The 41937-nt window shown below is 64.9% G+C and carries 32 protein-coding genes (1 of these 32 running past the window's edge); 5 read left to right on the forward strand and 27 right to left on the reverse strand.

Going from position 1 to position 41937, the window contains the following annotated elements; all coding sequences use genetic code 11:
• Positions 1-1583 carry the 5' portion of an ATP-binding protein gene (locus ACE3N6_RS03600; protein WP_374243806.1) on the reverse strand. The gene continues 40 nt to the left of window position 1, outside the view, so the window shows 1583 of its 1623 coding nt (coding positions 1-1583); it begins with the start codon at positions 1581-1583; its stop codon lies off the left edge, out of view.
• A gap of 202 nt (positions 1584-1785) precedes the next feature.
• Positions 1786-3114, reverse strand: a complete 1329-nt coding sequence (locus ACE3N6_RS03605; protein ID WP_374243807.1) for a dicarboxylate/amino acid:cation symporter — start codon at positions 3112-3114, stop codon at positions 1786-1788.
• Positions 3115-3348: 234 nt separating this feature from the next.
• On the opposite strand from ACE3N6_RS03605, the gene ACE3N6_RS03610 reads away from it, so the two are divergent.
• On the forward strand, positions 3349-3813 hold the full coding sequence (locus tag ACE3N6_RS03610) for a hypothetical protein (protein WP_374243808.1): 465 nt from the start codon (positions 3349-3351) through the stop codon (positions 3811-3813).
• A 430-nt stretch (positions 3814-4243) separates the two neighbouring features.
• Here the strand turns inward: ACE3N6_RS03610 and sfsA are convergent, their stop codons facing one another.
• From sfsA to ACE3N6_RS03625, 3 genes are all read right to left on the reverse strand, one after another.
• A complete protein-coding gene (gene sfsA / locus ACE3N6_RS03615) occupies positions 4244-4945 on the reverse strand; it encodes a DNA/RNA nuclease SfsA (RefSeq protein WP_374243809.1) in 702 nt (233 codons plus the stop codon).
• Positions 4946-5048: 103 nt separating this feature from the next.
• Entirely contained in the window at positions 5049-5981 is a 933-nt protein-coding gene (locus tag ACE3N6_RS03620; RefSeq protein WP_374243810.1) for an AEC family transporter, read from the reverse strand.
• Positions 5982-6101: 120 nt separating this feature from the next.
• Entirely contained in the window at positions 6102-6998 is an 897-nt protein-coding gene (locus ACE3N6_RS03625) for a LysR family transcriptional regulator (RefSeq protein ID WP_374243811.1), read from the reverse strand.
• 115 nt (positions 6999-7113) lie between these two features.
• Between ACE3N6_RS03625 and ACE3N6_RS03630 the strand changes: the two genes are divergently transcribed.
• The 4 genes from ACE3N6_RS03630 to ACE3N6_RS03645 all read left to right on the forward strand — a co-directional run bounded on the left by ACE3N6_RS03630 (position 7114) and on the right by ACE3N6_RS03645 (position 12742).
• Positions 7114-8085, forward strand: a complete 972-nt coding sequence (locus ACE3N6_RS03630; RefSeq protein ID WP_374243812.1) for an aldo/keto reductase — start codon at positions 7114-7116, stop codon at positions 8083-8085.
• Complete coding sequence (locus tag ACE3N6_RS03635) at positions 8082-9305, forward strand: benzoate/H(+) symporter BenE family transporter (protein ID WP_374243813.1); 1224 nt, start codon at positions 8082-8084, stop codon at positions 9303-9305. Before ACE3N6_RS03630 ends, ACE3N6_RS03635 begins: the two co-directional genes overlap by 4 nt.
• Positions 9306-9402: 97 nt before the next feature.
• Positions 9403-10563, forward strand: a complete 1161-nt coding sequence (locus ACE3N6_RS03640; protein ID WP_374243814.1) for an FIST N-terminal domain-containing protein — start codon at positions 9403-9405, stop codon at positions 10561-10563.
• Positions 10556-12742, forward strand: a complete 2187-nt coding sequence (locus ACE3N6_RS03645; RefSeq protein WP_374243815.1) for a PAS domain S-box protein — start codon at positions 10556-10558, stop codon at positions 12740-12742. The genes ACE3N6_RS03640 and ACE3N6_RS03645 overlap by 8 nt, the downstream gene beginning before the upstream one ends.
• Positions 12743-12813: 71 nt before the next feature.
• On the opposite strand, the gene ACE3N6_RS03650 is transcribed toward ACE3N6_RS03645, so the two are convergent.
• The 22 genes from ACE3N6_RS03650 to ACE3N6_RS03755 all read right to left on the reverse strand — a co-directional run.
• A complete protein-coding gene (locus ACE3N6_RS03650) occupies positions 12814-12954 on the reverse strand; it encodes a DUF3149 domain-containing protein (RefSeq protein WP_374243816.1) in 141 nt (46 codons plus the stop codon).
• A gap of 201 nt (positions 12955-13155) precedes the next feature.
• Positions 13156-14595, reverse strand: coding sequence for a cytochrome c oxidase accessory protein CcoG (ccoG, locus tag ACE3N6_RS03655; protein ID WP_374243817.1), 1440 nt, complete (start codon positions 14593-14595; stop codon positions 13156-13158).
• A 568-nt stretch (positions 14596-15163) separates the two neighbouring features.
• The gene (locus ACE3N6_RS03660) at positions 15164-15673 is read right to left on the reverse strand and encodes a hypothetical protein (RefSeq protein WP_374243818.1); all 510 of its coding nucleotides are present in this window, start codon (positions 15671-15673) and stop codon (positions 15164-15166) included.
• Entirely contained in the window at positions 15670-16527 is an 858-nt protein-coding gene (locus tag ACE3N6_RS03665) for an N-acetylmuramidase family protein (protein WP_374243819.1), read from the reverse strand. The genes ACE3N6_RS03660 and ACE3N6_RS03665 overlap by 4 nt, the downstream gene beginning before the upstream one ends.
• A 232-nt stretch (positions 16528-16759) precedes the next feature.
• The gene (locus tag ACE3N6_RS03670; RefSeq protein WP_374243820.1) at positions 16760-17038 is read right to left on the reverse strand and encodes a hypothetical protein; all 279 of its coding nucleotides are present in this window, start codon (positions 17036-17038) and stop codon (positions 16760-16762) included.
• Positions 17039-17053: 15 nt separating this feature from the next.
• Positions 17054-21118 (reverse strand): RHS repeat-associated core domain-containing protein, encoded by a 4065-nt coding sequence (locus tag ACE3N6_RS03675; protein WP_374243821.1) that lies wholly within the window; start codon positions 21116-21118, stop codon positions 17054-17056.
• A complete protein-coding gene (locus ACE3N6_RS03680) occupies positions 21115-22629 on the reverse strand; it encodes a hypothetical protein (protein WP_374243822.1) in 1515 nt (504 codons plus the stop codon). The genes ACE3N6_RS03675 and ACE3N6_RS03680 overlap by 4 nt, the downstream gene beginning before the upstream one ends.
• 10 nt (positions 22630-22639) lie before the next feature.
• The gene (locus ACE3N6_RS03685; RefSeq protein WP_374243823.1) at positions 22640-24586 is read right to left on the reverse strand and encodes a type VI secretion system Vgr family protein; all 1947 of its coding nucleotides are present in this window, start codon (positions 24584-24586) and stop codon (positions 22640-22642) included.
• A 37-nt stretch (positions 24587-24623) separates the two neighbouring features.
• On the reverse strand, positions 24624-26033 hold the full coding sequence (locus ACE3N6_RS03690) for a tetratricopeptide repeat protein (RefSeq protein WP_374243824.1): 1410 nt from the start codon (positions 26031-26033) through the stop codon (positions 24624-24626).
• A 54-nt stretch (positions 26034-26087) separates the two neighbouring features.
• Positions 26088-26639: a hypothetical protein gene (locus tag ACE3N6_RS03695; protein WP_374243825.1), complete on the reverse strand. Its 552-nt coding sequence runs from the start codon at positions 26637-26639 to the stop codon at positions 26088-26090.
• Positions 26629-27543 (reverse strand): hypothetical protein, encoded by a 915-nt coding sequence (locus tag ACE3N6_RS03700; protein ID WP_374243826.1) that lies wholly within the window; start codon positions 27541-27543, stop codon positions 26629-26631. Before ACE3N6_RS03700 ends, ACE3N6_RS03695 begins: the two co-directional genes overlap by 11 nt.
• Positions 27544-27596: 53 nt before the next feature.
• Positions 27597-30335, reverse strand: a complete 2739-nt coding sequence (gene tssH / locus ACE3N6_RS03705; RefSeq protein WP_374243827.1) for a type VI secretion system ATPase TssH — start codon at positions 30333-30335, stop codon at positions 27597-27599.
• Complete coding sequence (tssG, locus tag ACE3N6_RS03710) at positions 30332-31414, reverse strand: type VI secretion system baseplate subunit TssG (RefSeq protein ID WP_374243828.1); 1083 nt, start codon at positions 31412-31414, stop codon at positions 30332-30334. The genes tssH and tssG overlap by 4 nt, the downstream gene beginning before the upstream one ends.
• On the reverse strand, positions 31390-33264 hold the full coding sequence (gene tssF, locus ACE3N6_RS03715; protein ID WP_374243829.1) for a type VI secretion system baseplate subunit TssF: 1875 nt from the start codon (positions 33262-33264) through the stop codon (positions 31390-31392). Before tssF ends, tssG begins: the two co-directional genes overlap by 25 nt.
• A 10-nt stretch (positions 33265-33274) precedes the next feature.
• On the reverse strand, positions 33275-33751 hold the full coding sequence (locus ACE3N6_RS03720; protein ID WP_374243830.1) for a type VI secretion system baseplate subunit TssE: 477 nt from the start codon (positions 33749-33751) through the stop codon (positions 33275-33277).
• Between the two features lie 4 nt (positions 33752-33755).
• Positions 33756-34571 carry a type VI secretion system accessory protein TagJ gene (locus ACE3N6_RS03725; RefSeq protein WP_374243831.1) on the reverse strand — a complete coding sequence of 272 codons (816 nt, stop codon included), beginning with the start codon at positions 34569-34571 and terminating at the stop codon, positions 33756-33758.
• A 67-nt stretch (positions 34572-34638) separates the two neighbouring features.
• Positions 34639-35133: an Hcp family type VI secretion system effector gene (locus ACE3N6_RS03730; RefSeq protein ID WP_374243832.1), complete on the reverse strand. Its 495-nt coding sequence runs from the start codon at positions 35131-35133 to the stop codon at positions 34639-34641.
• A 159-nt stretch (positions 35134-35292) separates the two neighbouring features.
• Positions 35293-35763 (reverse strand): Hcp family type VI secretion system effector, encoded by a 471-nt coding sequence (locus ACE3N6_RS03735; RefSeq protein WP_374243833.1) that lies wholly within the window; start codon positions 35761-35763, stop codon positions 35293-35295.
• A gap of 133 nt (positions 35764-35896) precedes the next feature.
• Entirely contained in the window at positions 35897-37393 is a 1497-nt protein-coding gene (gene tssC / locus ACE3N6_RS03740) for a type VI secretion system contractile sheath large subunit (RefSeq protein ID WP_374243834.1), read from the reverse strand.
• Positions 37394-37472: 79 nt separating this feature from the next.
• Positions 37473-37982: a type VI secretion system contractile sheath small subunit gene (tssB, locus tag ACE3N6_RS03745; protein WP_374243835.1), complete on the reverse strand. Its 510-nt coding sequence runs from the start codon at positions 37980-37982 to the stop codon at positions 37473-37475.
• A 62-nt stretch (positions 37983-38044) separates the two neighbouring features.
• Positions 38045-39091, reverse strand: coding sequence for a type VI secretion system protein TssA (tssA, locus tag ACE3N6_RS03750; protein WP_374243836.1), 1047 nt, complete (start codon positions 39089-39091; stop codon positions 38045-38047).
• Between the two features lie 74 nt (positions 39092-39165).
• Positions 39166-41937: beta strand repeat-containing protein (locus tag ACE3N6_RS03755; protein ID WP_374243837.1), on the reverse strand; the 2772-nt coding region annotated here is incomplete at its 5' end.

The following is a 41937-nucleotide window of genomic DNA, read 5'->3' on the forward strand; positions in this document are numbered from 1 at the left end:
GGCGCGCTGTCGGCGGCGAGGATCGGCAGCTCGATCTTGAAGATGCCGTGGTTGGCCGCTTCGCCCCACAGGCGGCCGCCGTGGGTGGCGACGATGGCGCGGCTGATCGCCAGCCCGAAGCCCCGGCTGCCGCTGTTCGACGCATCCAGCGGGTCGAACAGGTTGGTGACCCGCTCGGGGCTGAGGCCGGAACCGGAATCCTCCACCCGCAGGCAGACCTGCTCGCTGCCGTCCTTCCAGGCCGCCACCCAGATCCGCCGCGGCTGGCGCGGGCTGTCGGCCACCGCGTCGAAGGCGTTGGCGAGCAGGCTGCGCAGCACCACCTCCATCTGCAGGCGGTCCACCATCAGGCTCACCTCGGGCATCGGCGCCACCCGCAGCACGATGCCGGCCTGCTCGGCGCGCAGGCGATAGGGCGCGGCGGCGGCCTCCACCAGGGTGGCGAGGGTCAACACCTCCGGCTGCGGGTCGCCGGTGCGGAAGAAATCCTGCAGCCGCTTCACCACGTCGCCGGCCTTGCCGGATTCCCGCAGCACGCAGCGGATCGCCGCGTGGAGCTGCTCGCCGGTCTCGCCCCGTTCGAGCAGCTGCTCGCAGGCTCCGGCGTAAGCGGTGAGGGCGGTGAGGGGGTGGTGCAGCTCGTGGGCCAGCGCCCCGGCCATCTCGCCCGCCGCCGCCAGACGCAGGCTGTGGCGCAGATCCTGGGTGGTGCGTCGCTGCTCATTGACCACCGCGCCCACGAAGAAACCGACCACCGCCATCGCCATCGCCAGGATCTGCAGCTCGGCCACCGTGACCGCGTTGTAGTTGAGCAGGCGCATCGCCGCGATCACCCCGACCTGCAGCAGCGCCGCGCACACGATGGCGCCGGCCATGCCCTGCCGTCCGGCCGCCCACACGATGGGCAGGAACAGCAGGTAGAACAGCTTGAAGCCGCTGTGGCCGCCCACCCCGAAGGCCAGCCACAGGGTGGCCACCCCCAGCAGGGCGTAGCCCACGCTCTCGCGGTTGAGCACCGAGCGCTGCAGGCGCCGGCGCCCGCGCTTGCTGGTGAGCCACAACAGGAGCGGCATCATCACCGCGATGCCCACCCCGTCGCCCACCCAGAAATGCTTGAGCCCCTGCCACCAGCCGGAGGTGGGCAGCAGCCCCTCGATGCGCAGCACCAGCAGGTAGGCCAGGCTGATGAGTAGCGAGCCGATCACCACCCGCAGCAGCCACGCCACCAGGGTGCGCCGATCATCGAGCAGGGCGTCGCGGGGCAGCCGGCGGGCCAGCACCTCGCCCAGCAGCGCGTAGCCCAGCGCCAGCACCAGGCCCGGCAGGACGTGGATCCAGAGCGAGGTGAAGTGCCCGTGCACGCCGATCTCGGCCAGCAGCACGGCGATGGTGAGCGGCGCCCACGCCGCCCGGCCGAAGCGCATCACCAGCACCAGGCCAAGGGCCGGCGCCGGGTTCCAGGGCGTGAGGTTCAGCCCGAACAAGGCGTGACCGAAGCTCACCTTGTCGAGGATGTAGTAAAGGCCGACGAAGCCGATGAACAGGGGCAGGAGACGCAGCCCCTCAAGGGCGGCCGCCTTCATGTCACGAATCATGCCGGGATGTTTGGAGGAAGAAGTTTGGCAAGAAACTGTTAAATTTTCCACAGCCTGAAGGCTCGCATTAAATAGGCCGGACCGCCAAGGGTGTGCGCGCCCGATAAATACCAAATGCGTCACGCTCGGACGTGAAAAAACCGGCCGGGCTTGCGCCGGGCCGGTTTTACACGGAAATCGCCTCGCGTGCTTATCTGCTTGTAACGAGCGGGGTGGCGACGAGGGTCGGCACCGCGGCCTCCGGCGACGCTTCCGGCAGGCCGCCGTCGAGGGCCTGCGCCATTTTCGCCATGTCCAGCTCGTTTTCGGAGCGCGACACGACCACGGTGGCCACCGCGTTGCCGATGAAGTTGGTCAGCGCGCGGGCCTCGCTCATGAAACGGTCGATGCCCAGGATCAGCGCCATGCCGGCCACCGGGATGGTGGGCACCACCGCCAGGGTCGAGGCCAGGGTGATGAAGCCGGCGCCGGTGATGCCGCTGGCGCCCTTCGAGGTGAGCATCGCCACCAGCAGGATCGACAGCTCCTGGGTCAGGGTGAGTTCGGTGTTGGTGGCCTGGGCGATGAACAGGGCGGCCATCGTCATGTAGATGTTGGTGCCGTCCAGGTTGAAGGAGTAGCCGGTGGGCACCACCAGGCCGACCACCGAGCGGGCGCAGCCGAGCTTCTCGAGCTTGTGCATCAGGCGCGGCAGGGCGGATTCGGAGGAGCTAGTGCCCAGCACGATCAGCAGCTCCTCGCGGATGTAGCGGATGAACTTGAAGATCGAGAAGCCGGTGTAGCGGGCGATGGCCCCCAGCACGATGACCACGAACAGGCCGCAGGTAAGGTAGAACGCGCCCATCAGCTTGGCCATCGGCACCAGCGAGGCCACGCCGTACTTGCCGATGGTGAAGGCCATCGCCCCGAAGGCGCCCAGCGGGGCGAGCTTCATCACGGTGTTCACGATGCCGAACATCACGTGGGAAATCTGCTCCACGAAGTCGAACACCGGCTTGCCCTTGTCGCCCATTGCCGCCAGCGAGAAGCCGAACAGGATCGCCAGCAGCAGCACCTGCAGGATGTCGCCCTTGGCGAAGGCATCCACGAAGGTGGCCGGGATGATGTTGAGGATGAACTCGGTGGTGCTCTGGGCCTTGGCCTTGGCGGTGTAGTCGCCGATGGCCTTGGTGTCGAGGGTGCTCACGTCGGCGTTGAAGCCGGCGCCCGGCTGGGCCACGTTGGCCACCACCAGGCCGATCGCCAGCGCCAGGGTCGAGACGATCTCGAAGTACAGCAGCGCCTTGCCGCCCACCCGGCCCACCTTCTTCATGTCCTGCATGCCTGCGATGCCATGCACCACGGTGCAGAAGATCACCGGCGCGATGATCATCTTCACCAGCTTGATGAAGCCGTCGCCCAGGGGCTTCAGGTCCACCCCCAGTTTGGGCTCGAAGTACCCCAGCGCCACCCCGCACACGATGGCGAACAGCACCTGCACGTACAGGATCTTGTAGAACGGTTGTTGCGGACTTTGCATGACGGCTGTGCCTCCGGCGGTTGATTCCATACCGTCATCTTCGCCGCCCCCTGCCCAGCCGAAAATTGTGATCGTCCACATTGGGGGCGGCCCTATTGTGGAAAGCCGCAGCGGCTGGAGAGGGCGCCCGGCCTATATCGTTTTACATATATACGAACGTCATCGGCTCGACTACAATCCGGCCCGCGCCCCGGATTGGGGGCGCCTTTTCCATCTGCGGAGGACCCCCACCCCATGAGCCAGAATCTCGTCTCCCTCGACCTCGGCGCGGCCGACGTGCTTGCCATCGACGCAGCCCTCGACACCCTCGAGAAGCTGTTCGCCGGCTTCGTCGAGCTGACCCCGGAGCAGCGCCACAAGCTGACCAAGATGGGAGACCGTTCGGAGGCGTTCTGTCGGCAGACCCTCATGGTGCTGGCGCAGAACAAGCAGATGATCCCGCCCGGCTTCGATCTGGACGAGGCCCAGAGCGATCTGCTGACCTTCGACACCCTGCGCCCGCGCATCCAGCGCCTGCGCGGCCTGCTCTCCAAGGGCGAAGACACCGAGATGGCCCTGGGCAGCGACGTGATGCGCGCCTCCTACGACGGCTACGCCCTGGCCAAGCTGTTCGGTCAGGGTGCCGCCCTCGACACCCTCAAGGATGCCATGTCGGTGCGCTACACCCGCCGCCCCAACAAGAACGACCCCGCGGCCTGACCCCACGGCCGGCGGCGCCCTGCTGCCGGCCTGCCCCGCTTGACCCGGGGGCGGCCCCTCCTTGTCGCCCCCTTTCATCGCGCGTCGGCCGATTGACGCGCGATGCTTTTTGCCTTTCCCGCAAGTCATCCCCCTTCGCCCGTCCGGCCCGCGGCCTCGCCCGCAAGGCCCGCAGCGACTCCCGCAAGGCTTTAAGCCTTGCGCGCAAGACAAAAAGCCTTGCGGACAAGGCCCGCAGCCCCCGCCGCAAGCGTCGCAGCCCGGCCCCCAAGGCAATCCGCCTCGCCGCCAACGCCCCGCCCCTTGCCAGCAAGGCCCCAGGCCCGCCCCCCGACCCGAAAAGCCTTGCCCCCCTCGCCCCCGGCCTTGCCCGCAAGGCGCCACCCCGCCCCCGCAAGCGGCCACGCCCTGCGCGGCGGGCCGATGGCCGCTACGGCACCGTCACCGCCAGCCGGCGGGTGAGGGCGATGGCCTGGGGGGTGACGGTGGCCCCCAGGGCGAGCACCTCGACACCGGCGGCGAGGGCGTCGCGCAGGGCGCGGCCGTAGGCGGGGTCGATGCGATCGGCGGGGCGGACTTCGGCGACGTCGCCGCGCTGCACGCAGAAGACCAGCACCGCCCGGTGGCCGGCGGCCACCATCGCGGCCAGCTCGCGCAGGTGTTTGGCGCCGCGGGCGGTAACCGCATCCGGAAAGTAGCCCACGCCGCCCTCGACGGCGGCGGTGACGTTCTTGACCTCCACGTAGCAATCGGGCCGGCCGGGGGCCTGCAGCAGCAGGTCGATGCGGCTGCCCTCGCCGTATTTCCGCTCGGGGCGGAGGGTGGGATAGCCGGTGAGTTCGGGCACCGCGCCGGCCTCGATGGCCTCGCGCACCAGGGCGTTGCTGCGCCCGGTATGCACGCCCACGATCACCCCGGGCGCGGTCTCCACCAGCTCCCAGGTCCAGGCGAGCTTGCGCGCCGGGTTGGCGGCGGGCGACAGCCACACCCGCATCCCCGCGTCCTTGCAGCCCAGCATCGAGCCGGTGTTGGGGCAGTGCGCAGTGACGAGGCCGCCGGCCGTCTCCACATCGGCAAGGAAACGCTGGTAACGCCGGACGAGGCGGCCTTCGAGGAGGGGGGGAAAGAGCATGTGAGGCGTAATGGGTGAGGAGTGAGGAGACCTTGTTTTACGCGGGTGCGCTGGCGATCGGTAGCGCACAGGGTATCAGCCCGGGCTCCTCACTCCTTACTCCTCACGTTCCCAACACCCACAGCAAGCCGCTCACCGTGAAGAACGACAGGGTGGTGGCGGCCACCAGGGCGGCGGCGCTGAGGCCTTCCTGGCCGAACTTCTGGCTCAGGAGCGGGTAGATGGAGAGCATCGGCATGCCGGCGTTGAGGATGGCGGCGGTAGCCAGCTCCGGCCTGCTGCCGGGCGAGACCGCCAGCACGGCGGCCACGCACAGGGGGTGGACCAGCAGCTTGCCGGCGACGATCAGCGACAGATCGCCAGCCATGCCCCGCAGGCTGAGCCCGGCCAGGGTGCCGCCGATGCAGAACAGCGCCACCGGGGCGGAGGCCACCGACAACATGTCCACCGCCTTGGCCACCGGCACCGGCAGGGGCACGCCCAGCAGCGTCCACAGCACGCCGGCGCCCATCGCCAGGATGAAGGGGTTGCGGGTGAGGCGGCGCAGGATCTCCCGCAGCACCGCCGACCAGCGCCGGTTGGCGCTGCCCGCCACCTCGGCCAGGGTGAGCAGCAGCGGCATCATCAGCAGCCCCTCCACCAGCGCATACACGGCCAGCGCGCTGCCGGCCAGCGGGCCCATCGCCTGCAGCGCGATGGGGTAGCCGATGAAGGCGCTGTTGGACATGGACGCCCCCAGGGCCTGCACCGCCCCCACCTGCAGGCTGCGCCCCCGCAGCAGGCAGGACACCGCCAGCGCCAGCCCGGCCGCCAGCAGCGACCCCAGGGCGTAGACGAGGAGCAGGTGGCCATCGACCAGATCGCCCAGGGCGCGGGCCGACATGGCCTTGAAGAGCAGCGCCGGCAGGGCCACGTTGATGACGAAGACGCCCAGCGGGCGCATCTCGGCGCGGGTGAGCAGGCCGTGGCGCACGGCCGCGAAGCCCACGCCGACGATGAGGAAGATCGGGCCGGTGATGCCCAGGATGGTCAGCAAGGCGGTCTCGACGGAGGTGGGCAGGGCCCGATTCTAGGCGCCCGCGCGGGGTGGATAAATCGATGGGCCGAACATCACTGTTCGGCGATGGCAAACAGTGCCCGGATTGGGCGGCGCCCCTCAGGGCAGCCGGGCGCACACCTCGGCCAGCCAGTCCACGAACACCCGCACCCGGGGCGACAGGTGGCGGTTCTGGGGGTACACCGCCGACAGGGGCAGCGGCGGCGGCTGGTAGGGCTGCAGCACCTCCACCAGGGTGCCGGCGGCAAGCTGGCGCACCACATGGTAGCGGGGCACCTGGATCAGCCCGAAGCCGGCCTCGCAGGCGGCCACGTAGGCGTCGCCGTTGTTCACCCCCAGGCGGGCGCGCACGTTGCGGTTCTCCACCTGGCCGTCCACGGTGAACTCGAAGGGCACCGACTTGCCGGTGGAGGCGGAGAGGTAATCCACCGCCTCGAAGCGATCCAGATCGGACGGGCGGTTGGGCCGGCCGTGGCGGGCGATGTAGGTGGCGCTGGCGCAGCACACCTGAGGCAGCGCGGTGAGGCGGCGCGCCACCAGCGAGGAGTCGCGCAGCTCGCCGATGCGCAGCACGCAGTCGACGCCCTCGCGGATCAGGTCGATCTGGCGGTCGGTGAGGGACAGCTCCACCGACACCTCGGGGTGGCGGGCGCAGAACTCGGGCAGGGCGGGGATCAGCACCAGCCGGCCGAAGGAGGTGGAGGCATCCACCCGCAGCCGCCCCTGGGGGTGGCGGGCGGCCTGGGTGAAGGCGGCCTCCACGTCGGCCACGTCGGCCAGAATCGCCAGACAGCGCTGGTAGTAGGCGTCGCCGTCCAGCGTGGCGCGCACCTGGCGGGTGGTGCGCTGGAGCAGGCGCACGCCCAGGTGGGCTTCGAGCTGCTTGACGATCTGGGTGGCCGAGGCGCGGGGAATGCCGAGCTTTTCGGCGGCGCGGCTGAAGCTGCCCAGCTCAACGATGCGGGTGAACAGCTGCATGGCCTGGAAGCGGTCCATCGAGGCTCCAATTGTTTGCGATTTGCGAACAGTGTTGCTGTTTTCGGCGCATTTATCAACGCCGACGGCGCGCTCCATAATCCGCCCGACATTCTGCCCCGGAGGGTTTGCGATCATGGAATACGTACGTTTCGGCGCCACCGGCCTTCAGGTGTCCCGCCTGTGCCTGGGCTGCATGACCTACGGCAGCCCCGCCTGGCGCCCGTGGGTGCTGGACGAGGCCGCCAGCCGGCCTTTCATCCAGCAGGCGCTGGCGCTGGGCATCAACTTCTTCGACACCGCCGACATGTACTCGCGGGGCGAGAGCGAGGCGGTGCTGGGCCGGGCGATCCGCGATTTCGCCCGGCGCGACGAGGTGGTGCTGGCCACCAAGGTGTTCTTCCCGATGAGCGACGCGCCCAACGACCGCGGCCTGTCGCGCAAGCACATCCTGGCGGGCATCGACGCCTCGCTCAAACGCCTGGGCACCGACTACGTGGACCTGTACATCATCCACCGCTTCGACCCCCACACCCCCATCGACGAGACCCTGGAGGCGCTCGATACGGTGGTGCGCTCGGGCCGGGCGCGCTACCTGGGCGCCTCGTCGATGTTCGCCTGGCAGTTCATGAAGCTGCTGGCCCACCAGCGGGCCCACGGGCTGGCGCGCTTCGTGTCGATGCAGAACCACTACAACCTGGCCTACCGCGAGGAGGAGCGCGAGATGCTGCCCCTGTGCCGCGACCAGGGCATCGCCGTCACTCCGTGGTCGCCCCTGGCCCGCGGGCTCTTGGCCGGCAGCCGGGGCAGCGGCACCCGGCGCGACGAGACCGACACCCTGGCCCACGGCTGGTACAACCAGCAGGCGATGGAAGACGCCGTCGTGGCCGCGGTGCAGCAGGTGGCCCGGGCCCGCGGGGTGCCGGCGGCGCAGGTGGCGATCGCCTGGGCCGCCAGCCGGCCGGGCATCGTCGCCCCGCTGATCGGCGCCTCCAAGCCCCACCATCTGCCGGACGCGGTGGCCGGCATCCAGCTCGAACTCAGCGCCGAGGAAGTCGCGCTGCTCGAGGCGCCCTACCGCCCCCGCCCGGTGGCGGGCCACGAATGAACGCCGCCGCCCCTTCCGCCGCGCCGGGCGGGCTGACCCGGGATTGGTCGGTGTCGTCGGTGACCGCCGGTTTTCTGGCGGTGCTGATCTCCTACTCCGGCCCGCTCATCATCTTCTTCCAGGCCGCCCAGTCGGCCGGCGTGGCGCCGGAGACGATCTCGTCCTGGGTGTGGGGCGTCTCGATGGGGGCGGCGGTGTCGGGCATCTTCTTGTCGTGGGCGCTCAAGGTGCCGGTGGTCACGGCCTGGTCGGCGCCGGGCACGGCGCTGCTGGTCACGCTGTTTCCGGGGCTGTCGCTGAACGAGGCGGTGGGCGCCTACCTCATCGCCGCCGCGGTGCTGTTCCTGATCGGCATCACCGGCACCTTCGACCGCCTGCTGCGTCACGTGCCCAAGGGCGTGGCGGCGGGGATGATGGCCGGCATCCTGTTCCAGTTCGGGGCCAACGCCTTCAAGGCGGCGGGCTCGATGCCGCTGCTCACCTTCGGGATGGTGGCGGCCTATCTGCTGCTCCGGCGCTTCGTGCCGCGCTACTGCATGGTGCTGGTGCTGCTGGTGGGCGTGGGGCTGGCGGTGGGCATCGGCGGGGCGGAGCTGTCGGGCGTGAAGCTGTCGCTCGCCACGCCTCAGTTCATCGCACCGGCCTTCACCTGGAACGCCACCCTCAGCTTCGCCCTGCCGCTGATCCTGGTGAGCCTGACCGGCCAGTTCCTGCCGGGCATGGCGATCCTCCACGGCTCGGGCTACCCCACCCCGGCCCGGCCGATCCTCGCCGCCACCAGCGTGGCTTCGGCGGCGGTGGCCTGCTTCGGCGGCATCACCATCGTCGTGGCGGCGATCACCGCCGCCCTGTGCACCGGCCGCGACGCCCACGAAGACCCGGCCCGGCGCTACGTGGCGGGCATCGCCAACGGCGCCTTCTACCTGATCGGCGGCAGCTTCGGCGCCACCATCGTGTCGCTGTTCACCCTCCTGCCGCAGGAGTTCGTGGCGGTGCTGGCGGGCCTGGCGCTGATCGGCGCGATCACCGCCAACCTGATCGGCACCATCGCCCACGAGGACCACCGGGAGGCGTCGGTCATCACCTTTCTCGCCACCGCCTCGGGCATGCGCTTCCTGGGGCTTGGCGCGGCCTTCTGGGGCGTGGTGATCGGCATCGCCGCCTACTTCGTGCTGCACCGGGCGAAGCCGGCCGCGGCGCCGGCCCCCGGCCCGCGATAGCGGCCCCGCGGCGTGCGTCCGGCATTCATCTTTCGACCGGCGGCGCCGTAGATGAGGGGGCAGGCCTCCGGGGGGAGGCCCCCTTCGAGGAATCGGGATGAGCGATGTTTGCCGCATCCGCCGGGCCCATACCCGGGTGGCGGATGCCCGCGCGGCGGTGCGCGCGTTTCACGCCGGGGTGGCCCAGGACGACATGGCGCTGGTGGTGTTCTTCTGCGCCAGCAGCTACGACCTGGACGCGCTGGCCGACGAGATGCGGCGCTGCTTTGGCGATGTGCCGGTGGTGGGCTGCACGTCGGCCGGCGAGATCGGCCCGGCCGGCTATCTGGACCGCAGTCTGGCCGGCGCGAGCTTTGGCGCCCGGGATTTCACCGCGGCGACGGGCGGCCTCGCCGGACTGCAGAGCTTCGAGGCCCCCGCGGGTCAGGCCCTCGCCCGCACGCTGCAGGGCCGGCTCGACCGGGCCACCGGCCACGGCGCCACGGCCAGCCGCTTCGCGCTGCTGCTGATCGACGGGCTGTCGGTGCGCGAGGAGCCGGTCACCCGCGCGATCCAGAGCGCCCTGGGGGTGACGCCCCTGGTGGGCGGCTCGGCGGCCGACGGCACCGACTTCGGCCAGACCCTGGTGTACTTCGACGGGCGCTTCCACACCGACGCCGCGGTACTCGCCCTGGTGGCCACGCCGCTGCCCTTCCGGGCCTTCGACACCCACCACTTCGGCCCCACCGACGAGCGTCTGGTGGTGACCGCCGCCGACCCGACCCGGCGGACGGTGCGCGAGATCAACGGCCTGCCCGCCGCCCAGGAGTACGCCCGCATCCTGGGCGTGCCGGCGGATGGACTCACCCCCGAGCACTTCGCCGGCTCGCCGGTGGTGGTGACGATCGGCGGAGCCAGCTACGTGCGCTCCATCCAGAAGGCCAACCCGGACGGCAGCCTGACCTTCTTCTGCGCCATCGAGAATGGCCTGATCCTGCGGGTGGGCCGCAGCCTCGATCTGTACGACAACCTGCAGCGCACCCTGGCCCGGGTGCGCGGCGAGATCGGCCCGCCGCAGCTGGTGCTCGGCTGCGACTGCGTGCTGCGTCGGGTGGAGATCCTGCAGCGCGCCGACCTGCCGGAGATCGTCGCGACGCTGCAGGCGAACAACATGGTGGGCTTCAACACCTACGGCGAGCAGTTCCGCGGGGCGCACCTGAACCAGACGCTCGCGGCCATCGCCATCGGCGCGCCCGGCGGGGAGGTGGAACGTGGCTGACCCCAGCGCCGAGATCGCCGCCCTGAAGGCGGAGAACGTCCGGCTGCAGAAGATCGTCGATGCGCTCATCGAGAACGCCGAACGCAACAGCGGCCTCCAGCACTCCGACTTCAGCCTGTTCCAGACCGCGATCATGCTGGAGGACCAGGTGAACCTGCGCACCGCCGAACTGCAGGCCGCGCTGCGCGACAACGAACGCATGACCGAGGCGCTGCGCGCGTCGGAGGAGCGCTTCCGCAGCCTCGCCAACCAGTCGATGATCGGCATCCTCACCGTCGAGGACGGCCGGATCGGCTACACCAACGCGCGCCTCGACGCGATCTTCGGCTACGCCCCCGGCGCGCTGATCGGCCGCCCGCCCGCCGATCTGGTGATCGACGAAGACCGCGCGCCGGTGACCGAGGCCATGGCCCGCCAGCTCCGCGGCGAGACCGACGGCCGGAGCCAGATGGCCCGCGGCCGGCGCCAGGACGGCAGCACCCTCTACGTGGAGGTGTTCGGCAGCGTGATGACCACCGGCACGCGGCGCTCGCTGATCGGCCTCGTCCAGGACGTGAGCGACCGGGTGCGCGACAGCCGGCAGATCGAGCAGCTGATGCGCGAACAGCAGGCCATCCTGAACAGCAACATCGTCGGCTTCGTGAAGCTCAAGGGGCGCCGCTTCGTGTGGGCCAACGAGGCCTTCGCCCGGATGCTCGGCTACCCCGAAGCCGAACTCCTGGGCCGCTCCACCCGCCTCATCCACCCCGACCGCGCCACCTACGACCGCTTCGCCCTGGACGCCGCCGCCACCCTGCAACGCGGCCAGACCTGCCGCCTCGAGCTGCAGCTCGCCCGCAAGGACGGCAGCCTGGGCTGGTACCGGCTGGACGGCGAACTGCTCCAGCCCGGCAGCGACGAATCCATCTGGGCCTGCTTCGACGTGACCGAGCGCAAGGCCATGCTCGACGAGCTGGCCGGGCACCGCCACCACCTGGAAGAGCTGGTCTTCAACCGCACCGCCGAACTGGCCGCCGCCCGCGATGCCGCCGAAGCCGCCAGCCGCGCCAAAAGCATGTTCCTGGCCAACATGAGCCACGAGCTGCGCACCCCCCTCAACGGCATCATGGGCATGACCAACCTGGCCCTGCGCCGCAGCACCGACCCCGCCCTCACCGACCACCTGGGCAAGACCCTCCAGTCGGCGCGGCAGCTGCTGGGCATCGTCGACGACGTGCTCGACATCGCCCGCATCGAGGCCGACACCCTCACCCTGGCCGAAGCGCCCTTCTCCCTGCGCGGCGTGCTCGGCGACACCCTCGGCAACCACGAAGCCGACGCCCGCCGCAAAGGGCTGGCGCTTGAGCAGCGCATCCCGCCCGCCCTGCCCGACGCCCTGGTCGGCGACGCCCGCCGCCTGGGCCAGATCGTGCGCAACCTGGTGGATAACGCGATCAAGTTCTCCGAGCGCGGCACCGTTCGCATCCACGCCGAGCTGGCCGAAGAAGACGGCTACAGCCTGCTGCTGCGCATCGAAGTGCACGACCAAGGCATCGGCGTGGCCCCCGCGCTGCAGGCCCGCCTGTTCCAGCCCTTCGTGCAGGCCGACGGCTCGACCACCCGCCGCTTCGGTGGCACCGGGCTCGGGCTCATCATGGTCAAGCGCCTCGCCCGGCTGATGGGCGGCGACGCCGGCATGCACAGCGAACCCGGGCACGGCAGCACCTTCTGGCTGACCGCCCGCCTCCGCCGCGCCGGGCTCGACCCGGCCCCCGCCGCCCCCATCGCCAGCGACGCCGACCCCCTCGCCGCGCTGCAGCAGGATTTCGGCGGGCTGCGGGTGCTGATCGTCGACGACGACCCGCTCAACCAGGATTTCGCCTGCTTCGCGCTGGAAGACGCCGGGATGACCTTCGACCTGGCCGACAGCGCCGACCGGGCCCTCCACCTCGCCGCCATGACGCGCTACGGGCTGGTGCTGCTGGCGCTCGATCTGGGCCCGGCGGACGGCGCCGGGATCGCCCGCGCCCTGCGCACCCTGCCCGGCATGGCGCGGGTGCCCATCCTGGCGATGAGCAGCGGCCCCGCCAACCGCCAGCAGCGACGCTGCCGCGAGGCCGGCCTCGCCGGGCCGGTGGCCAAGCCCGTCACCCCCGACACCCTGGGCCGGCACATCCTCGACTGCCTGCGCCGCGGCTGACCGCCGCCCGGCCGGAAAAATGAAAAAGGCCACCGCGCAGGTGGCCTTGCGAGGCAGCGGATCGCGCCGCCCTAGCCGTGGGACCGTTGTTCGTCCTCGGCCATGTGCCGTTTGGCAAAGCGATACAGGTAGCCGCCCATCACGAGGATGAAGCCAATCGTGAACAAACTCAGCAGGCCGATGTCGGTGCTGAACAATTCTTTCCAGGCCATGGTGCCCTCCCTTTCGATCAATGAAGTTGGATTCGCCGAAACCGTCCGAATCGCCATCTCTGCGGGGGGAGTGCATTGCCCCTGCGGTCATCGCCTGCCGGCGCCCTCTTCGTGCCGCGCTGCCCATTGCGCAGAAGAGGGCCCGGGGACCGGGGCTATTTTTTCCGGGGGGCCGGGCCGCCCCCCTGGTGAAATCCTTGCTTAACGCGGCAGCAGGAACGCCGTCTTCTCACGGACCGCCACGCTCGGGTCGTCCATCGCCTTGACCTCGATGAAGACGGTGTTGGAGCCCGGCTTGCCCGACTCCGGCGGCACCGCAACCTCGACGGTGACCGCCTTGAGACCGGCCGCGTCCACCTCGAAGGGCTTGTCCGGCGTGATCCGCGCACCGTCCAGGCCGCTCACCGTCAGCACGAAGCTGCGGGGCTTCTCGGTCATGTTCATCACGTGGAGGTTGTAGACGTTGGCGATCATGCCATCGTCCACCTCGCGGCTGAGGGTCGAGCGATCCTTGATGACATCCACCCGCAGCGTCGAGCGCGTCGCCAGACCGTAGGCGAAGGCCACGCAGATCGCCACCAGCACCCCGGCGTAGATCATGATCCGCGGACGCATCACGTGACCGAGGATCTCCTTCTTGCCCCAATGGCGCTTCATGGCGTTCTCGGTGGTGTAGCGGATCAGCCCCTTGGGGTAATCCATCTTCTCCATCACCTGATCGCAGGCATCGATACAGGCGGCACAGCCGATGCACTCGTACTGCAGGCCGTTGCGGATGTCGATGCCGGTCGGGCAGACCTGCACGCAGAGCCCGCAATCGACGCAGTCGCCCTTGTTCAGCGTCTTCGGATCGACCCCCTTCTTGCGCGTGCCGCGCGGCTCGCCGCGTTCGGGGTCGTAGGTGATGATCAGGGTATCCGGGTCGAACATCACGCCCTGGAAGCGGGCGTACGGGCACATGTACTTGCACACCTGCTCGCGCATCACGCCGGCAAACAGGTAGGTGAAGCCGCCGTAGAAGAAGATCCAGAACAGCTCCCACGGGCCGAAGCTGAAGGTCAGCGCCTCTTGCACCAGCTCCTTGATCGGGGTGAAGTAGCCCACCAGGGTGAAGCCCGTCCACAACGACAGCGCGCCCCAGGCCCCGAACTTGGCCGCCTTGATGCCGAACTTGCGGGCACTCATCGGCGCCTGATCGAGCTTCATGCGCTGGCTGCGGTTACCCTCGATCTTCTCCTCGATCCACATGAAGATCTCGGTGTAGACCGTCTGCGGGCAGGCGTAGCCACACCACAGCCGCCCCGCCACCGCGGTGAAGAAGAATAGCGAGTAAGCACTGATGATGAGCAGGATCGCCAGGAAGAACACGTCCTGCGGCCAGAACACCCAGCCAAAGATGTAGAACTTGCGCTCGACCACATCCAGCAACACCGCCTGCCGGCCGTTCCAGGGCAGCCAGCACAGGCCGTAGAAGATCAACTGGGTGGCCCACACGAGGATCCACCGCCAGGTCGCAAAGCGACCCGTCACCGCACGCGGGTAGACCTTCTGCCGAACCGCATACAGGGTGTCCTCCATCTCGCCCCCGGCCTTGGCCGGTGCGTCAGGCTTCTTTTTGGCTACGTTGTCTGGCTGATTCATGATGGCAATGCAAAAATTTTTTGGTTGTCTGACTCGAAAACACCCTGAGCCGAGCCCGGGATGAAACACCGGCGTCGTTCAGTCCGCGACCCCAGCCGCCCGATATAACGGCACGACACGGCTCCGCCACAACCGGACACGGGCACCGGCTCTCGATGCGCACCCTGCGATCCCGCCGTGGCGGACTATCGACGATCCTGAATCAACATTCGTGCCAGGCGGCAGCAACAACACGTTTCCTTCCGGATCAGTGACTTGCCCAAGGCAACCCGACCCTGCCACCGCCACGCACCGACGATGGCAGCACACTGGCAGAAAATATGGCACAACCTGGCAGACTTCGGAGCCGCCCAAAGCGACCCGACGTGCTTACCCTCAGGCAACCACCGGCAAACGCTAAAGCAGGCATTACGACGCACACCCCGCTTCGCGTCAACCGCCTTTTGGGTCAAGGCGGCCATGGCTGGCGTGCCCAGTGCAGAAAACGGAGCGGTTGCCGGCCGCCACCTCAGATACGTTTCGGGCTGAGCTGCTTGGGTTCATGACATAAAGATGCAATTGCCCTGTGTCAGCGCTGCTCGGCGGGCGCTGGACAAGACCCAAGGTTCAGCGCACTGTCCTGATCGCAGGGAAGCAATCCTTCAAGTTCGGCCAAGCGGCTTCTGATGCCTCCACGGCACTTGAACTCTCTCTCCCCGCCCGAATCGCTGGCGACGCGGACCCCCGCCGTGCGGCTACCCCTCTCGTTGTAATCGAACACGGCGTAGTCGAAGCCCCCGTTCCGAAAGAGTACCTCTATTCTGTCGACACCCGCCCGAAAATAATGGGCGTAGCGAAAGACATGACGACCGCCATCGGCGCCAGGAAAAGCGAGTTCGATGTGTCCTACTCTACCGAAGCGGTACTGGATCTTATCGTTCCCGCCTCCACACAGCGCGACCCAGCGGCCAAGACTTGTCTGGCAGGAAAAATAGATATCTTCCCGTTCGGCGCACAGGCCGCCGGATGCTTGCGGCGGCGCGGCGGCCACAGAGCCGCTGATCAGGCCCGCACATAAAAGGGTGATGAGCTGCTTCATGGTAGATGGGAACCCGCTGTATTCTGGGCCGCCAGGGCGACATAGCGCCGATGAGCATCCCGCAGCTTTGTGTCGTATGCGTTCTTCAGATAGCCCGGCCCGTTATAGGCTTTCGCAAAGCGCGCCCAGTCGTGCTCGCGTAGTGCGGACAGCATGGTCTTGTTGCTCATTACGAAATGGGTGAAAGCCTTCAGATGCTGGGATTCCGACTGGCTCATCGCCAGTACGAACGCCTCAACCGAGGTAAAGCCGGCCGCCTTGAAATTGTCACCCATGATCTGAAAACGGCCCCATGACGCAGAACGTAACGCTGCCTCAGGCGCAAGCCGATAGGCTTCTTCCAGCTTTGCATATTGGGCCGAGAATTTTCCGTAGCCGCCTTGCTTGGCGCTCGAAATACCTGGATGCTCAACGTCATACTTGGCAGCCGTATAACGGTGAAAATAGTGGCGCTCGAAAAGTATCCGTGGTCGTCCAGACTCGTCGAATGCGTGACCGCTGGTCTCGACTTCGGCGATTGCCTGGATGGCAGCGACATCCACTTTGAGCTGGTCGGCAGCTGCGGCGTAATCGGCTGCACTCAGCCCCCTTTCGGGGTTGCGACACTCACGGAACAGGAACTCCAGATCGATGGCATGCGGCGGGCGGCGCTGCTGCCAGGAAACCGGAATCGGATAGTTGTCCGAACTGGCGCAAATGCTGCCGGGGTGGGGCGTGCTGCAGCGGGGGAGCGTACCGTCGTCAACGGACCAAGGGTGGCGTGTCCCGCACAGCGGGCCAGGAATGCGGAAATTTGCCATCTGTATTCTTTTTTTGAGTGGAAAGCGGCACGCGATATTCGGCGGGACCAGCATATTTTGTGCGAAAAATTCAACATTTTTGTAAGCGTCCAGCGAACGCCCCCTTGACCTGAATGCGGATACTCAGACGGTAGCGTTTTCACTCGGCCAGCAATGCGGCTCGGTCAAGAGGGGATTGCAGAGGACTTACACAAAAGCGTCATCAACGCCTCTTCCCACGAGGGCTCCTCACTTGTTAAACATGTGGCCGAAAGTCTTCTGAGAGCTTTCCCTTTGCGGCAACTCATCACTGCGGGAAAGCGTCGTTTTCGGCGTAGTACAAAAGAATTCTTAGTGCCTCTTCTGAATCGCCCCCCCCGTCCGCGACCTGTGATCGGATGTCCGCAATCAATGGCGCCTCAAGAAAATACTCCAGCTGGGCATCTTGAAGAATGCGCGGCACAGTGTCCCCAGGCGCGAAGCTAACCACTTTGGCTTCTGCCTCCATCGACCAAGGTCTCGTTGCGAAAACGACATCGTCTTCGTCAAGCTCTCCCGAATTCAGAAGAATTTCTCGTAATTTCATAGCTAGACTCATTAATCAATAGTCTCGTCCCCAGATGGAGAACCCGCCTTTACCTCCTGGGTGAAGCAAGCGCTGTTGTACGCTACCCCAAGAATGCTGGCTTCTCGGAACCAGCTGCATAATCCCCGGTCGATCTGGGACATGGTGCCAAGTCCAGTTTGCGGGACTTGTTCTTCGATCAGTCGGAACAGCGATGCCCAGGTTCTTTGCTATGCGGGCGAAGGAGGTATCACTCTTAATCGCTGACTCAAGTACGGAGTTGGCAGCCTTAAAGTGTTCCGGTCTCGTACCCAATCCAAGCTTCGGAATCGCGGTCTCAAAAGCGACCGAGTAGAACGATGCTCCCTTTGCCGCTTTATCAGCCCCGCACTTCCTACTCAACCCCAGCGGATCCACCCACCCCAGCGCACTTGGCGCGAAGTTGTAGACATTCGCCCCCGCCACCAGCCCTAGCGGGTCCTGGGAGATGAAGGCGCCGATCTGAGGCGCGTAGTAGCGGTGTCGATTGTAGTGGAGCCCGGTCTCGCCGTCTTCATACTGCCCCTGCAATCGGATCGGGTTGTCCACCTGATTGATCGACCGCTGCGCGATGGCACCCCAGGCTTGGTGATGCGCGGCCCACTGGATTTGGCCGGCACTGTCGATCAGACGGATCGGACAGCCGTTGGGGTCATTAAGGTAGTGAAGGGCCGGGACATTGGCGCCGCGGAGTAAGGCCAGCGGTTCGAAGGTGTTCGGGCGATAGACGAATTCCCGTGCTGCGCCGCGGGTTGCGTCGAGGGCGAGGGCGTCGCCGTCCCAACCAAAGGTGGTGCGCACGCCGGCGGTTTCTTTCCATAGGCGCCGGCCCAGCGGGTCGTAGGCGTAGCGGGTGGTGAGGCGTTGGCCGTCGGTGCCGCTGCGGTGGCTGGCGATCAGGCGCTGATTGGCGTCCCAGTCGAGTTCGAGCAGGCCCTCGGCGTCTTGCCGGTGGGTGAGGTTGCCGGCGCGGTTGAAGCGGTAGCGGGTGCCTTCGTGTTCGCCGCTGCGTTGCCAGTCAGCGTCGTTGCCGGCTTGGCTTGCGGCGACGCGGGTGGTAAGGCGGTCGCCGGCCGGGTCGTTGAGGAAACGTTGGATGCGCCCCTGAGGGTCGGTGTGGGCCAGGATGCGGCCCATGGGGTCATAGAGGTAGGTGTCGACGCCAAAGCCGCTGTCCTCCCGGCGCGTAAGGTTGCCGGTGGAGTCGTAGTGGTAGTCGGTGGCAAACAGGGTGTGCTCGCCCGTGCGGGTGTGCTGGCGGGTGAGCAGGCCGTCGGCGTTGTAGCGGAAATCCCGAACCAGGGTGGGGGTGATCGCTTCCTGGCTGAGCCGGCCAAGGGCATCGCGGTGATGGTGGATGGGCGCGGCACCGTCCAGCCGGGTTTCGATGCATTGATCGAGCAGGTCGTAGGCAAAGTCCACCCGGTGCGCGGCAGAGGCGGGCTGGGGGCCGCTGCCGGCAAAGCGGGTTTGGCGCTGGACGCGGTTGCCGGCGGCATCGTAGGTGTTGTCGATGGCGAAACATTCGCCCGTTGCGTGTTGCTGGGTTTCTTGAAGGAGCTGCCCGACGGCGTCAAAAATCCGTTCGACCTGGACGTGGGCGTTGCCCGTGGCGACGAGGTTGCCGTTGGCGTCGTAGTCAAAGGTTTCAACCCAGGCGGGGCTAGCTTCGGCTTGACCGGGTTGGGGCAGCACCTTTTTGACGATGCGCCCGAGTGGGTCGGTGAGGTAGTCGATGCGCTGGCCGAGGGGGTCGAGGGTGGCCTTGAGGTGGCCGCTGGGGCCGTAGGCGTAGCGATTGCGCTGCCCCCAGTAGTCGATCTCTTCGACGACCCGGCCCAGGGCGTCGCGCCTGAGCTGGTATAGCTCGCCCCGCTGGTTGCGTACGCCCACGAGGCGTTCTTCGGTGTCGTAGAGGTAATCGACCCGGTGGCCGTCCGGCTGGATGCGGCGAGCGAGTTCGCCTTGGCCAAAGTATTCGAGACGGGTGACGGCGCCGTTTTCGTCCTGGTAGGCGGTAAGGTTGTCTTCGGCGTCGTAGGCGCATTGGATACGGGCGCCGGACGGGAGCTGGACGGCGGTGAGTCGGCCTTTGGGGTCGTACTGGTAGTGCGTGCGCTGGCCGGCGGGGTCGGCATGGCCGATTAGTTGCCCGAGGGTGTCGAAGGCGTAATGGGTGGCATGGCCGAGGGCGTTCTCAACGCGGGTCAGATGGCCGTGGCTATCGTAGTTGAGGGCGGTACGCGCACCGCGGGGGTTGAGGTGGGTGACGAGCTGCCCGAGCGCGTCGTATTCGTAGCGGCTAACGTGGCCGAGGGGCGTGGTCTGGCTGATTAGTTGACCGCGGGTATTCCAGTCTTGCAGCCAGGCGGCGCCGTTGGGGTCGACGATCCGGGTGGGCTTGTTGGCGGCGTTGAACTCGGTGGCCAGCTGGGTGCCATCGGGGCGTAGCACCTGGAGCAGGTTGCCGCTGTCGTCGTAGTGGTATTCGCTGCGGCGCCCCGCGGGATCGACGACCGCACAGGTACGACCACGGTCGTCGTACTCGAAGATGGTGGTGCCACCCAAGGGGTCAAGCTCGTTGATCGGCAGGCCGTTTTCGTCGAGCTTGACGACCGAGACGTGACCGAGGGAGTCGGTGATGCGCCGCTCTCGCACTGGGTCAAGGTACTCGAAGCGGTAGTCGTAGAGGCCGCCGTCACCCCAGGCGTGATCGACCCGCCAATCGCCATCGGGCGCTTGTTGATAGTGGTAATGGAATGAGAGGCCGTTGCGGTCGGTGTGGCGCACCATTCGATGCGCTTCGTAGGCGAAGGCATACGGCTTGCCCAGGGGGTCGATGACGGCGGAGAGATTACCGACGGCGTCGTACTCGTAGCGGACGAAGCAATGGCGGGTGTCGGTGTCGTCGCGCGCCATCGTCACTTCGCGCAAGCGGCCACCCTGGCACGTCAGTTCGAGGCGGCGGCCACCCGGCAAGACGATGGCCGTCGGCATGCCATCGCTGCGTTCAAACCGCATGATGTTGCCGGCGAGGTCGCCGATCCGTTCGAGGGGAAGCTCGTGGATGCCATCGGCGCGGATGAGTCGGGCGGCCTTGGCAAAGCTGTAGATCAAGTCGTCCTTGGTACGCACCGCCAGATGGCTGCCGCTGTCGGCCAATCGGGCGCCGTCCATCAACTCCAGTTCGGCTCCAGCCTCGCCAAATGCGCGGGGCAGCCGCTCAAAATAGAGAGGCCCGACCCCTGCATGGAACATGGCCACCGTGCCAGTAACCGGGTCGATCTCTAGCCGGCCGTCCACTGGCGTCTCCCAGCCCGCGCCGCAGACGCCTTCGCGCCGTTTGTTGGAGGAGTAAGCCCTCAGCCATGTGAGCGGAAGCCGCCCGGGAACGGTGAAATCCTCCTGCTCCACCGACACCGCCCCAGTCAGAATATCCACCGGCTCGGCGCGCAGGATCACGCATTTCAAAAATCCAGACGGCAGGTGGCCCCACTTGGCCTTGCGCCAATTCTTGAAGCGATCCAGCAAAGCGCCCACCAAGGGCGCCGCTTTCTTGGCCAGCGCGCCGAATGCCTTTATCGCACCTTTGGTCATCAGGCCGGACATGCTGATCGTTGGCGGCCCGCCGATCAGCACGGTGGCCGGAATCGCCAGGTTGAAATCAGTCGGCAGCAAGCAGGCTTTTTTCGGCTTGCTCTTGACCCGCCCTGGACTGAACATCCCCACCACTTGGCACCCCAGCGTCGGATGGGCGATATGCGAGAAGGGCTCGCCATCCACGAGAACTGTCGAACTGCCCATGAACAGCTCGTCGTCTTTCTCGGGCGGCTTGGCAAACGGACAGGGCGGGATATGCACGACAATGCCCGCGGTGCCAGCGTTTGCACGCTTCATGCCCATTACGGTGGTCGTTGCGCCGATGAAGGGTAGGTAATCGAAGGGGTCGAAAACGAAGGCGATGTGCATCGTAGGCAGCGGCACCGGCGTACCGGGCGGAACGATGCACAGGTGAATGTCGATACCGAGCTGCGGGTCGCCGTGTTTGGCGGCGGGCATCATGATGGAGACTCCACCGGAGGCGGCGCGGGAATGGCGACCGATCCAATCAACGGCCAGTCGGCGCCAAGTAGGCCGCGCGCGTGGGCGAAAGCGCGCTGAAACGCGGGGTCGGTTTTGGCGAGCAGATGAGCCAGCCCATGCTCCACGTCGTCGTTGGCGCGCCGATCATCGGCCGCCCAATCGTCCTCGATGCGTTGAGCCGTCTGGCTGTCGATGTGCGGGCCAGCTGCTAACGCGTGCGCTTCGGCTTGCGATTCATGCGAGGCCAAGACCTGATCCAGCTCGGCCTTGTGCCGCGTAATGGCGTCGGCAGACGTGGAATCGAGGGCGCGCAGGTAGTCCATCGCGGCAACCGGGAGGGTCGTCATGCCTCGCACTTCGGGCCTGAGTTGGGCACCACAGGCAAGCGCCTGCTGAGAGTAGGCGAGCGCAGCCTCCCGGTCGCCGTTCCGCCCATGGCAGAAAGCCGCCATGCGTAAGGCCTCAATGGCGAGGATCAGATTCTGGTCGGCCCTGGCACTTGCCGCGGCCTGCCGGTAGCAATCAGCCGCGGCTCTATCGTCGCCCGCCGCCAGCAAAGCCCCCGCCTCACCAAACCATGTTTGCAGGATGAGCTTGTGCCCGGCCGGGTGCCCCGCGGCATGCACCTGTTCGGCCAGCTGACGGCTGGCCCGGTAGATTGCTACGGCTTCGTCAAAGCGCGCGGCCTTCACAAGCGCACCGCCCACCAGCAGCCGCACGACGATTTCTTGATCCGTCCACTTTTGCTGCTGGACAAAGGCCAGCGCATCCCGTGCTTTGGATTTAACCTGATCGACGGAGCCTTTCTCGACCAACGCGATCAGTGCAGTCAATTGATTACGGAAGACCCCGGCTAGCCCGGCAACAGGCTCTTGGGCGAAGGTTTCTTGCGCCACGTCGAAACTGTCGAGCTGCAGTTCGCGCAAGGCAATGCGTTCGCCCTTCTCATCCGAAACGCAAGCGAGGAGCGGTGCGTCCGTGGCATCAATTACCACCAGTCGCAGACGCTCGGCAAAATTTGCGTTGGCGGCTCGGCGTAACCAGCTTACAAATGCGGGCTTATCTGCTCCACTTACGGGCTGGAGCACCGCCGCAAATACACCAATACGCTTTGCGTAGTGGCTAGCGAACGAACCTAAGGCCGCGACAAGGCCTTCAGGAGAGTCCGGGAAGTCGGCAGGACTAAATGCCCAATCGGTTGCTTCACCTTGATGGCTCAAGTCTTCAAGGCTGGCAGCGTATTGTTCGGCAAACGCCGATTTTAGATCCCGGGAATACTGGATGCCGTGTCCAAATGGCACATCGAATACGACGAAAAAATCACCTGTCGCGTATGCAGTCGGATGTTTCTGGCTCTCAAAAAAGGCGGCCATGAGCTGTGCCGCACTGGCTGGGGACTGCCACACCAGCAGCGGCTTACCTGACTCGTTACGGTAGGCAAGCCAATCACGGCCGATATACGCCAGCCTCTTTTCGACCGGGTTAAGCATTGGCGGTCCCTCAACCGTTGAGACTGATCTTTGGGCCGGCTACCGCCACGCCAGCGCCATCGATGGTGATCGACGAGGCACCGAAGCTCAGGGTGATGCTGCTGGGCTTGATCGCTACCGTCGATCCGCCAACCGAAAAGGTGATGGACGTGGGCGAGGTATAGCTCGCCGCTCCAGTGATGGTGTGGTCACGAGTGCCCTGGATGGCGACTGTCTCATTTCCCTGGATGCTGACATCCCGGTCCTTGGTGATAGCCACCGTTTCATTGCCTTCAACCGTGCGGGTCCGATCTTTGTTTACAGTAAGCGTCTCATTGCCATCCACCGTTTCGGTCCGATCATTGTGAATGGTGATCGTTTCGTTATGTCCTACGGTTTCCGTTCTGTCGTGCCCCACATCGGTGGTTTCGTCGTTTTCCACGACGTTGTCCTGGTTCTTCTCGGCGTGGATGTAGAGCTGCTCGGCTCCCTTCTTGTCTTCGAAGCGGATTTCGTTGAAGTTGCCCACACCGCCGCCCTTGGTCGAGCGGGTCTTGATGCCGGTCTGGGTCATGTTGTCGGGCAGCGCGTAGGGAGGCATCTGGTCGGCGTTATAAACGCGGCCGGTGATGATCGGGCGGTCCGGGTCGCCTTCGAGGAATTCGACGATGACCTCCTGGCCGATGCGCGGGATGGCGATCATGCCCCAGTTCTGTCCGGCCCACGGGTGGGAAACGCGAATCCAGCAGGAACTGTTCTGGTCCTTCTTGCCGTAACGGTCCCAGTGGAACTGGACCTTCACGCGGCCGTATTTGTCGGTATAAATCTCGTCGCCGGCCGGGCCGACGACAATGGCGGTCTGTGGCCCCTGGACGATAGGCTTGGGGGTAAGGCGCGGTGGGTGGAAGATCTGCGCTGACGGGATGGCACGAAAGCGCAGGCTGATGAGTTCGGTGGTGACCAGTTCGGACTCGAGCGGGCTCTCTTCGACCCGATAGTCGGCGAGGGTGATGAGGTATTCCTGATTCTGGTCGATGCGCGGGTGTTCACACAGCTTGAAAACCCCCCCGGTGGCCAACCCGGCCGCATTGCCCTCGCCGTTGAAGTGGTCGAATTGATGACGCATCTCCTCGATGCGCACGGCGGCGACACGCTGGCCTTCACCGCGCTCTTCGTATTCGCCAGGATAATCGAAGATATCGAAGGCCGCCTGGTGCTGGTGCTTGAGCGGACGCGCCGGGCCGGCGTCGGCCTGCATGTCGGCGCGAGGCTTCTCGAAGTTGAAATCGCGCTGAATGAAGCGGGTGGGCTGAATCTCTGCGCCGTGGGACCACTCGCGGATGCCTTCATCGGCGCGGGCGTGGGAGGCTTCGGGTTCGCGGAACGGCACCTCGTCGTAGTGGTCGGCGGCAACATGAGCGTTGAGGCTGTCGGCGATGATGAGAGTGTGCTTGCCGTTCTGGTGGCGGAAGAAGAAGTGCATGCCTTCCTGCTCCATCAGCCGGGCGAGGAAGTTGAAGTCGCTTTCGCGATACTGAACGCAGTAATCCCAAGTGGTGTAGCGGGCGGTGAGGTGAAACTCGAAGTCGGCGTAGGGGTGATCCGCGAACACGGCTTCGATGATCTGCCGGATGGACTTGTCCTGGAAGATCTTGCAGTCACTGGTTCGGGTAAGCAGCCACGTCCAGGGGCGAACAACGATGAGATATTGGTGATGGCGGTTGTGCTGCCCGACCTGGTAGAAACCGACGGCCAGCCCGTTGAATTCGCGGGTGCTTCCGTGGGGCGTGGTGACAGCCACCGAGATAGGGTGGCCGAGGAGTTCGTCAGCCTGGATGTCACCGCGACGAGACAGCACCGTAATTCGGTACTCGCCGTTGCGCGAGAGTCCGTCACTACCTTCAAGCCGGCTGAATTCCAACAGCGGGCCCAGAGGGGTGGCGATTTTGACGAGCCGGTCGACTTTCATTGCGAACATCGAATCCTCCGCTGGCACGCGTGCCTTGCTTTTCGAATCATAGCCCGGGCAGCTCCGTGTCGGCGCACAGATTCATGACGGACGCGTCCGGTCGGGGCGCTGCCTGGGTGACGATGATCAGGCCATTCACTGGAGACCCTCCTTCGGTACGCAGCACCGCGGGATCAATGCTTAGCACATGGAACCCTGCCCCTTTGAGACAGTCGCGCACGTAGGGCGCCGTGTGGGCATAGCGGCCGTTAGGATTGAGAATGTGGCCGGACGATGCCGTGTCCCCGGCGTCCTCCACCGAGAAGGCAAACACCCCTTGCGGCCGCAGAGCCTGCCTCGCAGCAGCACTCACGGTCTCGAGCGGGCCGAAGTAGCACAAGGTGTCGGCGGACAGGATCACGTCGTAGGCGCTGGCTTCGTCGGGCATGCGCAGGAACTCGCTCAACTCGATGCGATATAGCTGGTCGTAGCAGCCCTTGCCTTCGGCGCGGTGGAGCATGCCCACTGACAGGTCGACGCCCACCAGGCGCGCGGCCCATGGCACCACCAGTGGGCCGCACAGCCCGGTGCCGCAGCCGGCATCGAGGATGTCGAGCTGCTTGGCCGGCGCGGGCAGGTAGCGACCAAGCGCCTCGGCCACTAGCTCGGGCGCCCGGTAGCGCAGGCGCACCTTGAGCTGCTCCTCGAAGCTCTCGGCGAAGCGGTCGAAGGTGTCGACGATGTAGTCGTCACCGGCTCGCTCTGGCACGTCGCAGCCCGAGCAGGCGGCGTACATGTGACGGGCAGTTGGGTCGTCCGGTTGCTGCTCGAGCCACTGGCGAAACACCTCGGCCGCCTCGGCAAGTTGTCCGGTGGAGTAGTAGGCCAGCCCGAGTAGCTTGTGTCCGTCGGGGTGCTCGGGCATCAGGGTGATCGACTTGCAGTAGTACTGCACCGCGGCCTTGATGTCATCGCGCGCGGCATAGAGCATGCCGAGGTTGTTGTAGGCGCGAAAATGCTTCGGGTCGAGTTCGACGGCCAGTTGGTATTCAGCCTCAGCGGTTTCTGGCGCTTCAGTAACCCGGTAGAGCACGCCAAGGTTGTTGTGGAAGTCAGCGCGCCGCGGATCAAGCGCGATGGCCTTCCGGTAGCTGTCAGCGGCAGCCTCGACCCAACCCAGCGCGGTGCACACGTTTCCCAGGTTGTTGTGGAAATCGGCGAAACCCGGCGCCAGATCGATGGCGCGGCTGAGCAGTTCGATGGCTTCGTCGGAGCGCCCCCGCTGGAAGCACAAAAGGCCGAGGTAGTGCAGCGCATCGGGATGCGCGGGCGCCAGATCGAGTACGCGCCGGTAGAGGGTTTCTGCGGCATCGAGCTGCTGCTTGCGCTGGAGCGACACGGCGTAGTGGATGGCTTCTTCGAGGCTCAGCTCGCCAGTGGGGGCGCTTTGGGGGGGTTCGGTCTGGGTCGTTGACATGAAGGGCTTGTTCGAGACGGAGTTCCGGCGGGCCGGATCGGTTGGGGTGCGGCCTTATCGGCGCTTGACCGGCCACTGGTTTGGCGGCGGGAAGAAGGCCCGTGGCGTCTCGGTGCATTCGCGCACGCGCAGGGTTTTGAGGCTCACCTGCCCGCCGCGGACCTGATAGACGAGGTATTGCCCGCAATCGCCGATTCCCCGGTATTTGCGCAGGACGCGCAGGGTCTGACCGTCGGGATCGACGCCGAGCAGGCTGCCGGTGAGCACCGGCGAGACGTAGCGGGTGCGCTGGCCGGGCGCTTCGGATTCGAACTGTGGAAAGCTGAGCAGCGCGCCACCGTCCGGCGTGCGTCGGTAGATCAGGCTGGTGCCCTGGTAGGCCCAACGCTCGCACAGGATCTGGACGTAAGCGCGCCCCCGGGCGGCCGGCAGTTCGACGACGCCGCTGCGCTCGGGATCCGGGGATGCCTGCGGGCAGTCTTCCGCCGACCATTGCAGGCGGGCCAGCCAGTCGGCCCGTTCGGTGGCGGCGGACGGGTCTGCGCCGATAGCTGGCAGGGCGAGCAGGAGCCGGCAGCAGGCGGTGGCGAGGCGGTCAGGAGCCATTGCAGTAGCGCAGCAGGTATTCGATGTTGGCCGCGTAGGCGGCGATCAGCGCAGCCTGGTCGTGCCCGTTGATGATGCGGCGGGCGTTCCGGTAGTCGAGCTGGGCACCCGAGATGTAGTCGGAGAGCTTCTTCCCGGTGAAGGAGCCGTGGCGCATGCCGTAGGTCATCACCGAGTAGGCGGTGGCGGCGTCCAGCGCGTTGGCCGGGTAGAGGTACAGGCTGTCTTGCCCCGACAGACCGAGGGCGGCGTCCATCTTCTTGTAGTTGGAATCCCAGGTGAGCTGGACGAAGCCGCGGCCATAGTAGGTGTTCTGGAGCTTGGTCTGGTTGGGGCCGTCCACGCTCACCACCTGGCCGTAGTCCTTGCCAGCGCCCTTGCCGTATTCCTCGATCGGCATCCAGGTGTTGGCGCACTCGTGCTTGACGGTCGCGAGCATGTAGGCGGCCCAGCGGATGTCGGTGATGTCCCTGTCGGCAATCAGGCGGTCAACGATGTCGTACAGCCCCAGCTCGGCGCTGGCGCCCAGCCCCGGCACGGGATACTGGCGGCGGTACAGGTCAATGAAGGTGTCGATGGTGAAGCGCCCGAAGGTGACTGCGCCGAAGCCCTTGGGTAGGTAGCTGACGCTACGGCCGGCGCGGTTCGTGCATTTGTCCAGGCAGGCGAGGGTCTTGCCGCCGGGGTCGACGCGGCCGTCCGGGCGGGCAGACCGGATGGACGGGTGGTTGGCCTGGAACGACTTGATGGCGCCGATCAGCGCGTCATCCACTAGGCCGCTCATCGGCAGCGGCTGGTCGAGCCCGGTGTAGCTGTCGTTGTTGTTGATCAGATTGATGATCTTGATGACATCGACGGGTTTGTTGCCCCCGGCACTGCCAACTGATTCCGCGATCACAGTCATTCTGGCCTCCTCGTTTCACCCGTCCGCCGCGCACGCCGCCGCCAGGGTTTATGTCAGTCGAAGCTGTACTGGAAATCGTTGCCTTCGACGCCCACGTGCACCCGTTCGATCGGTTTGCCTTCGAGCATCCGCCGCAGAAATTCCTCGCTGATGCGCGGCAGCATGGTGTTGGTGAGGATCGCGTCGATCATCCGCCCGCCACTTTCAAATTCGGTACACCGGCTGGCGATGAGCTTGATGACTGCGTCGTCGAAGGTGAAAGGCACCCGGTGGTTCTCGCGCACGCGCCTAGCGATGCGGCCCAGTTGCAAGTGTGCGATGGCGCCGATCATCTCGTCGTTGAGCGGGTAATAGGGAATCACCGCCAGCCGCCCCAGCAGCGCCGGGGGGAAGACTTTGAGCAGCGGTTCCCGCAGCGCCTTGGACATACCTTCGGCGTCGGGCATCAGGTCCGGATCCTTGCACAGGCTGGTGATGAGTTCGGTGCCGGCGTTGGTGGTGAGCAGGATCAAGGTATTCTTGAAGCTGATGACGCGCCCTTCGCCGTCTTCCATCCAGCCTTTGTCGAAGACCTGGAAGAAGATCTCGTGTACATCCGGGTGGGCCTTCTCGACTTCGTCGAGAAGCACCACGCTGTAGGGCCGGCGCCTTACCGCCTCGGTGAGCACGCCACCCTCGCCGTAGCCGACGTAGCCCGGTGGAGCGCCCTTGAGCGTGGAGACGGTGTGCGCCTCCTGGTATTCGCTCATGTTGATGGTGATGACGTTTTGCTCACCGCCGTAGAGCGCCTCGGCCAGCGCCAGTGCGGTCTCGGTCTTGCCGACGCCGGAGGTGCCGGCAAGCAAGAACACACCGATAGGTTTGCTGGGATTGTCGAGGCCAGCGCGAGAGGTCTGGATGCGCCGGGCGATCATTTCCATTGCGTGATCCTGGCCGATGATGCGCCGGGCGAGAATTTTGGGCAGATTGAGCACCGTTTCGATCTCGTTGCGCGCCATCCGGCCAACCGGGATGCCGGTCCAGTCGGCAACAACGCTGGCCACCACCTGATGATCGACGGTGGGCAGGATCAACGGGTGCTCGCCCTGCAGGTCGATGAGTTCGGTCTGCACCGCATGTAGGCGGGCCAGCAGCGCGTCGCGGTCGAACGGCGCCTCGGCGGCACTATACGCTGGAAGCGAATGGGTCGGCGCCGGCTGCGCTTCGGCAGCTGCCGCCTCCACCGTGCTCCCGGTACCCTCAACGGGCTGCAAGCTACCGCGCAACTTGCCACGCAGGGCAAGGAGTTCATCCACCAGTGTTTTTTCCATCGTCCAGCGAGCGTCGAGTTGGGCGAGGCGGGCCACCTCGGCTGCCAGTGCTTCGCTGGCGGAGGCTTCGCGCTCAGCCACGTCGAGGCCGATGTCCTTTTCGCGGCCGATGATCTCCAGCTCGGTTTCGAGCCCTGCGATGCGCTTTCGGCTGTCATCCACTTCGGCTGGGGTGGCATGCAGGCTCACCGCGACCCGTGCGCTGGCGGTGTCGAGCAGGCTCACTGCCTTGTCGGGCAGCTGGCGGGCGGGAATGTAACGGTGCGAAAGTTTGACCGCCGATTCGAGCGCTTCGTCGAGAATCTGCACCTTGTGGTGGTTTTCCATCGTCGTGGCGACGCCACGCATCATCAAGAGCGCCTTGGCCTCGCTTGGTTCATCCACCTGGATCGACTGGAAACGGCGGGTCAGCGCCGGGTCTTTTTCGATGTATTTTTTGTATTCGGCGAAGGTGGTGGCACCGATGGTGCGCAGCGTACCGCGGGCCAGGGCCGGCTTGAGCAGGTTGGCCGCGTCACCGGTGCCCGCCGCGCCGCCTGCGCCGACGAGGGTGTGGGTTTCGTCGATGAACAGGATGACCGGCTTGGGGCTGGCCTGGACTTCGTCGATCACCGAACGCAGGCGCTGCTCGAACTCGCCCTTCATGCTGGCGCCGGCCTGCAGCAGGCCCACGTCAAGGGTGCGCAGCTGCACGTCCTTCAGGCTGGGCGGCACGTCTCCGCGAGCGATACGCTGGGCGAAACCTTCGACTACCGCCGTTTTTCCGACACCGGCCTCGCCGATCAGGATCGGGTTGTTCTGACGGCGGCGCATCAGGATGTCCACCACCTGACGGATTTCCTCGTCGCGGCCGACGATCGGGTCCATCTTGCCGGAACGGGCCTGCTCGGTGAGGTCGGTGGTGAAGCGCTTGAGCGCTTCCTGCTTGCCCAGCTCGGCGGGCGGAATCGCCCCGCTGGCCTCGCCGGGCGCGGCGCCGGGGCCGTCGCTGGCGGCCAGCGCCTCCTCGGGCGAGCCGGCGACGATCTTCTCGAAATCCTCGGTCAGCGTGTCGCTGCGGATGCGCTCGAACTGGCGCGAGATCGCCATCAGCGCATTTCGCAAGCTGGGCGTCTTGAGCGCACCGACAATCAGGTGGCCGGTGCGCACATGGCTTTCGCGGTACATCAGCGAGCCGTACACCCAGCCACGCTCGACGGCGTTCTCGACGGCCTCAGAGAGATCGGAGATCGACGTGGCGCCCCGTGGCAGACGGTCAAGCGCGGCGATGATGTCGCCAGCGAGTTTGCCCGTGTCCAGTTCGAAATGGCGGATGATCCGATGCAGATCGGAATCCTGCGTCTGCAGGATCTGTTGGATCCAGTGCACCAGTTCGACATACGGATTGCCGCGCAGCTTGCAGAAGACCGTGGCGCCCTCGATGGACTTGTAGCCCAGGCTGTTGAGTTTGCCAAAAAGTGCGACCCGGCTGATCTCGCTCATGTTCGTGTCACCGTGTGATTTCGGAAAAATGTGGGGGGGGTTGCGACGTGGCGCTTGAGGGCTTGTTCCACATCGAGGATCAGATCGGCGGCCGGTGCATCACTGCGCCGCCGGCCAAGCCAGCTGGTGTAACCGAGTCGATTGCCGCGGCCCAGGCGCAGCGGTGGCACGCTGAGCGTTTTCAGCACGAGTTGCGCGTCCCAGGTGTATTCGAGGCCGGCATAGTTGCGCACCGCCGCCTGCAACTGGGCGATGCCGGCGCCGCCAGGCAACAGGTTGCAGTAGCCAACGAGGTCAGTGGGGCCAAGGCGCAGGCGGAATTTGTACTGACGATCCCACACTCGCTTGCCGAGCAGGGTGTTGCGGCCAAGGGTGCAGCACCCGGTCCCAAGGCGCGAGCGGTCGCGATCGCGCACCGGCATCCAGTGGCCGACGAACTGCTCGACCTCGACCGGAACCCGGAAAACACCGCCGACAAACTGGCCGAGCCCTTCGGCGTTGCGCACCTGGCGGTTGAGTAGCGCGGCGTGGTGGAGCTTGACGAAATCCGGCAGCGCATCGCGCCGACGCACGCCCGGCAGGCCAATGCCCGCCAGTGCGCCGACGTAATCGCCGAAACGATCCTCCGCCGGACGGTCGAGGCTGACGCAGGGTTGGGCTTGCGCCCATGCGCGGTAGAACAGGCTCAAAAAGCGGTGGTGGATGATGTCCGCGAAGCGGGCGAAGGCCGGGTCGCCGGCCTGCAACTGGCGACCGTAGGCATATTCGGTCAGATGCAGCGGTAGCGGGCCGTTGGGGCCGAACAGGCCGAAGAAGCGGACTTCGAGCCATGGCGGGCGGCCCACTTCGCCAGAAACGACCCGCGCCAGCGTGGCCGGCGCAAAACCAAGGGACGGTTCCTGACCTAACCGCACCGGTTCGTCGGCTGGCCGGGCGGCGGTGCCGATGCGCGGTAAGGTTGGACTCAGGCATTCGATGCGGCGCAGCGCCTGATGAAAATCCCACGACCACGGCTCACTGCCGATGGCAGCGAGAAACTCGTCGATACCAGGCCTCAAAGGATGGGTCGAAGTCCGCATCGCGCCGGCCAATGCATGATCTCGCCGCGCACAACGGTGCGCAGCACGGTTTCTGTGAAGCTGTTGATGCTTACATGACGAGCCAGGAAGTGTTCCAGCACACTGCCAAGCAGAAAGGCGCTGCCGCCTTCGAAGAACATCTCGTCCATTTCAAGCACTACCTCCAGCCCACGCCCGAAGCACAGCGGCCCGGGCATTGGCAGGCGGGTGATGACGGGTTCACAGCGGATCGAGCGCAAGCCGTCCACCTGCTTTCTCAACCCCACCTCTGCGGAGCTAGCATACAGCCCGAGCAACTCGCGCAACGCAGCGGCACCCTGACGCGCATCGGTGTCGAGCAGCGACAGATAGTTGAGCGACAGCTGACTGATGAAACTCCACGCCTGCGCGCCCTCGGCCACCGCCGAATAGGGCCGCGACGGTCCCTTCACGCAACGGATCGCCTCAACCGGTGCGGCCACTTCCAACGAGAAGTCGCTGGCACTGGCTCCGGTCGGCATGATGATCGGCAGGTCGCGGTTGGTGCATCTGGCCAGCAGCGAGAGCTGGCGCAGGTCGGAGCGGTAGGGCGCCTCGCTGGGATCGACGAGGGACAGGAAGACCTCACTGCCAATGTAACTGGTGCGGGCCCCACCCCTCTGCTGGCGCTCGGAATACAGGCGGGGTTCGCGACGCAACGAATAGTAGCCGTGGGGATGAGAATCGGCCCCATAGTAGTCTGCGTAAAAGGGCTCGAAGCGTTGCTGGCTGTCGACGCCCGAGCCATAGCCGGTGACTTCCCGCAGATCGTAGATTTCAAAATCCATTGGTCGCGTGCGGTCGGGCACCACGTGGAATTCGCTGGTGCTGTCGCTAACCTGGATGCGATCAATACGTTTTTCGAAGAGGTTGATCGCTGGCGTGCAATTGAGCAGGAAATTCGAGCGGTCTACGACCGTTTCTAGGCCCGCCTCGCCCCGTCCGAACAGCACCATGAGTTCCATCTCGGGCGTATCGTTTGTGGCCACCATTGCTGCCAACCCGCTCAACTCGAGAAACAGGTAGCGCTGCGGAAAAGAGAAATACTCCTGCAGCAGCCGATAGCCACTGAAATTGCGCGCGCTCGCAGGCAACAGCGCTTCGTCGTCGGCAAAGCCCGGCTGGCGCACTGTCTCGCTAGGCAGGAATCCAAAACGCGCCCGACCTTGTTCTCCCACGCCTTGCAGCACACCAAGGCAGGCGCTGCCAATCAGTTCGTGGAGCTTAAAGGCGGCATCCTCGGAACCGCCCAGATAAAAACGCAGCGCATCGATCCTGGTCTGCGAGAAATTGAGCCCAGCGGAGCAGCGCAGACGCAGCCGAATACCACCCTTGCAGGGGCCGCGTAGCGGCAGACCCGCTAGCGGCAGATCCGGCGCAAAGGAAAAATAACTGGCTTTGACCAATTCGACCGGCCACAGGGTAAGCGCGTGAGCAGTGCTGAACTGGCTCGGACTAAAATCGTTCTTGCCCGGCGCACCACGGATCACCGTCCCCCTCGGCACCACGCTTCCTGAAGCAAGGTTGGCGTCGGTCAGCATCGGCTGAAACTGGGCGATTAGCATCGCTGGCGTCGGCGCCATGTAGTGAGGGTAAAGCATCCCCAGCAAGCGCTGGGAGAAGCGTGGAAACTCAGCGTCGAGCTTGAGCTGAACCCGCGCGGCGAGGAACGCTGTGCCTTCGAGCAGGCGCTCGACATAGGGATCGTGAACCTCGATGCCCTCCATCCCGAGTCGCCCAGCGATATTGGGAAATGCCTTGGCAAACTCTGCACCCATCTCACGCAGGTGCAGCAGTTCGCGGTTGTAGTGTTGGAGCAGTCGTGGATCCATAGCAATCTGCTCAGCGGAGGACTTCGGCAAGCGCCACCTGGCCGGTCTCCAGATCCACTTCCGTTCTCAGCAGAAGTTCGAGGGGCACCGGCTGTGCCCAAATCTGGGCCGAAATTTTGACGCAGACGACGTTGTGCGAGCCGAGCACGTTGCCGTTGTCGATCGCCTCGACCAGCAGGGACTCCGCGAGAATCCGCGGCTCGAAGCGCAGGATCGCGTTACGGATCGACGCTTCAAGACCGTGCATGTCGAGGGTCGAGGCGATCTCGCCGGCGAAGGCAGGCATACCGTAGTTAAGCACCGAACGCTCGACTTCTGGGTAGGCCGAGAGATCTTCACTGGCACCGAGGCGGACAGCGTTCATCAGCGAGGTCAGATCGCGTCGCACCGCCGCGTGCAACTCAATCTTGGTGAGCACGCGCCCCTCCAGCGTGAAACGGTCGAACAGCGTGGGCTGCAGACGGTCGCTCGGTGTCGGTTCCGTCACGGACTTACTCCCCGGCTGTAGCAGGCGAGAAGATCATCTCGCGGGTGTCCATCAGTGGAAAATCGCCAATGTCGGTCGTGAAGACACGCTGCCCCAGGCCACAGAAAACGCCTGCAGGGCGCTCGACCCATTCGGTCTTGCGGGCCAGTCGGACGAGTGGATCGGCGTCGAACTCTGACCTCGGATATCGGGTCGGGATGATGCCGACGGTTTCTCCACCATTGGAGAACTCGAAGTGCGCTGGCATCCAGACCGCATCGCGCAGGTCTTGCGGCGGCTCGATGACGATCCGCGCGATATGGACGAATGGCAGCCAGTAATAGCGGCCATTGATGACCGCCTCGCAGATGGGGCCGAGCCGCATGTCTGCGTCGGCGATCCACGCGAAGGCCTTGCCGTCAATGCTGCCAGCACTAGTTGGCGCCTCGTCAAATGCCCGCTTACGCAGCGACTCGGCACCGTCGGCGTTGCCCTGCCCGGCGGTGAGCAGCGATTCGATCAAGAGCGCAAGCCAGTTTTCGGGCTGACCGAAGATCACCGGTGACCGCCTGCCGGAAAACACCTCCGCGCGCAGCAATTCACAACGCAGGGTCTCGCGGTACATCTGCGCCATCGCGAGCACCGCAGCATCGAGATCGGCAGCGATATTAAGTTGGGTGAGCGCTCGCTCCCACTGACCAAGCACCGCCAACAACTGGAACAGGAAGACGCGCAGTGCAGCGTCGCCAGGGCTGGCCCGGACGCCGGCCTGCAGAAAGCCGAGCGCCTGATCGACGTCGCCGTTGCTCAGGGCTTGTTCGGCAGCTTGGACTGGGTTCATGGAACGGGATCCGGAAAGGTGGCGCCGCGCGCACGCGGCCTGTGACAACACGGCATCGTGACGAAAACTATGCCTTGAGGTTGATCTCGGTTTCGAACGTCATCGTGCCACGCCCGCCACCTGTCTTGCCCTGGGGCACATACTCGACGGACACCTTCTGGAAGCTCAGCGCCAGTTCTTCGGTGAGCACTGACGAGTCGCCTCCCTCGCTGCCGCCTACGCGATGGTGGGTGAGGCGCCCCTTCTCGATGGTGATTGTGAAGTACTCCAGCGCATCCGCACCGCCAGCCTTACGCACGGTGAGGACGGCTTTCTTGATCAATTCGTTATTGCGTAGCGCCGACATCAGCGCGGTGGTCGCGCTATCCACCTGTTTAACGATGTGCAGTTGATCGAACGCCGTGCGGGCAACCGCGTTACCAAACGCATCGGACGGGCTGTCCATCCCCCACGACCACGACACCACGTCGATCTCGCCAGCGTGCCGCGGGTCGGCCGTCTCGCCCTTGATCGGCCCCTGCTTCGCGCCGTCAATCTTCAAAAACATGTCGCGCAAGGCCATGATGCTAACCCTTCAGGATATGAATCCCAACCGCAAATATGATTTATTCGGAACGCGGAATCGATACTTCGGCCCCCACAGCACGTGCCGGAGAATACCGCATCGGTAGCCAAGCGAAAGGCGCTGGTCATCATCAACCGGCGCCCCCCACCGACGCCATCAGCCGCCCGCGGCGTTCTGCGCGATGTCCCAAGCAGCGATCTTCGCGCCGCCTTCCTTGCCGCCCTTGGCACTTTGCGGCTGGTATTCGAACTTGAACTCGGCGAAGTTGAGTGTCACGTTTTCAGTCAGGCGATCTTCTCCGCCGCTGCCACCAGTGGTCACAGAAGTGACGATCACCTCCTTCATGGTGATCTTGATGTATTCAAGAGGATCCTTACCGGCCTTGCGCACCGTGAGGAGGGCTTCGTCGTAGTGCTCGCCAGAGCAGCAGCCGAGGATCAATGCGTTGCTCGAGCTATCCACGTATTTGGTGAAGGAAAGATCCTGGACGCTGACCTTGCCACTTCCGCCGCCGCCACCGACATGGGTGGTGCCACTCTGCGACATGCCCCAACTCCAGGCCAGCACATCGATTTCTTTCTTATGAGTCTTATCGGTCGATTCACCTTCAATCGTCTTGATCTTCATGAACATATCGACAGCCATTTTCGTCTCCTAGAGAGTTGAACCACGTGCTACCCGACGATCAGTTGGTCGGTCGCACCTTTCACCTTTGCAATACCCGGCGACTCTGCCTGAGGGCAGGACCGCCTGGCACACCTTACCCGGCTTTCTGGGAAGGCAGTTTCGAAACGAGCCGCAGCGAGACCGTGAGGCCTTCAAGCTGATAGTGCGGCCGGAGGAAGAACTTCGAGGAGTAGTAACCTGGGTTACCTTCGATCTCCTCGACAACGACTTCAGCCGCAGCCAAGGGCCGACGTGCCTTGGTCTGCTCGGTTGAGTGGGCAGGATCGCCGTCCACATAATTCATGATCCAGTTCTGGAGCCAGCGCTCCATGTCGGGACGTTCCTTGAACGAGCCAACCTTGTCCCGAACAATGCATTTTAGATAATGTGCAAAGCGGCAGCAAGCAAAGAGATAGGGCAGGCGCGCGGCCAGATTGGCATTCGCTGTGGCGTCTGGATCGTCGTATTCGGCGGGCTTTTGCAGTGACTGCGCGCCGATAAAGGCGGCGAAGTCCGAGTTCTTGCGGTGGATCAGCGGCATGAAGCCACTCTTCGCAAGTTCGGCCTCGCGACGGTCGCTGATAGCGATTTCGGTTGGGCATTTCATGTCCACACCGCCGTCGTCAGTCGGGAAGGAATGCACCGGTAGGTTCTGCACCGCGCCGCCCGATTCTACGCCGCGGATGCGCGAGCACCAGCCGAACTCCTTGAACGAGCGATTGATGTTCACCGCCATCGCGTAGGCTGCATTGGCCCAAGTGTATTTGCGGTGATCGGCGGCCCCGGTGTCTTCCTCGAAATCAAAATCGTCAACCGGGCTGGTGCGAGCGCCGTAAGGTAGGCGCGACAGGAAACGCGGCATCGCCAGCCCGATGTAGCGGGCATCGTCAGAGTCACGCAGTGAGCGCCAGGCGGCGTATTCGGGAGTTGAGAATATCTTGGTGAGATCCCGCGGATTGGCGAGTTCCTGCCAGGAATCCATCTGCATCACGGTGGGCGACACACCGGCGATGAAGGGAGTGTGGGCAGCCGCCGAAATCTTGGCCATCTCGCCAAGCAAACCGACATCCTGCGGTGAGTGGTCGAAATAATAATCGCCGACGAGACAGCCGAAGGGTTCGCCGCCAAACTGGCCGTACTCCTCTTCGTACACCTTTTTGAACAGTGGGCTCTGATCCCACGCCGTACCCTTGAAGCGCTTGAGCGTCTTGCCCAGATCGTCTTTAGAGATGTTCATGACCCGCACCTTCAGGGTCTCGTCGGATTCGGTGTTGCTGACGAGATAATGCAGGCCGCGCCATGCGCCTTCGAGCTTCTGGAACTTGTCGTTGTGCAAGATCAGGTTGATCTGCTCGGAGAGCTTTTTGTCGAGTTCGGCGATGATCGCCTCGATCGATTTCACCACATCCTCGTCGATCAGCCGGGTTTGGGAGAGCGCTTGTTGCGCGAGGGTCTGGACTGCTCGACTAACTTCCTCGCGGGCTTCGTCCGACTTCGGCTTGAATTCCTTCTGGAGCAGTGAAGCGAAGTCGCTCCCCTCGACCGTTACAGCGCTGCCGAGTCCTTCGGCTTGGGTTTGTTGATCGGACATTCGAAAAACCTCCAGTGCATGCATGCGCCCCTGCCGGGGCAAACGGCTTCGTTCGATGGAAATTGGCGAGGGGATCACCTCAGCCGGCTGCCTCGTCTTTCGGGTTGGGCGCTGCGGCCAACGACTGGAGCAGGGCCGGATCGTTGAGCACCTTAAGGATCAGTTCCTCGGCGCCGCTCTTGCCATCCATGTAGGTGATGAGGTTGGAGAGTTGCTGACGGGCGGTTAGGAGTTTGTTAAGCGCGTCGACCTTACGGGCCACGGCGGCCGGCGAAAAATCGTCCATCGAATCGAAGGTCAGTTCGACGTTAAGGTTGCCCTCACCGGTCAGCGTATTGGGTACCTGAAAGGCAACGCGGGGCTTCATGGCCTTCATGCGGCTGTCGAAGTTGTCCACATCGATGTCGAGGAACTTACGTTCGGTGACCGGCGCTAGCGGATCGGCCGGCATGCCTGAGAGATCGGACATCACCCCCATCACGAACGGAAGCTGAATCTTCTTCTCGGCCCCGTAAAGCTCCACGTCGTACTCGATCTGAACGCGGGGTGCCCGGTTGCGGGCGATGAATTTTTGACTGCTGCCTGACATTTTGGCCTCCGAGAGACGGATACGTTTGAATCACCGGTACTGCATCCGAAGTACTGCTTTCGTTATTCTTCCTCGTCCTTGTTCAACTTCTCGCCGACCACCGTTTCCGCCTGTACAAGGCCGTCAGGCGCGACGTCCTGCATCAGCTCGAGAAAAGACATGTTCATCATCCTCTGCGCCCGGCGCAACAACAACTGAACCGGATTGGTAGGTTCGCTCCGGGAAAGATAATCGCATAAACGACCGAGTATTTGTATAACGTCTTGACGGGAGCAGATCTCGCCAGCGACCACCGTGGTCGGTCGCCCGGCAGCGGTGGTCGCGCGCCCTTCCGGCGCATCATTTGAGGCAGCAGCAGTCTCCGCTAAAGGCGCCGACAGACCGACCGCCTGAACAACGCTGTAGAGCGTGGCTTCCAGCATTTTCAGATTAGGAGCATACGATTCGCCTACCCGCTCACCGATGATCCGGCCAATGTTCTTCGCTCCGACCAAGGCTTCGGAAGCGAGCGTGGGGAGGTCAGGGTTTTCTTTGACGGCCGCGGCGATCAAGCCCGCCAACTGCGCTTCAGTCAGCTTGGTTCCATCTGCGCCGGGTGGCAGACGCCCTTGGGCAATTTCGATCTCCCGCACCGTAAGTTGACCGAGACTGCGGGAGCGGAGCACGAAGCTGGAACGCAGGTCGGCAATACCGGCTTCAAGGGACGACAGTGGCAGAAGCGCATTGATGCGCATCGTCGGATCGTTGTCCTCGTCTGCCTCTAGCTCAGGATGAACACTGTCCCAGTAGCGTTCAAGCAGTCGGTTGATCAGCGTCAAGCCGCCGGCGATTGCTACAAATCCGGTGGTGTGGAGCAGTGCCCGGGTCAGGTACACGGCCACCCGCAGATCCTTGGTACGGCCAAGGAGTGCTTCGGCGAGAGACTGCACCGTGTCCCAATTGACGTTTGATCCCTGGATCAGGATCGCGTCGCCACCGTCCTTTCGGAACTCCTCGCTGCGCTTCTCACGCGACGCCTCCTCAAGGCTCAGGAAATCGAGGTCATCCTCAAGGTTGGGACCGCACGGACAGTCGTCGGAAATCGGCTCTAACCAAATCTCTGTCGTCATGCTTGCCTCGTCGTGAAGATGGAACCGGACAGCGTGCGATTACTAAATTTCACTCTAGTCTCCAATCATCGGACTCACTGCGCCGGGCCAGCTGCGGGAGCGCACACCACCATCTCGCCGACCATCATGCCGACGCAGCGTTGGCTAGGCGCGACGCCCTGAAAGCGGTCAACTGCCGCCTGCCCAACCCGCGTTTCGGTGATGACACCCTTGCGTAGCTGTGCGGCGACGTTTTCGTTGGAGAAACCACTTTCCAACTGCTCCTTGCGAACCTGGTTGAGAATTTCGGCTACGGCCGTCTGAACTGCGTCATATGCCGACGAATCTTCGATTTTGACCCCATTGACAACCACTGCCCGGATTACATTCTTTGGAATGTCAATCGGGAATACCAGATATCGCTTGATCGGGCCGACGGCGTCTTCACCCGGCTGGAGATTGGTGCCGAGATAGACCGGCACCTGCCCACTGCTGCCTTCCTTGTTGAAGGGATCAACCGCGATGGTCTGCAGCAAGCTGTTGCTGGTCTGGCCCGCGACAGCACCGAAACTGACCGAGATGGGCACATCAAGAGTTCCGAAGCTGTACCCCGACGTGTTCGGTTCGGAGATCACGAAGATTGACGGCAGAATCGCGTAATCCTTGTCCTCGGAGCGGGTCGGGCCGGTGGCGATGTTGCGTCCGTCGCCAAAAGCCGTAGCAGCGACGTGAGTCTGGATCTTGCCGCCTCCGCCGTTGATCGCCCGGGCGATAAGCATCACGCTATCCGAATTGATCGACGGCTTCCTGACGGACGTCACTGGATCGATACTTCCGGGTGCTACGGTGATGGTGTCAGAAGCAATCGCGACGATGGTCTTGGGCTGATTCGTGCCCTGGCTCTCGTCGGCCTTGGTGATTGCCGAGATGCCGCCCTGGATCTGGTTCGTTCCGTCGTGCATCAAAGTCCGGTTGGCACCTGTGGCCTTCGAGAAGACGGAGAGCAGGTCGCCTAGGCGCGTGGTACTGCGGGACGGATCGCTCATTGCAACGGAAGCGTCAGCAGACAGGTCGATGGATCCTTTTCCGTTGGCGATCAGCAAGAGCGTCACGTTCGGACCAGTCAAAATCCGAGCGCCGGCCTGCTGGTAGATACTGGCGCCGTAGATGGCCAACTTGTTCGGCAACCCGCTGGCATTCTGCACCGAGACGTTCGACACGTCACTTGATCCCATCACTGCGCCAGAGATGATCTCAAGCGAACCGCTTCCAGTGATGGACAGGTTGCCGAGCGGAATCGCGTTGGGGCTTCGGATGCTGGAGGTGGCGTTCGTCAGCGCCATGCTGCCGGAAACCTCAATCTCGTCGGCAGAGAGTTGCGTATCGCCCGTTGCCAGGGTCACGGCCAGCTTGCCGTGGTCACTGGCGATCACAGTCGTTCCGCCGCTCACTACCATGGGCGAGCGGAACAGGTTGGCGCCGGTGGAGAGGTCAATCCCGTTACTGCCCGCGTCGACTGTGGTGGAGCCAGTCACGTCCAGCGCACCAGTCTGGCTGATCGGGCCGGCGGCGGTGGCATTAAGGTTGCCGCCGATGGAGCTGGTGCCGAAGACGAGCGCGCCGCCGGCGTGATAGGTGACGTCGCCGGTGGTACCGACACTGCTGGCGAGCGCGCCGGTGGTGGTCGCGAGAAGGCTGCTGGCTGTACCGCTGGCACTGAGGCTGGCGGCGTCGAGGGTGGCGGCGCCGGTGTGCAGGGCCACATCGAGCGCGTTGGCATCGCGTAGCGCGGTGGTACCGCCGACTGCGCTGACGGCGCCGCCGAAATCGTTACCAGCGTTGCCAAGCGTGATGGCGTTGGCGCCCGCATCGAGCGTCGTGGTGCCGCCGACGACGAGCGCTGCCGTCTGGCTGATCGGGCCGCTGGCGGTGATCGCGGCGTTGCTGTCGACGGTGGTGGCGCCCAGACTGAGCGCGCCGGTGTGGGTGTTCAAGCTGCCGAAGTACCCGGATAGATTGGCGGGGCCGGTAGTGGTGACACTGAACAGACCGCCGACCCGGTTGGCTTCGGCCAGGGTGACGGCCTGGCTGCCCGCGTCGACGGTGGCGGTACCGGTGACGTCCAGCGCACCAGTCTGGCTGATCGGGCCGGCGGCGGTGGCATTAAGGTTGCCGCCGATGGAGCTGGTGCCGAAGACGAGCGCGCCGCCGGCGTGATAGGTGACGTCGCCGGTGGTACCGACACTGCTGGCGAGCGCGCCGGTGGTGGTCGCGAGAAGGCTGCTGGCTGTACCGCTGGCACTGAGGCTGGCGGCGTCGAGGGTGGCGGCGCCGGTGTGCAGGGCCACATCGAGCGCGTTGGCATCGCGTAGCGCGGTGGTACCGCCGACTGCGCTGACGGCGCCGCCGAAATCGTTACCAGCGTTGCCAAGCGTGATGGCGTTGGCGCCCGCATCGAGCGTCGTGGTGCCGCCGACGACGAGCGCTGCCGTCTGGCTGATCGGGCCGCTGGCGGTGATCGCGGCGTTGCTGTCGACGGTGGTGGCGCCCAGACTGAGCGCGCCGGTGTGGGTGTTCAAGCTGCCGAAGTACCCGGATAGATTGGCGGGGCCGGTAGTGGTGACACTGAACAGACCGCCGACCCGGTTGGCTTCGGCCAGGGTGACGGCCTTGCTGCCCGCGTCGACGGTGGCGGTACCGGTGACGTCCAGCGCACCAGTCTGGCTGATCGGGCCGGCGGCAGTGGCATTAAGGTTGCCGCCGATGGAGCTGGTGCCGAAGACGAGCGCGCCGCCGGCGTGATAGGTGACGTCGCCGGTGGTACCGACACTGCTGGCGAGCGCGCCGGTGGTGGTCGCGAGAAGGCT

The organism is Zoogloea sp. (genome assembly GCF_041904905.1).
Taxonomy (GTDB): Bacteria; Pseudomonadota; Gammaproteobacteria; order Burkholderiales; family Rhodocyclaceae; genus Zoogloea.

What these genes read in the sequence shown, in the direction of transcription:
- ACE3N6_RS03605 (WP_374243807.1), bottom strand. Translation starts at nt 3,114, where the DNA reads ATGCAAAGTCCGCAACAACCGTTCTACAAGATCCTGTACGTGCAGGTG.
- ACE3N6_RS03610 (WP_374243808.1), top strand. Translation starts at nt 3,349, where the DNA reads ATGAGCCAGAATCTCGTCTCCCTCGACCTCGGCGCGGCCGACGTGCTT.
- sfsA (WP_374243809.1), bottom strand. Translation starts at nt 4,945, where the DNA reads ATGCTCTTTCCCCCCCTCCTCGAAGGCCGCCTCGTCCGGCGTTACCAG.
- ACE3N6_RS03625 (WP_374243811.1), bottom strand. Translation starts at nt 6,998, where the DNA reads ATGGACCGCTTCCAGGCCATGCAGCTGTTCACCCGCATCGTTGAGCTG.
- ACE3N6_RS03630 (WP_374243812.1), top strand. Translation starts at nt 7,114, where the DNA reads ATGGAATACGTACGTTTCGGCGCCACCGGCCTTCAGGTGTCCCGCCTG.
- ACE3N6_RS03635 (WP_374243813.1), top strand. Translation starts at nt 8,082, where the DNA reads ATGAACGCCGCCGCCCCTTCCGCCGCGCCGGGCGGGCTGACCCGGGAT.
- ACE3N6_RS03640 (WP_374243814.1), top strand. Translation starts at nt 9,403, where the DNA reads ATGAGCGATGTTTGCCGCATCCGCCGGGCCCATACCCGGGTGGCGGAT.
- ACE3N6_RS03650 (WP_374243816.1), bottom strand. Translation starts at nt 12,954, where the DNA reads ATGGCCTGGAAAGAATTGTTCAGCACCGACATCGGCCTGCTGAGTTTG.
- ccoG (WP_374243817.1), bottom strand. Translation starts at nt 14,595, where the DNA reads ATGAATCAGCCAGACAACGTAGCCAAAAAGAAGCCTGACGCACCGGCC.
- ACE3N6_RS03660 (WP_374243818.1), bottom strand. Translation starts at nt 15,673, where the DNA reads ATGAAGCAGCTCATCACCCTTTTATGTGCGGGCCTGATCAGCGGCTCT.
- ACE3N6_RS03665 (WP_374243819.1), bottom strand. Translation starts at nt 16,527, where the DNA reads ATGCTGGTCCCGCCGAATATCGCGTGCCGCTTTCCACTCAAAAAAAGA.
- ACE3N6_RS03670 (WP_374243820.1), bottom strand. Translation starts at nt 17,038, where the DNA reads ATGAAATTACGAGAAATTCTTCTGAATTCGGGAGAGCTTGACGAAGAC.
- ACE3N6_RS03675 (WP_374243821.1), bottom strand. Translation starts at nt 21,118, where the DNA reads ATGATGCCCGCCGCCAAACACGGCGACCCGCAGCTCGGTATCGACATT.
- ACE3N6_RS03680 (WP_374243822.1), bottom strand. Translation starts at nt 22,629, where the DNA reads ATGCTTAACCCGGTCGAAAAGAGGCTGGCGTATATCGGCCGTGATTGG.
- ACE3N6_RS03685 (WP_374243823.1), bottom strand. Translation starts at nt 24,586, where the DNA reads ATGTTCGCAATGAAAGTCGACCGGCTCGTCAAAATCGCCACCCCTCTG.
- ACE3N6_RS03690 (WP_374243824.1), bottom strand. Translation starts at nt 26,033, where the DNA reads ATGTCAACGACCCAGACCGAACCCCCCCAAAGCGCCCCCACTGGCGAG.
- ACE3N6_RS03695 (WP_374243825.1), bottom strand. Translation starts at nt 26,639, where the DNA reads ATGGCTCCTGACCGCCTCGCCACCGCCTGCTGCCGGCTCCTGCTCGCC.
- ACE3N6_RS03700 (WP_374243826.1), bottom strand. Translation starts at nt 27,543, where the DNA reads ATGACTGTGATCGCGGAATCAGTTGGCAGTGCCGGGGGCAACAAACCC.
- tssH (WP_374243827.1), bottom strand. Translation starts at nt 30,335, where the DNA reads ATGAGCGAGATCAGCCGGGTCGCACTTTTTGGCAAACTCAACAGCCTG.
- tssG (WP_374243828.1), bottom strand. Translation starts at nt 31,414, where the DNA reads ATGCGGACTTCGACCCATCCTTTGAGGCCTGGTATCGACGAGTTTCTC.
- tssF (WP_374243829.1), bottom strand. Translation starts at nt 33,264, where the DNA reads ATGGATCCACGACTGCTCCAACACTACAACCGCGAACTGCTGCACCTG.
- ACE3N6_RS03725 (WP_374243831.1), bottom strand. Translation starts at nt 34,571, where the DNA reads ATGAACCCAGTCCAAGCTGCCGAACAAGCCCTGAGCAACGGCGACGTC.
- ACE3N6_RS03730 (WP_374243832.1), bottom strand. Translation starts at nt 35,133, where the DNA reads ATGGCCTTGCGCGACATGTTTTTGAAGATTGACGGCGCGAAGCAGGGG.
- ACE3N6_RS03735 (WP_374243833.1), bottom strand. Translation starts at nt 35,763, where the DNA reads ATGAAGATCAAGACGATTGAAGGTGAATCGACCGATAAGACTCATAAG.
- tssC (WP_374243834.1), bottom strand. Translation starts at nt 37,393, where the DNA reads ATGTCCGATCAACAAACCCAAGCCGAAGGACTCGGCAGCGCTGTAACG.
- tssB (WP_374243835.1), bottom strand. Translation starts at nt 37,982, where the DNA reads ATGTCAGGCAGCAGTCAAAAATTCATCGCCCGCAACCGGGCACCCCGC.
- tssA (WP_374243836.1), bottom strand. Translation starts at nt 39,091, where the DNA reads ATGACGACAGAGATTTGGTTAGAGCCGATTTCCGACGACTGTCCGTGC.